59 protein-coding genes (2 of these 59 cut by a window edge) are annotated in these 53,652 nt (G+C 66.5%); 40 read left to right on the forward strand and 19 right to left on the reverse strand.

Annotation, left to right across the window (positions count from 1 at the left end):
• From ACSQ9I_RS20230 to dnaJ, 11 genes are all read left to right on the forward strand, one after another.
• Positions 1 to 1,171: the 3' portion of a TRAP transporter large permease gene (locus ACSQ9I_RS20230; RefSeq protein WP_436314230.1), read on the forward strand. The gene continues 128 nt to the left of window position 1, outside the view; the window shows 1,171 of its 1,299 coding nt (coding positions 129–1,299); its start codon lies beyond the left edge, outside the window; the stop codon is at positions 1,169 to 1,171.
• On the forward strand, positions 1,168 to 2,742 hold the full coding sequence (gene garD / locus ACSQ9I_RS20235) for a galactarate dehydratase (RefSeq protein ID WP_436314231.1): 1,575 nt from the start codon (positions 1,168 to 1,170) through the stop codon (positions 2,740 to 2,742). The genes ACSQ9I_RS20230 and garD overlap by 4 nt, the downstream gene beginning before the upstream one ends.
• A gap of 13 nt (positions 2,743 to 2,755) precedes the next feature.
• Positions 2,756 to 3,520, forward strand: a complete 765-nt coding sequence (locus tag ACSQ9I_RS20240; RefSeq protein ID WP_436314232.1) for an SDR family NAD(P)-dependent oxidoreductase — start codon at positions 2,756 to 2,758, stop codon at positions 3,518 to 3,520.
• 28 nt (positions 3,521 to 3,548) lie between these two features.
• A complete protein-coding gene (locus ACSQ9I_RS20245) occupies positions 3,549 to 4,646 on the forward strand; it encodes a lactonase family protein (RefSeq protein WP_436314233.1) in 1,098 nt (365 codons plus the stop codon).
• A gap of 44 nt (positions 4,647 to 4,690) precedes the next feature.
• The gene (locus ACSQ9I_RS20250) at positions 4,691 to 5,683 is read left to right on the forward strand and encodes a Bug family tripartite tricarboxylate transporter substrate binding protein (RefSeq protein ID WP_436314234.1); all 993 of its coding nucleotides are present in this window, start codon (positions 4,691 to 4,693) and stop codon (positions 5,681 to 5,683) included.
• A gap of 67 nt (positions 5,684 to 5,750) precedes the next feature.
• On the forward strand, positions 5,751 to 6,602 hold the full coding sequence (asd, locus tag ACSQ9I_RS20255) for an archaetidylserine decarboxylase (protein WP_436314235.1): 852 nt from the start codon (positions 5,751 to 5,753) through the stop codon (positions 6,600 to 6,602).
• A 174-nt stretch (positions 6,603 to 6,776) separates the two neighbouring features.
• Complete coding sequence (locus tag ACSQ9I_RS20260; RefSeq protein ID WP_436304725.1) at positions 6,777 to 7,133, forward strand: winged helix-turn-helix transcriptional regulator; 357 nt, start codon at positions 6,777 to 6,779, stop codon at positions 7,131 to 7,133.
• A gap of 40 nt (positions 7,134 to 7,173) precedes the next feature.
• Positions 7,174 to 7,524, forward strand: a complete 351-nt coding sequence (locus tag ACSQ9I_RS20265) for an FKBP-type peptidyl-prolyl cis-trans isomerase (protein WP_093103202.1) — start codon at positions 7,174 to 7,176, stop codon at positions 7,522 to 7,524.
• 130 nt (positions 7,525 to 7,654) lie between these two features.
• Positions 7,655 to 8,224 (forward strand): nucleotide exchange factor GrpE, encoded by a 570-nt coding sequence (gene grpE, locus ACSQ9I_RS20270; RefSeq protein WP_436314236.1) that lies wholly within the window; start codon positions 7,655 to 7,657, stop codon positions 8,222 to 8,224.
• A 104-nt stretch (positions 8,225 to 8,328) separates the two neighbouring features.
• On the forward strand, positions 8,329 to 10,263 hold the full coding sequence (dnaK, locus tag ACSQ9I_RS20275; RefSeq protein ID WP_093103199.1) for a molecular chaperone DnaK: 1,935 nt from the start codon (positions 8,329 to 8,331) through the stop codon (positions 10,261 to 10,263).
• 81 nt (positions 10,264 to 10,344) lie between these two features.
• On the forward strand, positions 10,345 to 11,478 hold the full coding sequence (dnaJ, locus tag ACSQ9I_RS20280) for a molecular chaperone DnaJ (RefSeq protein ID WP_093103197.1): 1,134 nt from the start codon (positions 10,345 to 10,347) through the stop codon (positions 11,476 to 11,478).
• Positions 11,479 to 11,488: 10 nt separating this feature from the next.
• Here the strand turns inward: dnaJ and ACSQ9I_RS20285 are convergent, their stop codons facing one another.
• The 3 genes from ACSQ9I_RS20285 to ACSQ9I_RS20295 form a co-directional block, all read right to left on the reverse strand.
• On the reverse strand, positions 11,489 to 12,178 hold the full coding sequence (locus tag ACSQ9I_RS20285; protein ID WP_436309463.1) for a molybdate ABC transporter substrate-binding protein: 690 nt from the start codon (positions 12,176 to 12,178) through the stop codon (positions 11,489 to 11,491).
• Positions 12,175 to 13,173 (reverse strand): tripartite tricarboxylate transporter substrate binding protein, encoded by a 999-nt coding sequence (locus ACSQ9I_RS20290; RefSeq protein ID WP_436314237.1) that lies wholly within the window; start codon positions 13,171 to 13,173, stop codon positions 12,175 to 12,177. Before ACSQ9I_RS20290 ends, ACSQ9I_RS20285 begins: the two co-directional genes overlap by 4 nt.
• Positions 13,174 to 13,281: 108 nt before the next feature.
• Complete coding sequence (locus tag ACSQ9I_RS20295; protein ID WP_436291042.1) at positions 13,282 to 13,953, reverse strand: FadR/GntR family transcriptional regulator; 672 nt, start codon at positions 13,951 to 13,953, stop codon at positions 13,282 to 13,284.
• Between the two features lie 121 nt (positions 13,954 to 14,074).
• Here ACSQ9I_RS20295 and ACSQ9I_RS20300 point away from each other — a divergent pair, with 121 nt between their 5' ends.
• The 5 genes from ACSQ9I_RS20300 (at position 14,075) to ACSQ9I_RS20320 (ending at position 21,143) form a co-directional block, all read left to right on the forward strand.
• On the forward strand, positions 14,075 to 14,944 hold the full coding sequence (locus tag ACSQ9I_RS20300; protein WP_436314238.1) for a fumarylacetoacetate hydrolase family protein: 870 nt from the start codon (positions 14,075 to 14,077) through the stop codon (positions 14,942 to 14,944).
• Positions 14,945 to 14,982: 38 nt separating this feature from the next.
• Complete coding sequence (locus ACSQ9I_RS20305) at positions 14,983 to 15,969, forward strand: tripartite tricarboxylate transporter substrate binding protein (protein ID WP_436296347.1); 987 nt, start codon at positions 14,983 to 14,985, stop codon at positions 15,967 to 15,969.
• 422 nt (positions 15,970 to 16,391) lie between these two features.
• Positions 16,392 to 18,314: a PrkA family serine protein kinase gene (locus ACSQ9I_RS20310; protein ID WP_093103189.1), complete on the forward strand. Its 1,923-nt coding sequence runs from the start codon at positions 16,392 to 16,394 to the stop codon at positions 18,312 to 18,314.
• 22 nt (positions 18,315 to 18,336) lie between these two features.
• Positions 18,337 to 19,629 carry a YeaH/YhbH family protein gene (locus ACSQ9I_RS20315; RefSeq protein ID WP_093103188.1) on the forward strand — a complete coding sequence of 431 codons (1,293 nt, stop codon included), beginning with the start codon at positions 18,337 to 18,339 and terminating at the stop codon, positions 19,627 to 19,629.
• Positions 19,515 to 21,143 carry a SpoVR family protein gene (locus ACSQ9I_RS20320; RefSeq protein WP_436315788.1) on the forward strand — a complete coding sequence of 543 codons (1,629 nt, stop codon included), beginning with the start codon at positions 19,515 to 19,517 and terminating at the stop codon, positions 21,141 to 21,143. Before ACSQ9I_RS20315 ends, ACSQ9I_RS20320 begins: the two co-directional genes overlap by 115 nt.
• Here ACSQ9I_RS20320 and ACSQ9I_RS20325 read toward each other — a convergent pair.
• Both ACSQ9I_RS20325 and aroQ read right to left on the reverse strand, forming a co-directional pair.
• Positions 21,136 to 21,777, reverse strand: a complete 642-nt coding sequence (locus ACSQ9I_RS20325) for a DNA-3-methyladenine glycosylase I (RefSeq protein ID WP_436314239.1) — start codon at positions 21,775 to 21,777, stop codon at positions 21,136 to 21,138. The two genes, ACSQ9I_RS20320 and ACSQ9I_RS20325, sit on opposite strands and share 8 nt — an antisense overlap.
• 6 nt (positions 21,778 to 21,783) lie before the next feature.
• Entirely contained in the window at positions 21,784 to 22,239 is a 456-nt protein-coding gene (gene aroQ / locus ACSQ9I_RS20330) for a type II 3-dehydroquinate dehydratase (protein WP_436291038.1), read from the reverse strand.
• 52 nt (positions 22,240 to 22,291) lie between these two features.
• On the opposite strand from aroQ, the gene ACSQ9I_RS20335 reads away from it, so the two are divergent.
• From ACSQ9I_RS20335 to ACSQ9I_RS20365, 7 genes are read left to right on the forward strand one after another with little or no spacing between them, the layout of a single operon-like run.
• On the forward strand, positions 22,292 to 23,266 hold the full coding sequence (locus ACSQ9I_RS20335) for an aldo/keto reductase (RefSeq protein ID WP_436314240.1): 975 nt from the start codon (positions 22,292 to 22,294) through the stop codon (positions 23,264 to 23,266).
• 12 nt (positions 23,267 to 23,278) lie between these two features.
• The gene (locus ACSQ9I_RS20340) at positions 23,279 to 24,115 is read left to right on the forward strand and encodes an amidohydrolase family protein (RefSeq protein WP_436315789.1); all 837 of its coding nucleotides are present in this window, start codon (positions 23,279 to 23,281) and stop codon (positions 24,113 to 24,115) included.
• Between the two features lie 46 nt (positions 24,116 to 24,161).
• Positions 24,162 to 25,271, forward strand: coding sequence for an S-(hydroxymethyl)glutathione dehydrogenase/class III alcohol dehydrogenase (locus ACSQ9I_RS20345; protein ID WP_093103180.1), 1,110 nt, complete (start codon positions 24,162 to 24,164; stop codon positions 25,269 to 25,271).
• Entirely contained in the window at positions 25,264 to 26,184 is a 921-nt protein-coding gene (locus ACSQ9I_RS20350) for an alpha/beta fold hydrolase (RefSeq protein ID WP_436314241.1), read from the forward strand. The genes ACSQ9I_RS20345 and ACSQ9I_RS20350 overlap by 8 nt, the downstream gene beginning before the upstream one ends.
• Positions 26,181 to 27,044 carry an S-formylglutathione hydrolase gene (gene fghA, locus ACSQ9I_RS20355; protein ID WP_436314242.1) on the forward strand — a complete coding sequence of 288 codons (864 nt, stop codon included), beginning with the start codon at positions 26,181 to 26,183 and terminating at the stop codon, positions 27,042 to 27,044. The genes ACSQ9I_RS20350 and fghA overlap by 4 nt, the downstream gene beginning before the upstream one ends.
• Entirely contained in the window at positions 27,041 to 27,391 is a 351-nt protein-coding gene (locus ACSQ9I_RS20360) for a TfoX/Sxy family protein (protein WP_436314243.1), read from the forward strand. The genes fghA and ACSQ9I_RS20360 overlap by 4 nt, the downstream gene beginning before the upstream one ends.
• Positions 27,388 to 27,999 carry a 3'-5' exonuclease gene (locus tag ACSQ9I_RS20365; protein ID WP_436314244.1) on the forward strand — a complete coding sequence of 204 codons (612 nt, stop codon included), beginning with the start codon at positions 27,388 to 27,390 and terminating at the stop codon, positions 27,997 to 27,999. The genes ACSQ9I_RS20360 and ACSQ9I_RS20365 overlap by 4 nt, the downstream gene beginning before the upstream one ends.
• Here the strand turns inward: ACSQ9I_RS20365 and ACSQ9I_RS20370 are convergent.
• Both ACSQ9I_RS20370 and ACSQ9I_RS20375 read right to left on the reverse strand, forming a co-directional pair.
• Positions 27,963 to 28,496 (reverse strand): gluconokinase, encoded by a 534-nt coding sequence (locus tag ACSQ9I_RS20370; protein ID WP_436314245.1) that lies wholly within the window; start codon positions 28,494 to 28,496, stop codon positions 27,963 to 27,965. The two genes, ACSQ9I_RS20365 and ACSQ9I_RS20370, sit on opposite strands and share 37 nt — an antisense overlap.
• Positions 28,497 to 28,505: 9 nt before the next feature.
• Positions 28,506 to 29,594 (reverse strand): PA0069 family radical SAM protein, encoded by a 1,089-nt coding sequence (locus tag ACSQ9I_RS20375; protein ID WP_436314246.1) that lies wholly within the window; start codon positions 29,592 to 29,594, stop codon positions 28,506 to 28,508.
• 127 nt (positions 29,595 to 29,721) lie between these two features.
• On the opposite strand from ACSQ9I_RS20375, the gene ACSQ9I_RS20380 reads away from it, so the two are divergent.
• From ACSQ9I_RS20380 to ACSQ9I_RS20395, 4 genes are all read left to right on the forward strand, one after another.
• Positions 29,722 to 30,300, forward strand: a complete 579-nt coding sequence (locus ACSQ9I_RS20380; protein ID WP_436314247.1) for a GbsR/MarR family transcriptional regulator — start codon at positions 29,722 to 29,724, stop codon at positions 30,298 to 30,300.
• A 68-nt stretch (positions 30,301 to 30,368) separates the two neighbouring features.
• Complete coding sequence (locus ACSQ9I_RS20385) at positions 30,369 to 31,280, forward strand: NAD-dependent epimerase/dehydratase family protein (RefSeq protein ID WP_436314248.1); 912 nt, start codon at positions 30,369 to 30,371, stop codon at positions 31,278 to 31,280.
• A gap of 22 nt (positions 31,281 to 31,302) precedes the next feature.
• The gene (locus tag ACSQ9I_RS20390) at positions 31,303 to 32,241 is read left to right on the forward strand and encodes an SAM-dependent methyltransferase (protein ID WP_436314249.1); all 939 of its coding nucleotides are present in this window, start codon (positions 31,303 to 31,305) and stop codon (positions 32,239 to 32,241) included.
• A complete protein-coding gene (locus ACSQ9I_RS20395) occupies positions 32,238 to 33,257 on the forward strand; it encodes an SRPBCC family protein (RefSeq protein ID WP_436314250.1) in 1,020 nt (339 codons plus the stop codon). Before ACSQ9I_RS20390 ends, ACSQ9I_RS20395 begins: the two co-directional genes overlap by 4 nt.
• Positions 33,258 to 33,263: 6 nt before the next feature.
• Here ACSQ9I_RS20395 and ACSQ9I_RS20400 read toward each other — a convergent pair whose 3' ends face one another.
• On the reverse strand, positions 33,264 to 33,926 hold the full coding sequence (locus tag ACSQ9I_RS20400; RefSeq protein ID WP_436314251.1) for a glutathione S-transferase: 663 nt from the start codon (positions 33,924 to 33,926) through the stop codon (positions 33,264 to 33,266).
• A gap of 122 nt (positions 33,927 to 34,048) precedes the next feature.
• Between ACSQ9I_RS20400 and ACSQ9I_RS20405 the strand changes: the two genes are divergently transcribed.
• From ACSQ9I_RS20405 to ACSQ9I_RS20415, 3 genes are read left to right on the forward strand one after another with little or no spacing between them, the layout of a single operon-like run.
• Positions 34,049 to 35,266: a polyhydroxyalkanoate depolymerase gene (locus ACSQ9I_RS20405; protein ID WP_436314252.1), complete on the forward strand. Its 1,218-nt coding sequence runs from the start codon at positions 34,049 to 34,051 to the stop codon at positions 35,264 to 35,266.
• 34 nt (positions 35,267 to 35,300) lie between these two features.
• The gene (locus ACSQ9I_RS20410; protein ID WP_436314253.1) at positions 35,301 to 36,383 is read left to right on the forward strand and encodes an adenosine deaminase family protein; all 1,083 of its coding nucleotides are present in this window, start codon (positions 35,301 to 35,303) and stop codon (positions 36,381 to 36,383) included.
• Between the two features lie 2 nt (positions 36,384 to 36,385).
• Positions 36,386 to 37,369, forward strand: coding sequence for a Bug family tripartite tricarboxylate transporter substrate binding protein (locus tag ACSQ9I_RS20415; RefSeq protein ID WP_436314254.1), 984 nt, complete (start codon positions 36,386 to 36,388; stop codon positions 37,367 to 37,369).
• A 4-nt stretch (positions 37,370 to 37,373) separates the two neighbouring features.
• Here ACSQ9I_RS20415 and ACSQ9I_RS20420 read toward each other — a convergent pair whose 3' ends face one another.
• The gene (locus tag ACSQ9I_RS20420; RefSeq protein WP_093103159.1) at positions 37,374 to 37,823 is read right to left on the reverse strand and encodes a CBS domain-containing protein; all 450 of its coding nucleotides are present in this window, start codon (positions 37,821 to 37,823) and stop codon (positions 37,374 to 37,376) included.
• 138 nt (positions 37,824 to 37,961) lie between these two features.
• On the opposite strand from ACSQ9I_RS20420, the gene ACSQ9I_RS20425 reads away from it, so the two are divergent.
• Together ACSQ9I_RS20425 and ACSQ9I_RS20430 are read left to right on the forward strand one after the other, a co-directional pair.
• Positions 37,962 to 39,272 (forward strand): O-acetylhomoserine aminocarboxypropyltransferase, encoded by a 1,311-nt coding sequence (locus ACSQ9I_RS20425; RefSeq protein ID WP_436314255.1) that lies wholly within the window; start codon positions 37,962 to 37,964, stop codon positions 39,270 to 39,272.
• A complete protein-coding gene (locus tag ACSQ9I_RS20430; RefSeq protein WP_436314256.1) occupies positions 39,272 to 40,084 on the forward strand; it encodes an alpha/beta fold hydrolase in 813 nt (270 codons plus the stop codon). The genes ACSQ9I_RS20425 and ACSQ9I_RS20430 overlap by 1 nt, the downstream gene beginning before the upstream one ends.
• Here ACSQ9I_RS20430 and ACSQ9I_RS20435 read toward each other — a convergent pair.
• From ACSQ9I_RS20435 to ACSQ9I_RS20445, 3 genes are read right to left on the reverse strand one after another with little or no spacing between them, the layout of a single operon-like run.
• Positions 40,068 to 40,730 carry an NAD(P)H-binding protein gene (locus ACSQ9I_RS20435; protein WP_436314257.1) on the reverse strand — a complete coding sequence of 221 codons (663 nt, stop codon included), beginning with the start codon at positions 40,728 to 40,730 and terminating at the stop codon, positions 40,068 to 40,070. The two genes, ACSQ9I_RS20430 and ACSQ9I_RS20435, sit on opposite strands and share 17 nt — an antisense overlap.
• A gap of 4 nt (positions 40,731 to 40,734) precedes the next feature.
• Positions 40,735 to 41,118 (reverse strand): thioredoxin family protein, encoded by a 384-nt coding sequence (locus tag ACSQ9I_RS20440; protein WP_436314258.1) that lies wholly within the window; start codon positions 41,116 to 41,118, stop codon positions 40,735 to 40,737.
• A gap of 37 nt (positions 41,119 to 41,155) precedes the next feature.
• The gene (locus ACSQ9I_RS20445; protein ID WP_093103151.1) at positions 41,156 to 42,373 is read right to left on the reverse strand and encodes a YihY family inner membrane protein; all 1,218 of its coding nucleotides are present in this window, start codon (positions 42,371 to 42,373) and stop codon (positions 41,156 to 41,158) included.
• Positions 42,374 to 42,424: 51 nt separating this feature from the next.
• Between ACSQ9I_RS20445 and ACSQ9I_RS20450 the strand changes: the two genes are divergently transcribed.
• From ACSQ9I_RS20450 to ACSQ9I_RS20475, 6 genes are read left to right on the forward strand one after another with little or no spacing between them, the layout of a single operon-like run.
• A complete protein-coding gene (locus tag ACSQ9I_RS20450; RefSeq protein ID WP_436314259.1) occupies positions 42,425 to 42,829 on the forward strand; it encodes a DUF2069 domain-containing protein in 405 nt (134 codons plus the stop codon).
• Positions 42,826 to 44,250: an FAD-binding oxidoreductase gene (locus tag ACSQ9I_RS20455; protein WP_436314260.1), complete on the forward strand. Its 1,425-nt coding sequence runs from the start codon at positions 42,826 to 42,828 to the stop codon at positions 44,248 to 44,250. The genes ACSQ9I_RS20450 and ACSQ9I_RS20455 overlap by 4 nt, the downstream gene beginning before the upstream one ends.
• 28 nt (positions 44,251 to 44,278) lie before the next feature.
• On the forward strand, positions 44,279 to 44,566 hold the full coding sequence (locus ACSQ9I_RS20460; RefSeq protein ID WP_436304744.1) for a type II toxin-antitoxin system CcdA family antitoxin: 288 nt from the start codon (positions 44,279 to 44,281) through the stop codon (positions 44,564 to 44,566).
• A 1-nt stretch (position 44,567) separates the two neighbouring features.
• Entirely contained in the window at positions 44,568 to 44,882 is a 315-nt protein-coding gene (locus ACSQ9I_RS20465) for a CcdB family protein (protein ID WP_436314261.1), read from the forward strand.
• A gap of 1 nt (position 44,883) precedes the next feature.
• The gene (locus ACSQ9I_RS20470) at positions 44,884 to 45,714 is read left to right on the forward strand and encodes a thymidylate synthase (RefSeq protein ID WP_093103143.1); all 831 of its coding nucleotides are present in this window, start codon (positions 44,884 to 44,886) and stop codon (positions 45,712 to 45,714) included.
• A gap of 3 nt (positions 45,715 to 45,717) precedes the next feature.
• Complete coding sequence (locus ACSQ9I_RS20475; RefSeq protein WP_436314262.1) at positions 45,718 to 46,212, forward strand: dihydrofolate reductase; 495 nt, start codon at positions 45,718 to 45,720, stop codon at positions 46,210 to 46,212.
• 22 nt (positions 46,213 to 46,234) lie between these two features.
• Here the strand turns inward: ACSQ9I_RS20475 and ACSQ9I_RS20480 are convergent, their stop codons facing one another.
• The 4 genes from ACSQ9I_RS20480 to ACSQ9I_RS20495 are packed head-to-tail and all read right to left on the reverse strand — an operon-like array spanning position 46,235 to position 49,356.
• Positions 46,235 to 46,570 carry a non-heme iron oxygenase ferredoxin subunit gene (locus ACSQ9I_RS20480; protein WP_436304746.1) on the reverse strand — a complete coding sequence of 112 codons (336 nt, stop codon included), beginning with the start codon at positions 46,568 to 46,570 and terminating at the stop codon, positions 46,235 to 46,237.
• 22 nt (positions 46,571 to 46,592) lie between these two features.
• Entirely contained in the window at positions 46,593 to 47,066 is a 474-nt protein-coding gene (locus ACSQ9I_RS20485) for an aromatic-ring-hydroxylating dioxygenase subunit beta (protein ID WP_093103138.1), read from the reverse strand.
• A 2-nt stretch (positions 47,067 to 47,068) separates the two neighbouring features.
• On the reverse strand, positions 47,069 to 48,331 hold the full coding sequence (locus ACSQ9I_RS20490) for an aromatic ring-hydroxylating dioxygenase subunit alpha (protein WP_093103137.1): 1,263 nt from the start codon (positions 48,329 to 48,331) through the stop codon (positions 47,069 to 47,071).
• 29 nt (positions 48,332 to 48,360) lie between these two features.
• Entirely contained in the window at positions 48,361 to 49,356 is a 996-nt protein-coding gene (locus tag ACSQ9I_RS20495; RefSeq protein ID WP_093103280.1) for a 2Fe-2S iron-sulfur cluster-binding protein, read from the reverse strand.
• 84 nt (positions 49,357 to 49,440) lie between these two features.
• Here ACSQ9I_RS20495 and ACSQ9I_RS20500 point away from each other — a divergent pair, with 84 nt between their 5' ends.
• Entirely contained in the window at positions 49,441 to 50,349 is a 909-nt protein-coding gene (locus ACSQ9I_RS20500) for a LysR family transcriptional regulator (RefSeq protein ID WP_436314263.1), read from the forward strand.
• Here ACSQ9I_RS20500 and ACSQ9I_RS20505 read toward each other — a convergent pair.
• From ACSQ9I_RS20505 to ACSQ9I_RS20515, 3 genes are all read right to left on the reverse strand, one after another.
• Positions 50,323 to 50,997, reverse strand: a complete 675-nt coding sequence (locus ACSQ9I_RS20505) for a hypothetical protein (protein ID WP_436314264.1) — start codon at positions 50,995 to 50,997, stop codon at positions 50,323 to 50,325. The two genes, ACSQ9I_RS20500 and ACSQ9I_RS20505, sit on opposite strands and share 27 nt — an antisense overlap.
• Before the next feature lie 85 nt (positions 50,998 to 51,082).
• The gene (locus ACSQ9I_RS20510; protein WP_436314265.1) at positions 51,083 to 51,952 is read right to left on the reverse strand and encodes a nucleotidyl transferase AbiEii/AbiGii toxin family protein; all 870 of its coding nucleotides are present in this window, start codon (positions 51,950 to 51,952) and stop codon (positions 51,083 to 51,085) included.
• Positions 51,940 to 53,010: a type IV toxin-antitoxin system AbiEi family antitoxin gene (locus ACSQ9I_RS20515; protein WP_436314266.1), complete on the reverse strand. Its 1,071-nt coding sequence runs from the start codon at positions 53,008 to 53,010 to the stop codon at positions 51,940 to 51,942. The genes ACSQ9I_RS20510 and ACSQ9I_RS20515 overlap by 13 nt, the downstream gene beginning before the upstream one ends.
• A gap of 259 nt (positions 53,011 to 53,269) precedes the next feature.
• Here ACSQ9I_RS20515 and xth point away from each other — a divergent pair, with 259 nt between their 5' ends.
• Positions 53,270 to 53,652, forward strand: partial view of an exodeoxyribonuclease III gene (gene xth / locus ACSQ9I_RS20520; protein WP_436314267.1) — the start only. 397 nt of this gene lie beyond the right edge of the window; only the first 383 of its 780 coding nucleotides appear in the window; its start codon is at positions 53,270 to 53,272; its stop codon lies beyond the right edge, outside the window.

A 53,652-nucleotide genomic window follows, 5' to 3' on the forward strand; every position in this document is an offset into this window, starting at 1 on the left:
CCAGAAGATGGTCGGCGGGATGCAGATCTTCTCGTTCCTGGCCATCCCCTTCTTCGTGTTCGCCGGCGAGCTGATGCTCTACGGCGGCATCGCGCAACGCATCGTGCGCTTTGCCAACAGCCTGATCGGCCATGTGCGCGGCGGGCTCGGCATGAGCAACGTGATCGGCTGCACGCTGTTCGGCGGCGTGGCGGGCTCGCCGGTGGCCGACGTGTCGGCCATGGGCTCGGTGATGATCCCGCTGATGAAGCGCGAGGGCTACGACGCGGACTACGCGGTCAACGTCACCACGCACGCGGCGCTGGTCGGCGCGCTGATGCCGACCTCGCACAACCTCATCATCTTCACACTGGCCACCACCGGCATCGCCTCGGTCAGCGTGCTGAGCCTGATCCTGGCGGGGATGATTCCGGCGCTGATCCTGACGCTGTGCAATCTGGGGGCGGCGTATTACGTGGCGATCAAGCGCGGCTACCCGATCCGCGGCGCTTTCCCCGGCTGGGGCGAGGTGCTGGCGGCCTTCATCGGCGCGCTGCCCGGGCTGCTGATCGTCGCGATCATCCTCGTGGGCATCCTGTCGGGGGTGTTCACCGCCACCGAGTCGGCAGCCACCGCCGTGCTGTGGGCGCTGGGCGTCACGGTGCTGGTGTACCGGTCGCTCAGCTGGCAGGATTTTCTGAAGGCCTGCGCCAAGGCCTGCAAGACCACCGGCGTGGTGCTGCTGCTGATCGGCATCTCCTCGGCCTTCGGCTACTTCATGGCGCTGTACGAGGTGCCGCAGAAAACCGGCGAACTGATGACCTCGGTCTCGAGCAGCCCGTGGGTCATCTTCCTGATGATCAACGTGCTGCTGTTCGTGCTGGGCACCTTCCTCGACATGGCCGCCACGATCCTGATCTGCACGCCGATCTTCCTGCCGATCGCGATGCAGTTCGGCATGAGCCCGGTGCAGTTCGGCATCGTCATGCTGATCAACTGCGCGCTCGGCCTGAACACGCCGCCGGTCGGCACCACGCAGTTCATCGGCTGCGCCATCGGAGGGGTGTCGGTCGGGCAGGTGATGCGATCGATCTGGCCCTTCTACGGGGCGCTGCTGGTGTGCCTGATGCTCGTGACCTACGTGCCGGCCTTCTCCCTGTGGCTGCCCGAGCTCTTCTCCGCACCCAAATGAGCGAACCCCTCTACATCACCATGCACGAGCGCGACAACGTCGCGATCGTGGCCAACGACGGCGGGCTGCCTGCCGGCACCGTGTTCCCCTCGGGCCTGGCGCTGGTCGAGAAGGTGCCGCAGGCGCACAAGGTGGCGCTGGTCGACATTCCCGAAGGCGGCGAGGTGCGGCGCTACGACGTCGTGATCGGCTATGCGCTGAAGCCCATCGCCGCCGGCAGCTGGGTGCACGAGCGGCTCTTGAAGATGCCCGCCGCGCGCGAGCTCGAAGGCCTGCCGATCGCCACCGTCAAGCCGCCGCCGCAGGCGCCGCTCGAGGGCTACACCTTCGAGGGCTACCGCAATCCCGACGGCTCGGTCGGATCCCGAAACATCCTGGCCATCACCCAGACCGTGCAGTGCGTGGCCGGCGTGACCGAGTTCGCCGTGCAGCGCATCAAGGCCGAGCTGCTGCCGAAGTTTCCGAACGTCGACGACGTGGTGGCGCTGGAGCACGGCTATGGCTGCGGCGTTGCGATCGATGCGCCCGACGCGATCATTCCGATCCGCACGCTGCGCAACATCAGCCTCAACCCCAACTTCGGCGGCGAGGTGATGGTGGTGAGCCTGGGCTGCGAGAAGCTGCAGCCCGAGCGCCTGATGCCGCCCGGCACGATTCCCTTGATCGACGAACGCAACGTGGCCGACGTCGGCGCCAGCGCGGAGACCGGGCTGGACGTGGTGTGCCTGCAGGACGAGGCGCACATCGGCTTCATGTCGATGGTCGATTCGATCCTGCGCCAGGCCGAGGAGCATCTCGAGCGCCTCAACGCCCGCCGGCGCGAAACCGTGCCCGCCAGCGAGCTGGTGGTCGGCGTGCAGTGCGGCGGCAGCGATGCCTTCTCGGGCGTCACGGCCAACCCGGCGGTCGGCTTCTGCACCGACCTGCTGGTGCGCGCCGGCGCGACCGTGATGTTCTCGGAGGTGACCGAGGTGCGCGACGGCATCGACCAGCTCACCTCCCGCGCGACCACGCCCGAGGTGGCCGAGGCGATGATCCGCGAGATGGCCTGGTACGACGCCTACCTCGACAAGGGCCGCGTCGACCGCAGCGCCAACACCACGCCCGGCAACAAGAAGGGCGGGCTCTCCAACATCGTCGAGAAGGCGATGGGCTCGATCGTGAAGTCGGGCAGCTCGCCGATCTCGGGCGTCGTCGCGCCGGGCGAGAAGGCGCAGCAGAAGGGCCTGCTCTATGCCGCCACGCCGGCCAGCGACTTCATTTGCGGCACGCTGCAGCTCGCGGCCGGCATCAACCTGCACGTGTTCACCACCGGCCGCGGCACGCCCTACGGGCTGGCCGAGGTGCCGGTGATCAAGGTCGCCACGCGCAGCGATCTCGCGCGCCGCTGGCACGACCTGATGGACGTCAACGCCGGCCGCATCGCCGACGGCGAAGCCACGATCGAAGACGTGGGCTGGGAGCTGTTCCGGCTGATGCTCGACGTGGCCAGCGGCCGCAAGAAGACCTGGGCCGAGCACTGGAAGCTGCACAACGCGCTGGTGCTGTTCAACCCGGCGCCCGTCACCTGAAAAGGAGAATCGCATGAAAGATCTGAAAGGCAAGACCGCCCTCGTCACGGGCGCCAGCACCGGCATCGGTGCCGCCGTCGCACGGGCCTACGCGGCGCGCGGCATGCGCGTGGCCGTCCACTACAACCGCTCGGCCGGCCCCGCGAAGGAGGTGGTGGACGCGATCACCGCCGCCGGCGGCGAAGCCTTCGCGTTGCAGGGCGACGTGCGCGACACCGAAGCGATCCGGCGCGTGGTGCGCGAAACCGTCGCACGACTTGGCGGCATCGACGTCCTTGTCAACAACGCCGGCAGCCTGGTCAAGCGCGTGCCGATCGCCGACTTCGACGACGCGCTCTTCGACGAGGTGCTGCACATCAACGCGCGCTCGGTGCTCGCCTTCTGCCGCGAAGTGGTGCCGCTGATGCGCGCGCAGGGCCGCGGCGGCAGCATCATCAACGTCTCGTCGGTCGCGGCGCGCCACGGCGGCGGGCCCGGCGCCTACCTGTATGCCGGCGCCAAGGGCTTCGTCAGCACGGCGACCCGCGGCCTGGCCAAGGAGCTTGCACTCGACCGCATCCGCGTCAACGCGGTGGCGCCGGGCGTGATCCAGACGCCCTTCCACGACCAGTTCTCGACGCCCCAGATGCTCGAGTCCTTCAAGGCCACGATCCCGATGGCCCGCATCGGCGAGCCCGACGACTGCGTGGGCGCCTTTCTCTACCTCGCCTCGGAGCAGCTTTCGAGCTACGTGACGGGCCAGATTCTCGAAGTCAACGGCGGCCAGTACATGCCTTGAACCGGCTGAACCCCTAAGGAAGAAAAATATGCATCCAGCCATCACTTCTCGCGCGCTGCGCCGCCTCGCGCTGCTGCTCGTGCCCGGACTCGCCGCGATCGGCGGCAACGTTTCGGCCGCCACCTGGGTCTACGTGTCCAATGCGGACAGCCAGGAGATCTCCGTTCTCGAGCTCGACCGCGCCCAGGGCACGCTGAAGCCTGTGGAGTCGGTGAACGTCGGCGGCATGGTGATGCCAATGGCCGTGAGCCCCGACAAGCGCTTCCTGTACGCCGCACTTCGCTCGCAGCCCTTTCGCGTCGCGAGTTTCGCGATCGATGGCACCAGCGGCAAGCTGAAGAAGCTGGGCGAGGCGCCGCTGGCCGACAGCATGGCCAACATCGACACCGACGCCACGGGGCGCTGGCTGTTCGCGGCTTCCTACCCGGGGCACAAGATCACGGTCAACAGCATCGACAAGGCGGGCAACGTCGGCCCGATCCAGCAGTTGCTTCCCACGGCACCCAACGCACACGCCATTCACGCCGATGCCGGCAATCGCTTCGTGCTGGCGACCAGCCTGGGCGGCGACAACGTCTCGAGCTGGCGCTTCGACGCCCAGACCGGAGTCTTGTCGCCCAACGACCCGCCGCTGACGACCGGCGCGGCGAAGTCGGGACCGCGCCACTTCGTCTGGGACAAGGCGCAGCGCAACGTGTACCTGCTGAACGAGCTCGACGCCGGCCTGCATGTGTATGCCTGGGACGCCGCCCGCGGCACGCTGCAACTCCAGCAGAGCGCCACCGTGCTGCCCGCGGGCTTCACCGGCAAGCCCTGGGCCGCCGATCTTCATCTCACGCCCGACGGCCGCTATCTCTACGCATCGGAGCGCACGTCCAGCACGCTGTCGGGCTTCAAGGTCGACGCCTCGACCGGCCGGCTGCAAGCGCTGGGCCAGACACCGACCGAGAAGACGCCGCGCGGCTTCGCCATCGATCCGAGCAGCCGTTTCCTGATCGCCGTCGGCCAGGAGTCCCACAGCGCCTCGGTGCACCCGATCGACGCTGCGAGCGGTGCCCTCGGCACGCCCCAGCGACTGCCGCTGGGCAAGAACCCGAACTGGGTCGAGATCGTCGAGCTGCCGTGAGCTCGCGCTGAGTTTTTGTACCTGAACGCCAAGGAGACACTGTCATGCAACGCCGCACCCTCATCCAAACCGCCATCGCCTCGCTCGCCGCGGGCCTGCCCGCCCTGCCCGCTTTCGCTCAAGGCCAATGGCCGACCGGCAAGGCCATCACCTACCTCGTGCCCTTCCCGGCCGGCGGCACCACCGACGTGCTCGGCCGCCTGATCGGCCAGAAGCTCGGGCCCGCGCTGGGCACCAGCATCGTGATCGACAACAAGGGCGGTGCCGGCGGCAGCGTGGGGTCGGAGATCGCGTCGCGCGCCGCGCCCGACGGCTACACGATGCTGGGCGGCACCATCAGCTCGCACGCGATCAACGTGAGCCTCTACCCCAAGATCGGCTACGACCCGCAGAAGTCCTTTGCGCCGGTCACGCTGATCGGCACCAACCCGGTGGTGCTGGTGGTCAACCAGGCGAGCCCCTACAAGACGCTGAAGGATGTGCTGGAGGCCAGCAAGACCAAGTCGGGCGGGCTCTCGTCCGCTTCGGCCGGCACCGGCACCTCGCAGCATCTGACGCTGGAGCTGCTGTCGTACAGGTCGGGCGTCAAGTTCACGCACGTGCCCTACAAGGGCAGCGGCCCTGCGATCCAGGACGTGATCGGCGGCCAGGTCGACATGATGTTCGACACCACCGTGGTGGCCGGCCCGCACATCCAGAGCGGCAAGCTGCGCGCGATCGCGGTCAGCTCGGCCAAGCGGCTGGCCGCGATGCCGGACGTGCCGACGGTGGCGGAGTCGGGCCTGCCGGGCCTGAAGGACTTCGAGGTGCTGTCCTGGCAGGCCATCTTCGTGCCGGCCGGGACTCCGGCGCCTGTGGTCGATCGCCTGCACACCGAGATCCGCAAAATCCTCGCCCAGCCCGAGATGCAGGACAAGCTCAAGGGCTTCGGCATGGAACCGGCCGACATGACGACCGCGCAGATCGCCGCCTTCCAGAAGGCCGAGGTCGAAAAATGGGCGCAAGTGATCAAGGCGGCGGCGATCAAGGCGGAGTAGCCGCCGTCCCACTGGCGACAGGCGGGGCGCTCGATAGAATCGCCTTCCCCTTTTTGGAAGCGCCTTCTTGTCCGACCGCCTCTTCGTCCTGCCGCAGTACCTCTTTCCCAAACAGGCGCTGACTTCGTTTGCCGGCTGGGTCGCGGGCAAGGAGCGCGGTGCGGTCACGACCTGGATCATCCGCCGCTTCGTCGCCAAGTACGGCGTCGACATGGGCGAGGCGCTGGACAGCGACATCGCGAGCTACCCGAGCTTCAACGAGTTCTTCACCCGGGCCCTGAAGCCCGGCGCGCGTCCGATCGCGCAAGCCGACCTGGTGTCGCCGGTCGACGGCGCGATCAGCCAGTTCGGCCCCATCGAGGGCGACCAGATCTTCCAGGCCAAGGGCCACAGCTACACCATCACCGCGCTGGTCGGCGGCGATGCGGCGCTGGCGGCGCAGTTCGAGCACGGCAGTTTCGCCACGCTCTATCTGAGCCCGAAGGACTACCACCGCATCCACATGCCCTGCGACGGGCGCCTGCTGCGCATGGTCTATGTGCCGGGCGAGCTGTTCTCGGTCAACCCGGCCACGGCGCGCGGCGTGCCCGGCCTCTTCGCGCGCAACGAGCGCGTGGTGTGCGTCTTCGAGTCGGCGCGCGGCCCCTTCGTGCTGGTGCTGGTCGGCGCCACCATCGTCGGCAGCATGGCGACCGTGTGGCATGGCGTGGTCAACCCGCCGCGCGGCGGCGAGGTGCGCGAATGGGACTACGCCGACCGCCAGATCGTGCTCAAGAAGGGCGAAGAGATGGGCCGCTTCCTGCTTGGATCCACGGTCGTGATGCTGTTCCCGCCGCCGCCGCTCGTCTTCAACCCGGCATGGGCGCCGGCAGGCGCGATCCGGCTCGGCGAATTCATGGCCAACCATTCGACCTCCTGAAGGCGCTGCCGCTGCGACCCGCAGCCGGCTTCATTGCATAGCTATAAAACTTGTAGCAAGCTGCCTTCTGGGATATAGTCGCCGGCCCGATCCGAGTGGTCCAGCACCCAACATAAAAAACGCGCGGCGCCACAGCGCCGTGCAGCAGCCGCCGCCCCGAGGAGATGTTGTTCGATGAGTAGCAAGGAAAACGCGGCCGTCAACCAATTGCTTGCGCTGCTGGAAGCCCGCTATGCACTGCGCGTGCTCTGGGCACTGCGTGACGGCCATGCCCAGACCTTCCGCCTGCTGCAGGACAGCGTCGGCAACATCACGCCCAACACCCTCAACACCCGCATCAAGGAGCTGCGCGAAGCCGGCATCGTGAACCACGGCAGCGAGGGCTACAGCCTCACGTTGAGCGGGCAGGACTTGCTCAAGCGCCTGTCCGACCTCCAGGCCTTTGCCGTGAAGTGGCAGGTGAACCAGGTCAAGAAGGCGGCGCCTGCCGTGCCTGCACCCGCACTCGGGCCGAATCCGGCGCCTCGTTAAACTGCGGGCCTTTTTCCTTCATCCCCCAAAGGAGCATCTCATGCCCATCACTCCCTCCGGCCTGCAGTACGAAGACACCACCGTCGGCGACGGCGCCGAAGCCAAGGCCGGCCAGCACGTGCATGTGCACTACACCGGCTGGCTCTACAACGACGGCGTGCAGGGCGCCAAGTTCGATTCCAGCCGCGACCGCAACGACCCCTTCGCCTTCTCGCTGGGCGCCGGCCAGGTCATCAAGGGCTGGGACGAAGGCGTCGCCGGCATGAAGATCGGCGGCCAGCGCACCCTGATCATCCCGCCCGCCCTCGGCTACGGCGCACGCGGCGCCGGCGGCGTGATTCCCCCGAATGCAACCTTGAAGTTCGACGTCGAGCTGCTCGACGCCCACTGAGCGGGCGGCACCGCCGCCCCGAGCGAAATGCGCCTGGATGGGCGCATTTTTTTGCCTTGAAAACCCCGCACCCAGCCCCATCTGGCCCGCTATTGTTTTGTTTTCCGGCGTGGACGCCGGCTTTTTGAGCATGTCAGACCCGCAAAACCCCCAATCGAATCCAGAGAACTTCCTGCAGGGCGAGCCCAGCCCCGAAGAGCTGGAAGCCGCGCAAGCCGCCAACGAGGCCGACGCGCTGGCAGCCGCCACGGCCGAGATCGCCGAGCTTCGGGCCAAGAACGCCGAACTGGCCGACCAGTACCTGCGCGCGCAGGCCGACGTGCAGAACGCGCGCCGCCGCGCCGACGAGGAGGTGAGCAAGGGGCGCAAGTTCGCCATCGAGTCCTTCGCCGAAAGCCTGCTGCCGGTGCTGGACAGCCTCGAAGCCGGCCTGAACCACAAGGACGCCACGCCCGAGCAGGTCCGCGAAGGCGCCGAAGCCACGCTGCGCCAGCTCAAGAGCGCGCTGGAACGCAACAAGGTGATCGAGATCGCGCCGGCCCCGGCCAGCAAGTTCGATCCGCACCAGCATCAGGCGATCTCGGTCGTGCCGGTCGAGGGGCAGGAGCCCAACACCATCGTGGGCGTTCTGCAGAAGGGCTACACCATCGCCGACCGCGTGCTGCGACCTGCGCTGGTGACCGTCAGCGCCCCTAACTGAATCACACGAAACCCACAGGAAATCCCCGCTCCGTCCCTTGAATCGAGCCGGGTTATCCACAAGTTCACAACAACATATTTTTCGCATTCAGGAGTAACAACATCATGGCCAAAATCATCGGCATCGACCTCGGCACCACCAACTCGTGCGTGTCGATCATGGAAGGCAACACGACCCGCGTGATCGAGAACTCGGAAGGCGCGCGCACCACGCCGTCGATCGTTGCGTACCAGGAAGACGGCGAAGTGCTGGTCGGCGCCTCGGCCAAGCGCCAGGCCGTCACCAACCCCAAGAACACGATCTACGCCGTCAAGCGCCTGATCGGCCGCAAGTTCGAGGAAAAGGAAGTGCAGAAGGACATCGACCTGATGCCCTACACGATCACCAAGGCCGACAACGGCGATGCCTGGGTCGAAGTGCGCGGCAAGAAGCTCGCTCCCCAGCAGATCAGCGCGGAAATCCTGCGCAAGATGAAGAAGACCGCCGAAGACTACCTCGGCGAGCCCGTCACCGAGGCCGTGATCACCGTCCCCGCCTACTTCAACGACAGCCAGCGCCAGGCCACCAAGGATGCCGGCCGCATCGCCGGGCTGGACGTGAAGCGCATCATCAACGAGCCGACCGCGGCGGCCCTCGCCTTCGGCCTCGACAAGCAGGACAAGGCCGACCGCAAGATCGCCGTGTACGACCTGGGCGGCGGCACCTTCGACATCTCGATCATCGAGATCGCCGATGTCGACGGCGAGAAGCAGTTCGAAGTGCTGTCGACCAACGGCGACACCTTCCTCGGCGGCGAGGACTTCGACCAGCGCGTGATCGACTACATCATCGGCGAGTTCAAGAAGGACCAGGGCGTCGACCTCAGCAAGGACGTGCTCGCGCTGCAGCGCCTGAAGGAAGCGGCCGAGAAGGCCAAGATCGAACTCTCGAACAGCGCGCAGACTGACATCAACCTGCCCTACATCACGGCCGATGCCTCGGGCCCGAAGCATCTGAACATCAAGCTCACGCGCGCCAAGTTCGAATCGCTGGTCGAAGAGCTGATCGAGCGCACCATCGCGCCCTGCCGCACCGCCATCAAGGATGCCGGCGTCAGCGTGAACGACATCAGCGACGTGATCCTGGTCGGCGGCATGACCCGCATGCCCAAGGTGCAGGAGAAGGTGAAGGAATTCTTCGGCAAGGAGCCGCGCAAGGACGTGAACCCCGACGAGGCCGTGGCCGTCGGCGCCGCGATCCAGGGCCAGGTGCTCTCGGGCGACCGCAAGGACGTGCTCTTGCTCGACGTGACCCCGCTGTCGCTCGGCATCGAGACCATGGGCGGCGTGATGACCAAGATGATCACGAAGAACACCACGATCCCGACCAAGTTCGCGCAGACCTTCTCGACCGCGGAAGACAACCAGCCGGCCGTGACGATCAAGGTGTTCCAGGGCGAACGCGAGATCGCCTCGGGCAACAAGCTGCTCGGCGAATTCAACCTCGAAGGCATTCCGCCGGCCGCGCGCGGCACGCCGCAGATCGAGGTGAGCTTCGACATCGATGCCAACGGCATCCTGCACGTCGGCGCCAAGGACAAGGGCACCGGCAAGGAAAACAAGATCACCATCAAGGCGAACTCCGGCCTCTCCGAGGACGAGATCCAGAAGATGGTGAAGGACGCCGAGCTCAACGCGGCCGAGGACAAGAAGAAGGTCGAGCTCGCCCAGGCCCGCAACCAGGGCGAAGCGATGGCGCACAGCGTGAAGAAGTCGCTCGGCGAACACGGCGCGAGCCTGGATGCCGGCGAGAAGGAAAAGATCGAGACCGCCATCAAGGAGCTGGAAGAAGTCCTGAAGGGCGACGACAAGGCAGCGATCGAGGAAAAGACCAACACGCTGATGACGGCCAGCCAGAAGCTCGGCGAGAAAATGTACGCCGACGCCCAGGCGGCCGCCGGGGCCGCGGGCGGCGCGGCGGGCGCTGGCCCGGAAGCTGCAAGCGCTCCGGCCGACGACAACGTGGTCGACGCCGAGGTCAAGGAAGTCAAGAAGGGTTGATTTTTCGACCCTGATGCAAGGCTGGATCTCCTGACAAGGCGGTCCGGCCTTTTTCCGTTTTCGCCCCCAAGCCCACCGACCATGGCCACCAAACGCGACTACTACGAAACCCTCGGCGTCCCGAAGAACGCCAGCGAGGAAGAAATCAAGAAGGCTTATCGCAAGCTCGCGATGAAGCACCATCCCGACCGCAACCATGGCGACACCGGCAAGGAAGCCGAGGCCAAGTTCAAGGAGGTCAAGGAAGCCTACGAGATGCTGTCGGACGCGCAGAAGCGCGCCGCCTACGACCAGTACGGCCATGCGGGCGTCGACCCCAATATGCGCGGCGGGCCGGGCGCGGAAGGCTTCGGCGGCTTCGCGGAAGCCTTCGGCGACATCTTCGGCGACGTGTTCGGCGGCCGCGGCGGCCGCCAGGGCGGGCGCCAGGTGTTCCGCGGCAGCGACCTGAGCTACGCGATGGAAGTCACGCTCGAGGAAGCGGCCGAAGGCAAGGAAGCGCAGATCCGCATCCCGAGCTGGGACGACTGCGGCACCTGCAAGGGCACGGGCGCCAAGCCCGGCACCAAGCCCATCACCTGCACCACCTGCCACGGCCAGGGCGCGGTGCAGATGCGCCAGGGTTTCTTCAGCGTGCAGCAGACCTGCCCGACCTGCCACGGCACCGGCAAGATCATTCCCGAGCCCTGCACCACCTGCCATGGCCAGGGAAAGATCAAGAACAACAAGACGCTCGAGGTCAAGATCCCGGCCGGTATCGACGACGGCATGCGCATCCGCAGCACCGGCAACGGCGAGCCCGGCACCAACGGCGGGCCGCCCGGCGACCTCTATATTGAGATCCGGCTCAAGAAGCACGAACTGTTCGAGCGCGACGGCGACGACCTGCACTGCGTCGTGCCGGTCAGCATCACCACCGCCGCGCTCGGCGGCGAGATCAACGTGCCCACGCTCAAGGGCGCGGCCGCCATCGACATCCCCGACGGCACGCAGAGCGGCAAGCAGTTCCGCCTGCGCGGCAAGGGTGTCAAGGGCGTGCGCTCCAGCTACCCGGGCGACCTCTACTGCCACATCCGCGTGGAGACGCCGGTCAAGCTCACCGAGCACCAGCGCAAGTTGCTGAAAGAACTCGACGAATCGCTCAAGAAGGGCGGCGACAAGCACAGCCCAACCGACAAGGGCTGGTTCGACAAGGCCAAGGAGTTCTTCAGCTGACGGCTCGAGCCTAAGGTTCGAAGCCGCCCTGCTCCCGCAGCGCGCGCGAGCGGGGCCCCGCGATCCATTCGATGAAGCGCCGGGCCGACTCGGGCTCAACGGCGTTGACGCTCGCCGCCGCGGTGTAGACGGTCGCGAGTTCGAAGGCTTCGGGCAAGGCGCCCACCAGCGCGATCCCGGGCGTGTAGTTGATCTCCGTGATCTGCGTGCAGCCGATGGCGCCCGGCTCCGGCGCCGCAGCCAGTGCGCGCATCGCCGTCGCGCCGTTCGGGAAGGTGCGAAGGCGCGGTGACACGATGTCCGCGATCCCCAGCCTGGCCAGCACCGAGGCGAAATGGATGCCCGCGGTCGAGCGCTCGGCGTCGGGGAAATAGATGGCGGTGGCCGCGAGCAGGCTGGCCTTCAGCGCCTCGGGCGTCGCGATGGCGGGCAGCGGCTCGCCGCTTCGCGCGGCGACGCCGGTGCGCACGCGCCCCAGCGCCGCTTCGCTGCCCGGCACCAGCCGGCCATCGGCCTGCAGTGCCACGACCATCGACGCGGTGACGATCATCACGTCGCAGGGCTCGCCCGCCAGCAGCGCCTCCTTCATCGCACCGACGGCGCCGAAACGGCCTTCCACCTTTTCGCCCGTGGCCTCGAAAAACGCATCCTGCAAGGCTTTGACCAGGCCCTGCGCGGCGCCCGCGCAAAGAAGGTTCATTGGTTGGCCTTGGCGCCGGAGATCTTCACGACGCGGGCCCATTTCTCGATGTCTTCGTTGATGTAGCGGGTGAACTCCGCCGGGTTCATGGCCATCGGCGTCGCACCCTGCGCCTTCCACGCGCGCACGACCTCGGGGTTGGACACGATCTTCACGACCTCGGCATTCAGCCGATCGACGACGGCTGCAGGCGTGCCCCGGGGTGCCATCAGGCCGAGCCAGATGGTCGCCTCGTACCGCGGAACGCCGGCCTCGGCGACGGTCGGTACTTCGGGCGTCACGGCGGAGCGCGTCAACCCCGTGGTGGCGATCGCCTTCACCTTGCCGGCGCGCGCATGCTCCACCATCGTCGGCACGGCGTCGAACATCATGTCGACCTGGCCGCCCAGCACATCGGTGCGCGCGCCGGCGCTGCCGCGGTAGGGAATGTGCAGGATCGACACACCGGCCATCGCCTTGAAGAGTTCGCCGGCCATGTGATACGGCGTCCCGGGCCCCGACGACGCATAGGACAAGGCACCGGGCTTCGACTTCGCCAGCGCGATCAGCTGGGCCAGATCGTTCACCGGCAAGCCGCTGCGGGTGACGAGCACGAGGTCGGAATAGTTGAGCGCCGCAACCGGCAGGAAGTCGCGCATCAGCTGAAAGGGCTTGTTCGGGATCAGCGACTCGTTGACCGTGTGCGCGTTGGACATCAACAGCAGCGTGTAGCCGTCCGCCGGGCTCTTGGCCACGGCATCGGTGCCGATCACCGAGCCCGCACCGGTCCGGTTGTCCACCACGAAACCCTGGCCGAGCGCTTCCTGGAGCCGCGTGGCGATGAAGCGCGCGTAAACGTCGGCGGGCCCGCCGGCAGCGAAGGGAACGACGATGCGCACGGGGCGCGAGGGGTAATCCTGGGCCGCTGTCCACGGCGCGATCACGAGGAGCAGTGCCGCGGCGACGTACTTCCAGACCGTCTTCTTGAACAGCCAGCCTGCGGCAAGTCTTTTCACGGCCTTCTCCAAGGATTGGTATGAATTGGTACAAAACCGTGCCAATTGAAAACCAGAATAGCGGCCGCCGGCGAGCGGGTCAATGCGAGGCCGGGTTTGTCCGGGCCCTCAGTACCCCAGCAGGTTGCGACGCACGTGCGTCAGGTGCTCCAGGCAGAGCTGCACGGCGCGCGCGCCGTCGCGGTCCTTGAGCGCGGCGACCAGCTCGCGATGCTCGCGCTGGTAGTCGAGCCGACGCTCCGGCGTCGCGCTGCGGCGCTTGAGCATCCCCCACTCGCTTTGCGCGCGCACCTCGTTCATGCGCTGGAACACGGCCGAGATGAAGGCGTTGTGGGCGGCGCCGGCGATGGCCTCGTGCAGCCTGCCGTCCCATAGCTCGAATTCCTCGAGGCTCGCGGCCGCCTCGCCCCTGTCGCAGCACTCTTCCATCCGGGCGAAATCGGCGGCCGTGGCATTGCCGACCACCATCGCGATGATCGCGGGCTCGAGCACCAGGCGCGCGCTCATCAGTTCGGCAGGACTGGTCGCGAGCGGCGACTCGCCATGGCTGAGCTCCGCGAGCGCCTGCGCAACCGCTTCGCTGACATAGGTCCCGCTGCCCACCGTCTGGGTGATCAAGCCCCGCCCCTTCAGGTCCGCCAGCACGCGGCGCACCGCCCCGCGGCTGAGCCCGAACTGCCCGCACAGTTCGCGCTCGGTCGGCAGGCGATGGCCGGCTCGCCAGGTGCGCGATTTCAGGTTTTCGAGAATGGCTTCCCGCAGGGTCAGGGCGCTGTACACGGTCGCGAAGCTGGGTGGATGAAATGGAGGAGTGCGCCGATCGTATCAACCGCGGCGCGCGCGACGCTATTGTGCACTTGGTACTCGATTGGTAGCATTTGGTCTCCATAAGGAGATCATTTTGCGCATTGCCACCTATCAATATCAAGGCCGGCGCCAGGTCGGCCTGGTCTCGGAAGACGGAGCGAGTGTCAGTCCGCTCGAACTCAGCGACGCCCAAGTGCAACGCGGCGCACTGTCCCTGATCGAAGACCGAGCCTCCGGCGCGGCCTTGCCTCCTGCGGGTGCGCCGCTTGCCCTGAGCAAAGTAAGGCTCGAAGCCCCCCTGCCTCTGCCGCGCCGCAACATCTTCTGCGTGGGACGCAACTACCACGCGCACGCCCAGGAGCTGTCGGGCTCGGTCTTCAGGAACAACACGGCCAAAGCCGATGCCTGGCCGATCGTGTTCACCAAGGTGCCGGAATGCGTGATCGGGCCAGAGGACGAGGTCCGGCTGCCGGGCGAGTCGGTGTCGGCGCAGATCGATTACGAAGCCGAGCTGGCCGTGGTCATCGGCAAGGGCGGCCGCAACATCGCGCGCGACGAGGCGCTGTCGCACGTGTTCGGTTACACCATCGTCAACGATGTCACCGCGCGCGACGTGCAGATGCGCCACCAGCAATGGGACCTGGGCAAGTCTTTCGACACCTTCTGCCCCATGGGGCCCTGGATCGTGAGCGCCGACACGCTGGACGGCACGCGCACCCGCGTGCGCTGCTGGGTCAACGGCGAGCTCCGCCAGGATGCGCGGACCACCGACTTCATCTTCGACATTCCGTCGCTGATCGAGACTTGTTCGCGCGGCATCTCCCTGTATCCCGGCGACGTGATCGCCACCGGCACGCCGGCCGGCGTCGGCATGGGACTGTCGCCGCCGCAGTACCTGAAGGCAGGCGACACGGTACGCATCGAGATCGACGGGCTCGGCACGCTGGAAAACCGCTTCGCCTGAAAGCGGACGTACCCATTACAACAAATGGAGACAAGCTCATGCATGCATACCCACACGCGCTGCTGCGCGCCGCGTTCCTCGCGGCCGCCTGCTGCGCCACGGCCATGGCGGCGATCGCGCAGCCAGGCTGGCCCGACAAGCCGATCACGATGGTCGTGCCTTTTCCGCCGGGCGGCGTTGCGGACACGGTGGCACGGCCCGTGGCCGAGGCCTTGTCGCGCGAGCTGAAACAATCCGTGATCGTCGAGAACAAGGCTGGCGCAGGCGGCGCGGTAGGGATCGGCTTCGCGGCCCGCGCACCAGCCGACGGCTACACCGTGCTGCTGAGCCTGTCCTCGATCTCCATCCTGCCGGAGGCCGACGCCATCCTCGAGCGCAAGCCTGCCTACCAGACGAGCCAGTTCAAGCCGATCGCGCGCTTCACCGCCGATCCGACGGTCCTGGTCGTGCGCGCGGACGCGCCGTGGAAGACGCTGGCGGAGTTCATCGCCGACGCGCGCGCCAAGCCCGGCGCTTACAACTACGGCAGCTCGGGCAACTACGGCACGATGCACGTGCCGATGGAGATGCTGAAGAATGCGGCCGGCTTCCGCATGACCCACATCCCCTACACCGGCGCGGGGCCCGCCGTGGTCGCGCTGCTCGCGGGGCAGGTCGATGCGGTCGCGAGCGGACCGTCGACCGTGGTCCAGCAGATCAAGGCCGGCAAGCTGCGCGCACTCGCGCACTGGGGCGAGCGCCCGTTGGCTGCGCTGCCCGAGATACCGAGCTTCGAGCAGTCGGGGTTCAGGGTGAAGTTCGCGCAGTGGTCGGGACTTTTCGTTCCCGCCGCCACGCCGGACGACATCGTGCGGCGGCTGCGCGCGGCTTCGGCCAAGGCCGCCGCGGACCCGGCGGTGGCGCAGGTCATCGAGAAGGCGGGCAGTCCCATCGCCTACCTCGACGCTCCGGAGTTCCAGTCGTACTGGAACGCCGATGCCGCCATGATGACCGAGGCCGTCCGGAAGATCGGCAAGGTCGAGTAGCGGCAGGCTGTTTTCCTCGCGGCCGTTCGAGCAACCGGCCTACTACTGATGCTTTCACGTTGCGCGTAGCCTATAACCAAGGGCGGGGCGTTGTATCCCGGCTGCTGTTTCAAGGCATATGAAAAGAACCTGCGTGCACGATCGACGAAGAGCCTGCCCCGGGCCGACTTCGCGCGTCACACATTTTTCGGTCGATCTGACTATTGCTTCCGGTTTCTCGTTGGAACTTTTAAACAACGCGCCAATTCTTATTTGAAAAGCAATTTGCTGGACGCGCTCTTTGTTCTATGCTTTGACCAAGTTCCTGCTTGAGGAGTGAATCCGAAGCGTGCACACCATACCTGGCACCATTCCTGCGAACGATGCAACGTGTGCAGCACGGAAACTCCGGGCAGCGCCCCGCTGACTCGATGGAGGTGTCTATGGATGTCGTCAGTAACTTCGCCGCCCGCTACGAGCGGACCCGCGAAGAGGTCCTGTCCCTGCAGGAATATCTTGAGATCTGCAAGCGCGAGCCCGGGGCTTACGCGACGGCCGCCGAGCGCATGCTCCAGGCGATCGGGGAACCCGAGTTGGTCGACACGCGCAACGACCCGCGCCTGTCGCGCATCTTCGCCAACAAGGTCATCAAGATCTACCCTGCGTTCAGGGAGTTCTATGGCATGGAAGATGCAATCGAGCAGGTGGTCTCGTACTTCCGGCACGCCGCACAGGGCCTGGAAGAGAAGAAACAGATCCTCTACCTGCTCGGTCCCGTCGGCGGGGGCAAGAGCTCGATCGCGGAGCGCCTGAAGCAGCTGATGGAGCAGGTGCCCTTCTACTCGATCAAGGGATCGCCGGTCAACGAGTCGCCGCTCGGTCTCTTCGACGCCGCGGAAGACGGGGAGATCCTCGAGAAGGAATACGGCATCCCGCGCCGCTACCTGCAGCGCATCCTGTCGCCCTGGGCCGTGAAGCGGCTCGAGGAGTACGGCGGCGACATCCGGCAGTTCCAGATCGTCAAGCGCTATCCCTCGGTGCTGCGGCAGATCGCCGTGGCCAAGACCGAGCCGGGCGACGAGAACAACCAGGACATCTCCTCGCTGGTCGGCAAGATCGACATCCGCAAGCTCGAGACCTTCGCGCAGGACGACCCCGACGCCTACGCCTACTCCGGCGGCCTGTGCCTGGCCAACCAGGGCCTGCTGGAATTCGTCGAGATGTTCAAGGCGCCCATCAAGGTGCTGCATCCGCTCCTGACCGCCACGCAGGAAGGCAACTTCAAGGGCACCGAAGGCTTCGGCGCCATCCCCTTCGACGGCATCGTGCTGGCCCACAGCAACGAAAGCGAATGGAAGGCCTTCCGCAACAACAAGAACAACGAGGCTTTCCTCGACCGAATCTACATCGTCAAGGTGCCGTACTGCCTGCGCGTCTCCGAAGAGATCAAGATCTACGAGAAGCTGGTGCGCAACTCCTCGCTCTCGCTGGCGCCCTGCGCGCCCGGAACGATGCGCATGATGGCCCAGTTCTCGGTGCTGACGCGGCTCAAGGAGCCGGAGAACTCCAGCATCTTCAGCAAGATGCAGGTCTACGACGGCGACAACCTCAAGGACACCGATCCCAAGGCCAAGTCGATCCAGGAGTACCGCGACTACGCCGGCGTCGACGAGGGCATGAGCGGCGTATCGACCCGCTTCGCGTTCAAGATCATCTCCAAGGTCTTCAACTTCGACAGCAGCGAGGTTGCCGCCAATCCGGTGCACCTCATGTATGTGCTCGAACAGCAGATCGAGCGCGAGCAGTTCGCGCCCGAGACCGAGCAGAAGTACCTCTCCTACATCAAGGAGCTGATGGCGCCGCGCTATGCGGAGTTCATCGGCAAGGAGATCCAGACCGCCTACCTGGAAAGCTACTCCGAGTACGGCCAGAACATCTTCGATCGCTACGTGACCTACGCCGACTACTGGATCCAGGACCAGGAGTACCGCGACCAGGACACCGGCGAAGTCTTCGACCGCGGCTCGCTCAACGCCGAGCTCGAGAAGATCGAAAAGCCCGCGGGCATCAGCAATCCCAAGGACTTCCGCAACGAGATCGTCAACTTCGTGCTGCGCGCGCGCGCCGGCAACGCGGGCAAAAACCCGCTATGGACCAGCTACGAGAAGCTGCGCACGGTGATCGAGAAGAAGATGTTCTCCAACACCGAAGAGCTCCTGCCCGTCATCAGCTTCAATGCCAAGAGCAGTGCCGACGAGCTGAAGAAGCACGAGGATTTCGTCAACCGCATGGTGCAGAAGGGTTACACCGCCAAGCAGGTCCGCCTGTTGTGCGAGTGGTATCTGCGCGTTCGCAAGAGCTCATGATGAGCTGAAAGGAGTTCCTGCCGTGGCCATGCTGCAGCAGATCATCGACCGCCGTCTGTCGGGGAAGAACAAGTCCATCGGCAACCGCGAGCGTTTCCTGCGGCGTTATCGCGAGCAGATCGGCGAAGCCGTGCGGCGCGCCGTCAGCGGCCGCAGCATTCGCGATCTCGAGCAGGGCGAGGACATCACCTTGCCCAAGCGCGATGTCTCCGAGCCAGTGTTCGGCCATGGCCAGGGCGGCGACCGCGAGTACGTGCATCCCGGCAATCGCGAGTACGTCAAGGGCGACCGCATCGAGCGGCCGCAGCAGGGCGGCGGCGGCGCGGGCAGCGGCTCGCAGGCCGGCGATGGCGAAGGCGGCGAAGACGACTTCGTCTTCCGCCTCACCAAGGAAGAGTTCATGCGGGTCTTCTTCGAGGACCTCGCCCTGCCCCACCTGATCCGCACCCAGCTGGCCGAGGTGCCGGAATGGAAGACCCACCGCGCCGGCTTCACCAGCGACGGCATGCCCACCAACCTGCACGTCGTGCGCTCCATGCGCGGCGCGCTGGCGCGGCGCATCGCGCTCGGCGGCGCCCCGCGGCGCGAGATCCGCGAACTCGAGGCGCACCTGCTGCACCTCAAGCGCAGCCCGCGCGCGGCGGATGCGCTGGTGCAGCGCGAGATCCGCGAAACCGAAGCCCTGCTCGAGGAGCTTCGCGCCAAGGCCAAGCACGTGCCTTACCTGGACCCGATCGACCTGCGCTACCGCAACCGCGTCAGGGTGCCGGTGCCCTCGGCCAAGGCGGTGATGTTCTGCCTGATGGACGTGTCGGGCTCGATGGACGAAGCGCGCAAGGACATGTCGAAGCGCTTCTTCATGCTGCTGTACCTGTTCCTGACCCGGCACTACGAGAAGATCGAACTGGTGTTCATCCGTCACCACACCCAGGCCAGCGAGGTGAGCGAAGAGGAGTTCTTCCATGCCACCGAAACCGGCGGCACCGTGGTTTCCAGCGCCCTGACGCTGATGCACGAGATCGTCCGCGCGCGGTTCCCGAGCAACGAATGGAACATCTACGGCGCCCAGGCCAGCGACGGCGACAACTGGCACCAGGACAGCGGCCGCTGCCGCGAGCTGCTGACCGATCATCTGCTGCCGCTGGTGCGCTACTACGCCTACGTGCAGGTCGCCGACGCCGAGCAGAACATGTGGGAGGAATACAGCCAGCTGGTCGAAACCCACAAGAACTTCGCGATGCGCAAGGTGGCCGATGCGCAGGACATCTACCCGGTGTTCCGCGACCTGTTCAAGAAAGAGGGGGTGCCGGCGTGAACGCAAAGAAACGAGAGCCCCTGCCCAGCCCCTCGGACTGGACCTTCGAACTGATCGAGCGCTACCACGGCGAGATCGCCCGCGTGGCGCGCGGTTACAAGCTGGACACCTACGCCAACCAGCTCGAGATCATCACGGCCGAGCAGATGATGGACGCCTACGCCTCGGTGGGCATGCCGGTCATCTACCGCCACTGGTCCTACGGCAAGCAGTTCATCTCGACCGAAAAGAACTACCGTCGCGGCCACATGGGCCTGGCCTATGAAATCGTCATCAACTCCGACCCCTGCATCGCCTACCTGATGGAAGAGAACACCATGGCGATGCAGGCCCTGGTGATCGCCCATGCCGCCTACGGCCACAACAGCTTCTTCAAGGGCAACTACCTCTTCAAGATGTGGACGGACGCCTCGTCCATCATCGACTACCTGGTCTATGCCAGGAACTACATCAGCGAATGCGAGGAGCGCCATGGCGTGGCGGCCGTCGAAGACCTGCTCGACTCCTGCCACGCGCTGATGAACCATGGCGTGGACCGCTATCGCCGCCCGCAGAAACTGTCGCTGAACCAGGAACAGGTGCGCCGCGAGGAACGCGAGCACCATCTCCAGCAGCAGGTCAACGACCTCTGGCGCACCCTGCCCCGGAAGAGCGGGCGCAGCGCCGAGGACGAAGAGGCCGCCAAGCGCTTTCCGTCCGAGCCACAGGAGAACCTGCTCTATTTCATCGAGAAAAATGCACCATTGTTGGACCCCTGGCAACGCGAAGTGGTGCGTATCGTGCGCAAAATCGGGCAGTACTTCTATCCGCAGCGCCAGACGCAGGTCATGAACGAGGGCTGGGCCACCTTCTGGCACTACACCCTGCTCAATACGCTGTACGACGAAGGCCTTTTGGCCGACGGTTTCATGATGGAGTGGCTGCAGTCGCACACCAATGTGGTGTTCCAGCCGCCGGTCGGCCACCGCGCCTACAGCGGCATCAATCCCTATGCGCTGGGTTTTGCGATGTACACCGACCTGCGGCGCATTTGCGAAAACCCGACCGAGGAAGACAAGCGCTGGTTCCCCGACATGGCCGGCTCGCCGTGGCTGACATCGCTGGATTACGCCATGCGCAATTTCAAGGACGAGAGCTTCGTCGGCCAATTCCTTTCGCCCAAATTGATGCGCGACTTCCGCTTTTTCGCGATCCGCGACAAGGAGGGCGAGCCCGAGCTCGAGGTGTCGGCCATCCACGACGACAGCGGCTACCGCCTGCTGCGCGAATCGCTGTCGCGCCAGTACGACCTCAACCACCGCGAGCCCAACATCCAGGTTTGGAGCGTCAACCTGCGCGGCGACCGCGCGCTCACGCTGCGCCACACGCAGCACAACGACCGCCCGCTGCACGACGATGCGCAGGAGGTGCTCAAGCATGTCGCCCGCCTCTGGGGCTTCGACGTGCATCTCGAGAGCGTCGACAGCCAGGGCCGGGTGAACCACCGGAAAGTGGCCGGCCCGCAAGCTACCTAGGGCGGGGCGTCCGAAGCTTCGCGCGCGCCGCCAGCGCCAGTTCGCGCGCGTGGCAATCCTCGACGTGGTCGTTGACCAGCCCCATGGCCTGCATGAAGGCGTAGACCGTCGTCGGGCCGACGAAGCTCCAGCCCCTCTTCTTCAGGTCCTTCGACATCGCCACCGATTCGGGCGACGTGCTCATGGCCGGCAAGGCTTTCTGCGTGATGCGGCGCGGCCGCGATGCCGGGTCGGGCTCGAAGCCCCATGCGTAGGCCGCCAGCGAACCGAATTCCTCGCGCAGCTCCAGCACGCGTTGCGCGTTGTTGATGGCCGACTCGATCTTGCCGCGGTGCCGCACGATGCCTGCATCGCCGAGCAGCCGTTCCACATCCTTGGGGCCGAAGCGCGCGACGCGCTCGGCATCGAACTCGGCGAAGCCGCGCCGGAAGGCTTCGCGCTTGTTGAGGATGGTGAGCCAGCTCAGCCCGGCCTGGAAACCCTCGAGGCACAGCTTCTCGAACAACCGCCGGTCGTCCGTGACCGGGAAGCCCCATTCCTTGTCGTGGTAATGCTGGTAGGCCGGCGTGGATTCGCACCAGCGGCAGCGCAGCGTGCCGTCGGCGCCGGCGAAAAGCCCCGGAGACACTGGCATCGGCGACTACGCCGCTTCGCTCACGCGCACCAGCGCTTCGATCGCGAGCGGATAGCCCTTGACGCCGAAGCCGACGATGATGCCGCGCGCCGCCGGCGAGATGTAGGAATGGTGGCGAAATTCCTCGCGCGCATGCACGTTCGAGATGTGCAGCTCGACCAGCGGCACGCTCGCGCCCTTGATCGCATCGTGCAGCGCGATCGAGGTGTGGGTGTAGGCGCCGGGATTCATCACCACGCCGAACATGCGGCCGGCGGCAACCTCTCGGCCGGCCTCGTGGATCCAGTCGATCAGCTGGCCTTCGTGGTTCGATTGGCGGCACTCGATCTCGACGCCGAGCTTCGCGCCCGCCTCCTGGCACATGCGCTCGACGTCGGCCAGGGTTTCGTAGCCGTACTGCGCGGGCTCGCGCGTTCCGAGCAGGTTGAGATTGGGACCGTTGAGGACGAGGATCTTTTTCATGGCCCGTTTGTAGCAGGTGTTCGCCAGGGCAGCTACCGCCGAGAATGCAGGCGTGAACGACACCCTTTTCGAACGACTCGCCGGCCCGCTGCGCCTGGGTCTGGGCGGCGCGCCGCTGGGCAATCTCTTTGCGCCGCTCGACGACGAAAGCGCCGAGCGCACCATCGAGGAAGCCTGGCGACAGGGCCTGCGCTACTTCGACACCGCCCCGCTCTACGGCCACGGCCTCAGCGAACAGCGCCTGGGCCGCGTGCTCGGGAAGCAGCCGCGCGACAGCTTCGCACTGTCGACCAAGGTCGGCCGCCTGCTGCGTCCCGACCCGGCCGCGCCCGAGGAGCGCGACGGCTATGTGCAAGGCCTCCCGTTCGCGCCGCACTTCGACTACAGCTTCGACGGCGCGATGCGATCGATCGAAGAGAGCCTGGAGCGCCTGGGCCTGGCGCGCATCGACATCGCCTTCATCCACGACATCGACCGCCACACCCATGGCGAGCAGCAGCCCGAGCGCTTTCGCGAAGCGATGGCAGGCGCCTACCGAGCGCTCGACCGCCTGCGCGCCGAAGGCGTGCTCGGCGCAATCGGCATCGGCGTCAACGAGTGGGAGGTGTGCCGCGATGCGATGGCCGCGGGCGACTTCGATTGCATGATGCTGGCCGGCCGCTACACCCTGCTCGATGCTTCGGCCGCGCGCGAATTGGTTCCGCTGTGCGTCGCGCGCAAGGTCCGCCTGATCCTGGCCGGTGTCTTCAACTCCGGCATCCTCGCGAGCGGCAGCACGTCCAATGCGCACTTCGACTACCGGCCTGCGCCACCCGCCGTGCGCGAGCACGTCGAGCGCCTCGCCGGCATCTGCGCAGGCTTCGGCGTTGCGCTGCCGGCCGCGGCGCTGCAGTTCGCGCTGGCCTGCCCTTGCGCGGCCGCCGTGGTGGTCGGTGCGCGCAGCCCCGCGGAGATCACGCAGAGCGTGGCGCACAGCCGGGTGCCCATTCCCGCGGCACTGTGGGACGCGCTGGCCAGGGAACACTGAGCCATGGCGGCGATCCGCATCGACGCCCATCAGCATTACTGGTCGCTCGCGCATCGTGACTACGGCTGGCTGCAGGACACGCCGGCGCTGCACGCGCTCTATCGCGACTTCACGCCCGAAGACCTCGCACCGCTCCTGGACCGCGCGGGCATCGACGGCACGGTGCTGATCCAGGCCGCGCCGAGCGAGGCAGAAACTTGGCGGCTGCTGGCTCTGGCCGCACAACCCGCCAGCCGGGTGCGTGCGGTCGTCGGCTGGACCGATCTGGACGCGGCCGACGCGCCGCAGCGCATCCGCCGCCTCGCGCAGGAGCCGCTCTTCAAGGGATTGCGCCCCATGCTGCAGGACATCGCCGATCCGAACTGGATCCTCGGCGCGCAGTTGCAGCCTGCCATCGAGACCATGACCGAGCTGGATCTCAGCCTGGACTTCCTGATCAAGCCGCAGCAGCTCGACGCCGCACTGGCTTTCGCGCTGCAACACCCGAATTTGCGCATGGTCATCGACCACGCCGCCAAGCCCGACATCGCTGGTGGGGCCTTCGAGCCCTGGGCCACGCAGATCGCGCGTTTCGGCAAGCAGACGCAGGTGTGCTGCAAGCTCTCGGGCCTCGCCACGGAGGCGGGGCCGGGCTGGGACGCGGACGCGTTGCGTCCCTATGTCGATCACCTGCTGGCCTGCTTCGGTCCCTCGCGCCTGATGTGGGGAAGCGACTGGCCCGTGCTCGAGCTGGCAGGCGACTACCTGCAATGGGAGGCCGTGTCCAGGGAATTGCTCAAAGCCCTCCCGCCATCCGAACAAGAGCAGGTATGGGGCACGAACGCGGCGGGCTTCTATGGCATAAAGTGACGCGCGGGGACCGTCCCTCCGCGCCTCTCCACTTCCTGCTCTCCCCATGAAAACCAAAGCCGCCGTCGCCTGGAAATCCGCCGCTCCTCTGTCCATCGAAACCGTCGACCTCGAAGGTCCGAAGTTCGGCGAGGTGCTGGTCGAGATCAAGGCCACCGGCATCTGCCACACCGACTACTACACGCTCTCGGGCGCCGATCCCGAAGGCATCTTCCCGGCCATCCTCGGCCACGAAGGCGCGGGCATCGTGGTCGACGTCGGCCCCGGCGTCACGACGCTCAAGAAAGGCGATCACGTCATTCCGCTCTATACGCCCGAATGCCGCCAGTGCAAGTTCTGCCTCTCGCGCAAGACCAACCTGTGCCAGCTGATCCGCGGCACCCAGGGCAAGGGCCTGATGCCCGACGCCACCAGCCGCTTCAGCCTGGACGGCAAGCCCATCTTCCACTACATGGGCACCAGCACCTTCAGCAACTACACGGTCGCGCCCGAGATCTCGCTGGCCAAGATCCGTGAGGATGCGCCCTTCGACAAGGTCTGCTACATCGGCTGCGGCGTCACCACCGGCATCGGCGCCGTGATCTTCACCGCCAAGGTGGAAGCCGGCGCCAACGTGGTGGTGTTCGGCCTCGGCGGCATCGGGCTCAACGTGATCCAGGGCGCGAAGATGGTGGGCGCCGACAAGATCATCGGCGTCGACCTGAACCCTGCCCGCGAGGCGATGGCGCGCAAGTTCGGCATGACGCACTTCATCAACCCCAAGGACACCGAGAACGTGGTCGATGCTGTTCAGCAGCTCACCGACGGCGGCGCCGACTACAGCTTCGAGTGCATCGGCAACACGAAGGTGATGCGCCAGGCGCTCGAATGCACGCACAAGGGCTGGGGCCGCAGCATCATCATCGGCGTGGCCGAGGCCGGCGCCGAGATCAGCACGCGGCCCTTCCAGCTGGTCACCGGCCGCAAGTGGGAAGGCTCGGCCTTCGGCGGCGCGCGCGGGCGCACCGACGTGCCGAAGATCGTCGACTGGTACATGGAGAACAAGATCAACATCGACGACCTGATCACCCACACCATGCCGCTGGAGGACATCAACAAGGGCTTCGACCTGATGAAGCGCGGCGAGTCGATCCGAGGGGTGGTCCTCTATGAATGAAAACGCTCTGGGCAGCCTGCGCCGCGTGCAGGCCGGCGTGCTCAAGGTCGCCTTCCACGAAAGCGGTCCGGCCGATGGCCCGCCGGTGCTGCTGCTGCACGGCTTTCCCTACGACGTGCAGTCCTACGTCGAGGTGGCGCCGCAGCTCGCGGCCGAAGGCTGCCGCGTCGTCGTGCCCTACCTGCGCGGCTTCGGCCCGACCCAGTTCGCCGACGCGGGCACGCCGCGATCGGGCGAGCAGGGCGCGATCGGCGCCGACGTGCGGGACCTGCTCGATGCGCTGGCCATCCCGCGCGCGGTGCTCGCGGGCTACGACTGGGGCGGAACCGCGGCCTGCGTGGCCGCGGCGCTGTGGCCCGAGCGCTGCACGGGCCTGATCTCGGTCAACAGCTACAAGATCCAGAACATCGCGGCGGCGCGGCAGCCCATCTCGCCGGAAAACGAGGCGCGGTACTGGTACCAGTATTACTTCCACGCCGAGCGCGGCCGCGCCGGCCTGGCGCAGAACCGGCGCGCGCTGTGCAAGCTGCTGTGGCGCATGTGGTCGCCGATCTGGCAGTTCGACGACGCGACCTACGAGCGCAGCGCGGCGGCCTTCGACAACCCCGATTTCGTCGACATCGTGATCCACTCCTACCGCCACCGCCATGGCCTGGCGGCCGGCGACCCGGCGTACGCGGCCCTGGAGGCCCGCCTCGCAGAGCAGCCGGACATCAGCGTGCCGAGCATCACCTTCGACGGCACCGACGACGGCGTGATGCCGGTCGGCGGCACGGCCGACCACGGCCACCATTTCATCGGCCGGCACGAGCACCGCGTCGTGCAGGGCGCCGGCCACAACCTGCCGCAGGAAAAACCGCAGGCCTTCGTCGATGCCGTGCGCGATCTCGTGCATGGCAACATCGGCCGATGACCGACAGCCTGAAGACCCTCTCCGAACACCGCTGCTTCGGCGGCATGCAAAGCTTTCACGAGCACGCCTCGCGCGAAATCGGGCTGCCGATGCGCTTCTCGGTGTTCCTGCCTCCGCAAGCGGAACAGGGCCCGGTGCCGGCCCTGATGTACCTCGCGGGCCTGACCTGCAACGAGGAGACCTTCATGGTCAAGGCCGGCGCGCAGCGCATGGCGACCGAGCTGGGCCTGGCGTTGATCGCGCCCGACACCAGCCCGCGCGGCGCCGCCGTCGAGAGCCTGCCCGGCGCGAGTGCGAGCTGGGACTTCGGCATCGGCGCCGGCTTCTACCTCGACGCCACCGAGGCGCCATGGGCGCAGCACTGGCGCATGGAAAGCTACCTGGTCCATGAACTGCTGCCGCTGATCGCGCAAGCCCTGCCGATCGACGGGCAGCGCATCGGCCTCTTCGGCCACTCGATGGGCGGCCATGGCGCGTTCACCCTGGCGCTGCGGCATCCGGGTCGCTTCAAGTCGCTCTCGGCCTTCGCGCCGATCTGCGCGCCGACGCAGTGCCCGTGGGGCGAGAAGGCTTTCGGCGGCTACCTCGGCGCCGAGCGCAGCGCCTGGCTCGCGCACGATGCCTGCGCGCTGATGCAGTCGCAGACCGCACCGCCCTACCCGGCCGGCATCCTGGTCGACCAGGGCCTGGCCGACAAATTCCTGGCAGAACAGCTGCATCCGCACCTGTTCGAGGCCGCCTGTCGCGCAGCGGGCCAGCCGCTCCAACTGCGCCGACACGCCGGCTACGACCATGGCTACTACTTCATCCAGAGCTTCATGGCGGACCACCTGCGCCACCATGCCGGGGCATTGACTTGAGCGAGTTCGTCCGGAGCCTGCACGAGGTCTTCGAGCGCTTCGGCCGCATCGAAGCCAGGCGCATGTTCGGCGGCCACGGCATCTACCACGAGGGGCGCATGTTCGCGCTGGTGGCGCGCGACACGCTCTACCTCAAGGCCGACCCGCAAAGCGTCGCGCATTTCGACCGGCTGCGATTGCCGGCTTTCGAATACACGAGGAGCGGGAAAACCATGCAGACGTCCTACCGGGAAGCGCCGGCCGAGGTGTTCGACGACCGCGACGAGGCCGCGCTGTGGGCCCGGCGCGCCTGGGAAGCCGCCTTGCGATCCGGCACCGCGCCAAAGAAGCGATCGAAAGCACCATGACCGGAATGCCGCCCCCGCTGCCCGAACGCGAGCAGATCGCGCTGCTCGAAGTCTTCGACGGCCTGGGCCTGCAGCAGATCCACGTGGTCGACACGCCGCAAAAGGCCGAACAGGCCGTGGCGGCGCTGCGAGCCAGCGGCGTGGTCGGCTTCGATACCGAATCCAAGCCGACCTTCGCGAAGTTCGAGGTCTCGGGCGGCCCGCACGTGCTGCAGTTCGCGACGCGCGATGCGGCCTGGCTCTTCCAGCTGCACCGCAGCGAGTTCCACGAGGTCCTGGCCGGGCTGCTCGCCTCGACCGAACTGACCAAGGTCGGCTTCGGCCTCTCTTCCGACCTGAGCCTGATCCGGCAGCGCTTCGGCATCGAGCCGCAGGCCGTCTTCGATCTGGACACCGAGTTCCGCCGCCGCGGCTACCGCAAGTCGGTCGGCGTGAAGACGGCCGTGGCGCTGGTGTTCGACCGCCGCTTCGTGAAGTCGCGCAAGGCCACCACCTCGAACTGGGCCCACAAGCAGCTGACCGATGCGCAGCTGCGCTACGCGGCCAACGATGCCTACGCGGCGATGCGCGTTTACGAGGCGCTGGGGCTCACGCCGCCGGCGCGCTGATCCTGCTGCAGCCAGGCCCGGACCTGCTCCACGAGCCGGTCCATCGGCGCCGACGCATCGACGGCCAGTACCCCCGGCTCCCCGACCGGCGATTCGAGGGTCGCGAACTGATTGGCGACCAGGCTGGCCGGGAACATGTGCTCGGCCGCGCGCGCCGCGACACGGCGTTCGGCCTCCTCGCGTGACAGATCCATGAACACGAAGCGCAGCCCCGGCGTCGCGGCGCGCAGCCGCTCGCGGTAGTCGCGCTTGAGCGCCGAGCAGGTCAGCACCGCACCCTGCCGGTGGCCGGCGAGTTCCCGACCCAGCGTGGCCAGCCAGCCGGTGCGGTCGGCATCGGTGAGCGCAATGCCGGCGCGCATCTTCTCGACATTGGCCGGCGGATGAAAGTCATCGCCCTCGATCAGCGGCAATGTGAACTCGGCGGCCAGCGCCGCACCCAGGCTCGACTTGCCGCAGCCCGAGACCCCCATGACAACGATCCAGAAACGATCCATGCATCGACTTTAAAACAGACTGCCCTGTCCCACTTCGCCGGGCGGCCGAAACGCGCTGAGATCGAGCGCAATGCGCTCGCGGTTGAAGCCGATGCGCCGGGTCGCCTTCTCGAAGCGCTGGCGGATCAGGTCGGCCCACAGGCCGCTGCCCACCATGCGCGTGGCGAAGTCGGCGTCGTAATCCTTGCCGCCGCGCATCTCGTGGATGCGCGCCATGATGCGGCCCGCACGCTGCGGGTAGTGCAGCTCCAGCCACTGCTTGAACAGCGGCGCCACCTCCCAGGGCAGCCGGATCACCGTGTAGAAGGCGCTGCGCGCACCGGCCTCCCACGCGGCTTCGAGCACCTGCTCCATGTCCTCGGTGACGAAGGGAATCTGCGGTGCCACGCTCACACCCACCGGCACGCCGGCCTCGGCCAGCGTGCGCACGGTGCGCAGCCGCCGGTGCGGCGCCGCGGCGCGCGGCTCCAGCTTGCGCGCGAGTTCGCCGTCGAGCGAGGTGATGGTCACGTACACCGCCGCCAGATGCTCGGCCGCCATCGGCGCGATCAAGTCGAGGTCGCGCTCGACCGCGCTCGACTTGGTGACCAGCCCGAAGGGATGGCGCGTTTCCTTCAAGAGCTCGATCACCGAACGCGTGAGCCGCAGCTCGCGCTCGATCGGCTGGTAGCAATCGGTGGCGGTGCCGATCGCGATGTGGCTGGGCCGGTAGCTCTTGCGGCCGAGCTCGGCGCGCAGCACCTCGACGATGTTGCGCTTGGCGATCAGCTTGGTCTCGAAGTCCAGGCCAGGCGACAGGTTCAGGTAGCTGTGCGTGGGCCGTGCGAAGCAGTAGATGCAGCCGTGCTCGCAGCCGCGATACGGATTGATCGATCGATCGAAGTAGATGTCTGGCGAATCGTTCTCGCACAACACCGACTTCACGTCTTCGAAACGCACCTCTGTTTGAAGCGGCGGCAGCGGCTCGGCCGCGCCTTCTTCGAGCGTGCCCCAGCCGTCGTCGTAGGCATCGCGCACGTCGCGCTCGAAGCGGTGCGGCAGGCGGGTGGCCGCGCCTCGGCCCTTGAGGGCATGGACGGGAATGAAAACATCGGCCATGGTGAAATGCCCCTTGGAAACTGTATGAACATCCAGTATTTCACCAATTAGCCAGTGCCGCATTAGACTTTCATTTCTTTATTGACAGAAATTTCGAAAACCATAAACTCGATTGCAAGGCCACACCATGCAACTGACCGAAATCCAACGCAAATTCGTGCTTCACTGGGGCGAGATGGGCTCCCTGTGGGGTGTCAATCGCACCGTGTCGCAGATCCACGCCCTGCTCTTCGCCCATGGCAGGCCGCTGCATGCCGAGGAGCTTTCCGAAACGCTCAACGTGGCCCGCTCCAACGTGAGCAACAGCTTGAAGGAACTGCAGGCCTGGAACCTGGTGCGCGTGACCCACGTGCTGGGCGACCGTCGCGACTACTTCGAGACCAGCGTCGACGTGTGGGAGCTGTTCCGCACCGTGGTGCGCGAGCGCAAGGAGCGCGAGTTCGACCCCACCGTGCGGGTGCTGCGCGAGATCATCGCCAGCCCCGACTTCGGCAAGGAGCCGGCCGACGCGCAGGACCGCATCCGCTCCACCATGGAACTCATGGCCAAGCTGGGCACCTGGGCCGACGAGATGCTGCGGCTGTCGCCCGGCACCCTCGACAAGGTGCTGACGCTGGGCGCGAGCGTGCAGAAGTTCGTGCGCGGCGATGCGAACCGCGGCAAGGACGATCCTGACGCGCACCATGCCAGCCTGCCCATGCTCTAACATTTTTTTGAGTTTTTATTTCTGTTTTGACTGAAGCATCGAGAAGAACTCAGACCCGGAGTAGCGCCATGACCACTTCATCGAACATCCTCGTCTGCGGTGCCAACGGTTTCATCGGCAGCCGCATCGCCGCCGCGGTGCTGAAGGCGGGACACCAGGTGACCTGCGGCAGCGCAACGCGCCTGCGCACCGACCTGCCCCACCTGCCGATCGACTACTCGCGCGACACCGATGCCGCGACCTGGCTGCCGCGCTTGCGGGGCTTCGACACGGTGATCAACGCCGTCGGCGTGCTGCGCGACAGCGCGCGCCGGCCGATGAAGGCGGTGCACACCGACACGCCGGCCGCGCTCTTCCAAGCCTGCGCGCAGGCCGGCGTGCGCCGCATCGTCCAGATCTCGGCGCTGGGCATCGGCCGCAACGACAAAGACAACCCGACCCAGTACGCGCGCACCAAGCGCGCCGCCGAAGCTGTACTGCAAGCCCTGCCCGCCGGCGGCCCCTCGTGGATCGCGCTGCGGCCCTCGGTCGTGCTCGGCCAGGGCGGCGATGCGACCAAGCTGTTCCACACGCTGGCCGCACTGCCTGTGCTGGCGATGCCCGCCCCCGCGCTCGCTGCCAAGTTGCAGCCGGTCTATGTCGAGGATCTCGCACGTGCCGTGGCGGTGCTGGCCGACCCGGCCTCGCCCTCCCTCGGCGTGGTGGAGTTCGGCGGGGCACGCGCGATGACGCTGGCCGAGCTGATCGCCACCTTGCGCAGCGCGCGGCGCGGCGGTGCGCCGAAGCCGGCCCGCGTGCTGCGCCTGCCCGCATGGGTGGGCGTGCTGAGTTCGCGCGCCGGCGACTTCGTACCCGGCGTGCCGTGGTGCACCGACACCCGCGTGATGCTCGAGCTCGACAACGTCGCGAGCAATGCGCCGCTGCGCGGCTGGCTGGGCACCGAGCCGCGCGACCTGCGCGATTTCGCCGACACCTTGTGAATCAACTTCAGGAAAGCACTTCATGAGCGACACCCTCCCGCAACGCATCGCGCTGCCGGCACCTGCCGCGCCCTCGCATGCCCCCGTGACGCCGAGCGACACGCAGGACTACTTCACCGAGGTCGCCGATGACTACCGCGCGTGGAGCCCGGGCTACAACATGCATTTCGGCTTCTGGCGCGCAGGCCTGAATCCGTTGCGGCGCGAGGGCATGCTGGTCGAGATGAACCGCGCCGTGGGCCGCGCGCTGCAGCTCGACGCCGCACGGCCGGCCTGCGTGGTCGACCTCGGTTGCGGTGCCGGCGCCACCGCGCGCACGCTGGCCATGGAGCACCCCAAGCTCTATGCGGTGACCGTGACCAACGTGGCGGTGCAGAACACGATCGCGGCCCGGCTCGATGCCGGCGCCGGCGTGGCCGACCGCGTAGCGCACGTCGAGGCCGACTACACCCGCACCGGGCTGCCCACCGCGCAGGCCGACGGCGCCTGGGCGGTCGAGAGCGCCTGCTATGCGAGCGGCGCCACCAAGGCCGACTTCGTCGCCGAAGCCGCGCGCCTGCTCAAGCCCGGCGCGCGGCTGGTGGTGATCGACGGTTTCCTGCTGCGCCGCCAGCCCGGCCGCATCGCCGGCTGGCTGCACCGGCTCTGGGCCGACAGCTGGGCCGTGCCCACGCTGGCCACGCGCGACGACTTCGCCGCAACGCTCCAGAGCCACGGCTTCGCGCAAGTCGAAGTGAAGTCGCTGCGCTGGCGCGTGGCACCGAGCGCGCTGCACATTCCTGTGCTCGCCACGCGCTTCACGCTGGCCGAGCTCTGGAAGGCGCGCGGCCGCCTCTCGCCCTGGCGCCGCAAGCACATCGTCGCCAGCTATTGCGCCCTCGCGCTGGGCCTGTTCTGGCGCGACTTCGACTACTGCATGGTGACCGCCGGGCGCGACGCGAGCGAGGCGGGCCGCGCATGAGCGAGGAGCCAGATCCGGCGCACCAGCGAAGCACTCACCACGTCGCCGCACCGCCGGCGGTCGAGCTGCCCTTCCATTGGCTCCTGCCGCTGTTCGGGGGCGCGGCCGCGGCCCTGGTCATGCGCCTGGCCTTCAGCGGCTCGCCGGGCCAACGCTACTCGGCCATGCTCGGCAGCTTCATCTACCTGGCACCGGTGCTCTGCGGCGCGGTCACGGTCTATCTCGCCGAGCGCAGCCGCCGGCGCAGCTTCTGGTACTACCTCTGGGCGCCGTGGTGCGCCACGGCGCTGTTCGTGGGCGGCACGTTGATGATCTACATCGAGGGCCTGATCTGCGCCATCGTCATCGTGCCGCTGTTCGCGCTCATGGGCAGCCTGGGCGGCCTGATGATGGGCGTGGTCTGCCGCGTCACCGACTGGCCGCGGCCGACGCTCTACGGCATCGCGGCCTTGCCACTGCTGCTCGGCGCGATCGAGCCCTCGCTGCCCGATCCCCAGCAGCTCTCGAGCACCTCGCGCACGATCTTCATCGCAGCGCCGGCCGAGCGGGTCTGGCAATCGCTCAACGATGCACGCGACATCCGGCCGGACGAAGTCGGCGATGCCTGGGCCTACCGGATCGGCGTGCCGATGCCCATGGAAGGACGAACCGAGGAAAGCCCCGAAGGCCGGGTACGCAAGGTGCGCTGGCAGAAGGACGTGCACTTCGACGAGCTCATCACCGAATGGGAACCGTCGCGGCGCGTGAAGTGGCGCTACCGCTTCACGCCCGACTCCTTTCCCGCCGGCGCGCTCGACGACCACGTGGTGATCGGCGGCCACTATTTCGACCTGCGCGATTCGGCCTATACGCTCTCGCCGCGCGATGGCGGCACCGAGCTGCGCATCGACGTGTCCTGGCGCGTCAGCACGCGCTTCAACTGGTATGCGGGCCGGGTCGCGCACTTCCTGCTGGGTGATTTCTCCGAGCACATCCTGCGCTTCTACAAGGCGCGCAGCGAAGCGCCTTCCGCGTGATCCTGTTCAGAACTCCGCGTCGAGCTCGTCGATCTCCTCGGGCTCCAGCTTGGCCGCCTCGATCCACTCCTGCATGGCCGGCAGTTCGACGATCCGCTTGCAGTAGGCGGCGCAGGCGCGGTCGAGCGCGACGTCGTAGGTCATGAAGCGGGTGACCACCGGTGCGTACATCGCGTCCGCCATGCTGGGCTCCTTGCCGAACAGGAAGGGGCCGTCGTAGGCCTTGAGGCACTCGCGCCAAATCAGGGCGATGCGATCGATGTCGGTCTGCGCGCGCGACCAGATCTTGAAGTTGGGAAACCTGGCCTTGATGTTCATCGGCAAGGCGCCGCGCATCGAGCCGAAGCCCGAATGCATCTCGCCGCAGATCGCGCGGCAGTGGGCGCGGGCCTTGATGTCGGCCGGCAGCAACCCGGCCTTGGGCTTGATCTCGTTCAGGTATTCGCCGATCGCGAGCGTGTCCCAGACCTCCACGCTGCCGTGCTGCAGCGAGGGCACCAGCATCGAGGCCGACAGCAGCAGCATCTCGGCCTTCATGGCCGGGTCGTCGGGCGGGATCACCTTCTCGACGAAGTCCAGCCCCGCCAGCCGGCACATCAGCCAGCCGCGCAGCGCCCATGCGCCGTAGTTCTTGCTGCTGATCGTGAGAACGGGTTTGCTGCTCGCCATGGGGACGCTCCTCGGCTGCCGGGATAGGCCCTGCAGCGTGTGCAAGGCCTGTGCCAGAACAGTGCATGTCGCACCCACCCCGGCGCGCGCCTTGGCCCGCAAATTGCCTGCGAGAGGTATATATGTTGTACAGGGCCTACCAAACCAGCGCCGACCTGCTTTCGCCATCGCGGCTCGCGGCGCAGTACCTCGGCAGTTCCCTGTGGCAGCAGAATTCGGAGCGCAGCGCGGCGCGGCGCATCGCCGCCGCCATGGAGGTCTACTCGCGCATGCGGCTCACCCACACGCGGCCGGCCTATGGCATCCAGAGCGTGACGGTCGACGGCGAAGAAGTGGCCGTGCATGAAGAGGTTGCGCTGGTCGCGCCCTTCGGCACCTTGCTTCACTTCCGCAAGAACACCACGGCAGTGCATCCGCCGGTGCTGCTGGCCGCACCACTTTCGGGCCATTTCGCGACCCTGCTGCGCGAAACCGTGCGCACCCTGCTGCGGGACCACGACGTCTATTTGACCGATTGGCACAACGCCCGCGACGTGCCGCTCTGGCATGGCGGCTTCGGCCTGGACGACTACACGCTGCAGCTCATCAAGTTTCTCGAGGCCGTCGGACCCGGCGTGCACATGGTTGCGGTCTGCCAGCCCTGCGTGGCGGCGCTGGCGGCCACCGCGCTGATGGCCGAGGACGACAACCCGTCCACGCCGCGCAGCCTCACCTTGATGGCCGGGCCGGTCGATTGCCGCATCAACCCGACGGCCGTCAACAAGCTTGCGAACGAGCGCCCGATCGGCTGGTTCGAACGCAACCTGATCAGCCGCGTGCCCTGGCCGCATGCAGGCATGATGCGGCGCGTCTACCCCGGCTTCCTGCAGCTCACCGCCTTCATGAGCATGAATCCGGAGCGCCACAAGCAGCAGTTCCAGAAGCTTTTCGAGTACCTGGTCGAAGGAGAAATCGACAAGGCCGCCACCATCCGCGATTTCTACGACGAGTACCTGGCGGTGAACGACCTGCCGGCCGAGTTCTACCTGGAGACGGTGGAGCGCGTGTTCCAGACCTACGACCTGCCGCGCGGCGTGCTCACCGTGGGAGAGCGCAAGGTCAACCCCGCTGCCATCCGCCGCACCGCACTGCTGACCGTCGAAGGCGAGCGCGACGACATCTGCGCGGTCGGCCAGACGGTGGCGGCGCAAGACCTCTGCACCGGCGTGCGCCCCTACCTCAAGACCCACCACCTGCAGGCGGGCGTGGGGCACTACGGCGTCTTCAGCGGCAGCAAGTGGAACGCGCAGATCTATCCGCGGGTGCGCGAGGCGATCCACACGGCTGCCGAGGTGCACTGACTCCACTGGCTGGTGCTGGTCTAGACTGGCCCGGATGACGCCCGCGCCCGCCTCCCCGCTCGATGCCTTCCTGCATGCGATCCCGAAGCTCGAGCTGCATTGCCACCTGTTCGGCACGGTGCGGCACGGCAGCTTCGCGGCGCTCAATCGCCGCGCCGGGCGGCCGCTGGCCGATGAAGAGATCGAAGGCTTCTACACGCGCGGCGAGAAGCCGGTCGGCGTGCTTCGCGTGCTGCGCGCGCTCGATGCGCGGCTGGTGCGCGTGCCCGACGACCTGCACCGGCTCACCTTCGAATACCTCGAGGACGCGGCGGCCCACAACGTGCGCTACGCCGAGTTCTTCTGGAACCCGACCGGCACGGTGCGCGACTCCGGCATCGCCTACCGCAGCGCGCAAGAGGCCATCGTGCGCGCCATCCATGACGCAAAAGACGAGTTCGGCATCACCGGCCGGCTGATCGCGGCCATCGACCGCGAGGCCAGCCCCGAGGCTGCTGTCGAGATGGTCGGCTGGGTCACGGCCAACCTCTGCGAGGAGGTGATCGGTATCGGCATCGACTACCGCGAGGTCGACCGGCCACCCGAGCTCTTCCAGCAGGCCTACCGCGACGCGCGGCGCGCCGGCCTCAAGACGACCGCGCACGCGGGCGAGTTCGGCATGCCGTGGACCAACGTGCGCACCGCGCTCGACGTGTTGCAGGTCGACCGCATCGACCACGGCTACACGGTGGTCGACCAGCCCGAGTTCGCACGCGAGTGCGCCGAGCGCGGCGTGCTCTTCACCGTGGTGCCGACCAACTCCTACTACCTGCGCACGCTGGCGCCCGAGCGCTGGGCGCTGGACCATCCGATCCGCCGCATGCCCGGCCTGGGCCTGCGCATCCATCCCAACACCGACGACCCCACGCTGCACAAGGTCACGCCCACGCAAGCCTGGGGAATGATGGTGCGCGACTTCGGCTTCGGCCTCGACGATCTGCGCGGCTTCATGCACAACGGGCTCGACGGCGCGTGGATCGACGACACGACGCGCCGCGAATGGCGCGTGCAATGGAGCGCCGAATTCGATGCGCTGCGCGCACAGCTCCCGCAAGACCAGATCACTTCCGAAGACTGACCATGCCTAGACCCAAGCCCCTGCTCCTCGCCTCGATGCTCCTGGCCGCGCTGCCCGGCGCGGCATTCGCCCAAGCGGCCGCATGGCCCGCCGCCAAGCCAATCACGCTGATCGTTCCCTACTCTGCCGGCGGCAGCGTGGACTTCAATGCGCGCCTGGTCGCCACCAAGCTAGGCGAACGGCTCAAGCAGTCGGTCGTGATCGAGAACGTAACCGGCGCCGGCGGCGCCATCGGCGTGGCCAAGGCCGCCAACGCGGCGCCCGACGGCTACACGCTGGTGGCGGGGCCGGACAGCGCGATCGCGATCGGCAAGCTCATCAACCCCGCCGCCTTCAAGTTCGACCCGCTGAAGGACCTGGCGCCGGTCGGCATGCTCAACACCGCGCCGATGGTGCTGGTCGCGCGGCCGGGCCTGCCGGCGCAGAGCTACACCGACTTCGTCAAGCTCGCCAAGGCCGCGCCGGGCAAGTACAACTACGCGACCTCGGGCGTAGGCACGGTGCTGCAGCTCGCGATGGAGCTGCTCAAGGAAAGAAGCGGCATCTACGTGACCCATGTGCCCTATCGCGGCGGCGCGCAGATCGCCACCGACGTGATCGGCAACCAGATCGACCTGGCCATGCTGGTCAGCACCAGCGCGATCCCGCATGTGAACGGCGGCCGCCTGAAGGCGCTGGGCGTGACCGGCAGCAAGCGTCTCGACGCGCTGCCCAACGTGCCGGCCTTCGACGAGATGCCGGGGCTCAAGGGCTATTCGATGCTGAGCTGGACCGGCATCTTCGCGCCGGCCAACACGCCGCCGGCGATCGTCGCCCGCCTCAACCAGGAGCTCAATGCGGTGTTGAAGGACCCCGAGGTGCGCACCAAGCTGACGGAGCAAGGCGCGCTACCGGGCAGCGGTTCGGCTGAAGAACTCGGCAAGTTCGTACACGCCGAGTACGCGCGCAATCAAAAGATCGTGCAGGCGGCGAACATCAAGGAGTGAGGGTCTACGAGGACTCGTCTTCCGCCGGCCAGTCGCGGATGTAGGCCTTGAGCATCTTGTTCTCGAAGTTCTGGCTGTCGACCACGGCCTTGGCGACGTCGTAGAAGCTGATCACGCCCATCAGCATGCGCTTGTCCATCACCGGCATATAGCGCGCATGGCGCTCGAGCATGATGCGGCGGATTTCGTCGAGGTCGGTTTCGGCGGTGCAGGTGACGGGATGGTCGTCCATCGCCTTGCGCACCAGCGTGCCGCCGACCTGGCCGCCGTTGCCGACGATGGCGACGATGACTTCGCGGAAGGTGAGCATGCCCACCAGGTCGCCATGCTCCATGACCACCAGCGAGCCGATGTCCTTGTCGGCCATGGTGTTGACCGCATCGGACAGGGGTTCGTCGGGCGTGACGGTGTAGAGCGTGTTGCCCTTCACGCGCAGGATGTCGCTGACTTTCATCGTGGTGCTCCTCACTTGCTCGGCGGCGTGCCGATTTGAATATAGCCCACAATGACCGCCCGTCCACAGGCCCATGTCGGCGTCGCAGGCATTGCGCGCGCCACGGGGCATTGCAGAAACGACCATCGAAAGGCTCCCATGCCCGGCTATTCCGACCCCGGCTTCGATACGCTGGCACTGCACGCCGGCGCCGCACCCGACCCCGCCACCGGCGCACGCGCGGTGCCGATCCACCTCACCACCTCCTTCGTCTTCGAGTCGAGCGACCATGCGGCCGCGCTCTTCAACCTCGAACGCGCGGGCCATGTCTACTCGCGCATCAGCAACCCGACCAACGCGGTGCTCGAGCAGCGCGTGGCCGCGCTCGAAGGCGGCATCGGTGCGATCGCGACCGCCAGCGGCCAGGCCGCGCTGCACCTCTCGATCGCGACGCTGATGGGCGCAGGCTCACACATCGTGGCGAGCACCGCGCTCTACGGCGGCTCGCAAAACCTTTTGCACTACACGCTGCGGCGCTTCGGCATCCAGACCACCTTCGTGAAGCCGGGCGACTTCGACGGCTGGCGCGCCGCGATCCGGCCGGAGACCAAGCTCCTGTTCGGCGAGACCGTGGGCAATCCGGGCCTCGACGTGCTCGACATCCCGGCGGTGAGCGAGATCGCGCACGCGGCCGGCGTGCCGCTGCTGGTCGATTCCACGCTGACCTCGCCCTACCTGATCAAGCCCTTCGACTGGGGCGCCGACCTGATCTACCACTCGGCCACCAAGTTCCTCTCGGGCCACGGCACCGTGATCGGCGGCGTGGTGGTCGACGGCGGCAGTTTCGACTGGGAACGCTCGGGCAAGTTCGCCGAGCTGACGCAGGCCTACGACGGCTTCCACAACATGGTCTTCAGCGAGGAAAGCACGGTCGGCGCCTTCCTCTTGCGCGCTCGGCGCGAGGGGCTGCGCGACTTCGGCGCCTCGATGAGCCCGCACACGGCCTGGCTGATCCTGCAGGGCATCGAGACCCTGCCGCTGCGCATGGAACGCCACATCGACAACACGCAGAAGGTGGTCGAGTTCCTGGCGGCGCATCCCTTCGTGGCGCACGTGGGGCATCCGCTGCTCGAAACGCATCCGAGCCATGCGCTGGCGGCCAAGCTGCTGCGCCACGGCGCCAAGGGCGCCGGCGCGGTCTTCAGCTTCGACCTCAAGGGCAACCGCGAGCAGGGCAAGAAGTTCATCGAAGCGCTGAAGCTCTTCAGCCATCTCGCGAACGTGGGCGACTGCCGCAGCCTGGTGATCCATCCGGCGAGTACCACGCATTTCCGCATGACCGACGAGGCGCTGGCCGGCGCAGGCATTTCGCAGGGCACGATCCGTCTGTCGATCGGACTCGAGGACCCGGCCGACCTGATCGACGATCTCAAGCGTGCCTTGAAGGCCGCAGAAATGGCAGGCGCGTGATGGATCTGCTCGTCAACGGTCACCGCAGCTACTGCTACACCGGCGGCAAGACTTTCGATGCCGCGAAGCCCAGCGTGGTGTTCATCCATGGCGTGCTCAATGACCACAGCGTGTGGATCCTGCAAAGCCGCTGGTTCGCCAACCACGGCTGGAACGTGCTGGCGATCGACTTGCCCGGGCATTGCAGGAGCGAGGGCCCGCCGCCCGCGAGCGTCGAGGAGGCGGCGCAATTCGTCGTCGCGCTGCTCGATGCGGCCGGCATCGACAAGGCAGCTCTGGTCGGCCACAGCTTCGGTTCGCTGATCGCGCTCGAAGCGGCTGCGCGCGCGCCGGAGCGGGTCACGCACCTGGCGCTGGTCGGCACGGCCTACCCGATGACCGTGTCACCCGCGCTGCTCGACGGCGCACTGAACGATCCGCAGCGCGCGATCGACATGGTCAACACCTTTTCGCATTCGCTGCTGGCGCCGCCGCCCTCCTCGCTGGGCCCGGGCACCTGGCTCTACGGCGGTTCGCGCGCGCTGATGCGGCGGGTGCTGGCCAGCAACCGCGACGCCAACGTGTTCCACATCGGCTTCAAGGCCTGCAACGATTATGCGAACGGCGAAGCGGCGATCGCGGCCGTGCAGTGCCCGATCCTGTTCCTGCTCGGCGACGCGGACCAGATGACGCCGGCGCGCGCGACCCGTGCGCTGAGCGCGAAAGCGCCCCGGGCCCAGGTGCTCACCGTCAGGGCCGGCCACCAGCTGATGTCGGAAGCGCCGGACGAGGTGCTGTTCGCGCTGCGGGACTTTCTCAGCGCAGCGCGTTGATGTCCGCGGTTTCGACCAGCGGCGTGGGCGCGCCGCGCCGGGCGACGACCAGCATCGCGCGGCCCACCTGTTCGCTGGTGGTCACGTGGCGCGGCGCCAGACGCTTGATCAGGCCGAAGATCGGGCTGGCCAGCACGTAGATCCAGCGGTAGAGCGCCACCTTGGAACGCACGCCGTGCAAGGGCTGGATGAAGCCGGGGCGGAACATGTAGGCGGCCTTGAAAGGCAGGCGCATCAGCGCGTTCTCGGTCGCGCCCTTGACGCGCGCCCACATGCTGGAGCCGCGCTCGCTGCTGTCGGTGCCGGCGCCGGACACATAGACGAAGGTCATCTGCGGATTGAGCCGCACCAGCACCTTGGCGGCGGCCAGCGTGAGCTCGTAGGTGACGTGCCGATAGGCCTCTTCGCTCATGCCCGCCGACGAGACGCCGAGGCAGAAGAAACAGGCATCGAAGCCCGCGAGCTGTTCCCGGACGGCGCTCAAGTCGAAGAGGTCCGCCACGATCAGTTCGCGCAGCTTCGGATGGGTCTGCCCGGTCGTGCTGCGCCCGACGCTCAGCACCCGCGACACGCCGGCGTCGAGCAGGCATTCGCGCAACACGCCCTGGCCCACCATGCCGGTCGCGCCGAAGAGCAGGACGTTCATGGCGCTAGCCGACGCAGAAGGTATCGGGCTCGCGCGCCAGTGCGCGGAGCAGGGTTGAAACCTCGGCGGACGACGCCTGCCCCGGCTGCAACGCGCCGAGCATGCGCGCCAGCGTTTCGGCATGCGGCAGCAGCGGGCCGAGGAAGCGGGTGCCGGACTCGCCCGCCACCAGGATGGTCGGGAAGGTCTCGACGTCGAAGTCGTCGGCCAGGTCGGCGTGGTCTTCGATGTCGACCCAGGCAAAGCGGAACTGCGGATGCGCGCGCGCCACCTGCTCGAACAGCGGCCGGTACTCGCGGCAGGCGCCGCACCATTCGGCGCACAGGCAGACCACCCACAGGGCATCGTCGGCCAGGGCCAGCCTCGCGGGAACTGTGGAATCGTTCAAGGTCGAATGAATGAGGGTGGAACGGAAAGCGATGCCATTATCGATAGGGAAGCACATCCTGCAGCAGCAACGTCCGCAAGGGACCTTTCTGCCACAGGTTATCGAGGGCCGGCGCCTGCGGCATCAGCAATTCCTTGAGCAAGGGTTCGAGCCGCGTACTGCGGGGGTCGGCCAGCAGCACGTAGCGCGGATCCTCGTTGGCCGGCTCCTCGGCCAGCGGCCCGATCCAGTCGAGCGCGACCAGCGTTTCCAGCACCGGCGCGAGCTGCAGGGCGTCGACCTTCATGCGCGCCACCAGCTCGGCCGCGCCCAGCCCCTTGGCCGGCGACGTCTGCGCGCGCGCCAGCTGCTGCAGCGTTTCCACCGCAAGCTGGAGCGGCCAGCCGGCCGTGCCGCCGCGTCGCGCGACGCCGGTCAGCAGGCTGGGCAAGTAGGCCGCGATCACCGCGCCCAGCAGCACGATGACCCAGGCCACATAGATCCACACCAGCAGGATCGGCACGGTGGCGAAGGCGCCGTAGAGCACCGAGTAGGTCGGCACCAGGCTCAGGTAGTAGCCCAGGACGCGCTTGGCGATCTCGATCGCGGCAGCCACGAAGATGCCGCCGGCCCAGGCGTGCACCCATTTCACGTGGGTGTTGGGCACGTAGTGGTAGAGCGAGGCCATGCCGCCCGCGAGCAGCACGAATTCGAAGGTGTCGAACACCAGCTTGAGCATGCCGCGGCCCACCACATCGCGCGAGACCGAGAAGACATAGGCCGTGGTGCTCAGGCTCAGGGCCAGCACCAGCGGCCCGAGCGTGATCGCGGCCCAGTAGATCAGCACCCGCTGCGCGAAGGGCCGAGGCGTGCGCACGCGCCAGATGTTGTTGAGCGTCTTGTCCATCGTCAGGATCAGCGCGATGGCGGTCACCAGCAGCAGCACCAGGCCGGCGACACCGAGGCCACTGGCCTTGCTCGCGAACTGGTTGAGGTAGCCCAGCACCTGGCGTGCGATGTTGTCCGGGATCAGGCTCTCGATCAGCCAGCGCTGCACCCGGCCCTGCATGGCCGAGAACATCGGGAACACCGTGAACAGCGCCAGCGCGACGGTGAAGAAAGGCACCATCGCGATGGTGGTGGTGAAGGTCAGGCTGCTGGCCGTGAGGCCCAGCCGGTCCTCGCGAAAACGTTCGCCCAGCACCGCGGCGGTATTGCCCCAGGGAAAGTGCGAAAGATCCCTCCAGAGTTGCCGGCGATTCATGGCCGGTATCATGCCATCGGGTCTTCTGCCGCTCCGGCGCCGCCCGATCGATCTCCCCTTGCCGTGACCGCTCCCAACGCCTCCCCTCCTTCCGTTTCCGCCACGCGCTGGCTCGCCGTCGGCAGCCTGGTCGGCCTGATCGTGCTCGGCCTGGCCTGGGAAATGTGGCTGGCGCCGCTTCGCCCGGGCGGCTCCTGGCTGGCGCTCAAGGTGCTGCCGCTCGTGGTGCCGCTCGCGGGCCTGGTCAAGAACCGGATGTACACCTACCGCTGGGTCAGCCTCATGGTCTGGCTCTATTTCACCGAAGGCGTGGTGCGCGCCTGGAGCGACGCCGACGGCACGAGCCAGGTGCTTGCGCTGATCGAGGTGGCGCTGTGCCTGGCGCTCTTCGCCGCCTGCGCCTGGCATGTTCGTCTTCGCCTGCGCCACGCGGCGCGGGCCCGCAATCTGGAAGGAGCCGCGCCATGAGCGCATCGTTGATCGACAAGCTGCGCACCATCGTCGGTGCCGCCCATGTGCTGACCGAGGGCGACCTCAGCGCCTACGAGCAGGACTGGCGCAAGCGCTCGCGCGGCAAGTCTTTGGCCGTGGTGCGGCCAGCCAGCACGCAGCAGGTGGCCGAGGTGGTCAAGGCCTGCGCGGCCGCCGGCACGACGATCGTGCCGCAGGGCGGCAACACCGGGCTTGCGGTCGGCTCGATCCCGGACGAGAGCGGCACCCAGGTGCTGTTGAGCCTGCAGCGCATGAACGCGATCCGCGGCATCGACGCCGCCAACCTCACGATGACGGTGGATGCCGGCTGCGTGCTGCAGACCCTGCAGGAAGCCGCCGAAAGGGCCGGCTTCCTGTTCCCGCTGAGCCTGGCGGCCGAAGGCAGCTGCACCATCGGCGGCAACCTGGCGACCAATGCGGGTGGCACGCAGGTGCTGCGTTACGGCAATGCGCGCGAGCTGTGCCTGGGGCTCGAGGTCGTCACGCCGCAGGGCGGCATCTGGGAAGGCACCAGTGGCCTGCGCAAGGACAACACCGGCTATGACCTGCGCGACCTGATGATCGGCAGCGAAGGCACGTTGGGCATCATCACCGCCGCCACCCTGAAGCTCTACCCGCTGCCGGCCGCGCGGCTCACCGCCTGGGCGGCCGTGCCTTCACTCGAACATGCGGTGACGCTGCTGGGCCTGGCGCACAAACGCCTGGGCCCGGGGCTCACGGGCTTCGAGGTCATGGGCAAGTTTGCGCTGAGCCTGGTCGACAAGCACATGCCGCAGTTGCGCGTGCCCTTCATCGACGATGAGGCGGCGCCCTACTGCGTGCTGCTCGAGAACTCCGACAACGAATCCGAAGACCATGCCCGTGGCCGCTTCGAGGCACTGCTCGAAACCGCCTTCGAGGCCGGCTGCGTCAGCGACGCGGTGGTGGCCGAGAACCTCACGCAGGCACACCAGCTCTGGCACATCCGCGAAAGCATTCCGCTGGCGCAAGCCGAGGAAGGGCTCAACATCAAGCACGACATCTCGATTCCGGTGTCGCGCATCCCGGCCTTCGTGGCCGAGACCGACGCGCTGCTGGAACGCGAGGTGCCGGGCGTACGGCTGGTGAACTTCGGCCACCTCGGCGACGGCAACCTGCACTACAACGTGCAGGCGCCCGCCGGCGGCGACAACGGCGCCTTCCTGCGCGAGCACGAAGAGCGCATCAACACGCTGGTCTACGACGCGGTCGAGAAGTTCGACGGCTCCTTCTCGGCCGAGCACGGCGTCGGCTCGCTCAAGGTCGACAAGCTCGAAAAGCACAAGTCGCCGGTGGCGCTCGAGATGATGCGCGCCATCAAGCGCGGGCTGGACCCGCAGAACATCCTGAATCCGGGTCGGGTGATTCGCGCAGAGTAAGCGTGCGCGTAAAATATGCGCATACTCCATGAGCAAGGAAAACCCCATGCTTCGCTTCGACAACGCGCCCAAGAAAGCCACCAACCTGTCGCTCAATAGCAAGGTTCTCGAGATGGCGCGCGAGTTGGGTATGAACGTCTCGCAGACGGTGGACGGTTTGCTTGCCGAAGAAGTCAAACGCCGCTATTGGGAAAAGTGGGCTGCGGAGAACAAGGAAGCCATGGAGGCCTACAACGCGCGGATTGCGAAGGAGGGTCTGCCATTGGCCAAGTACCGCAGTTTTGCACGCAGCCTCGGCGATGGCAAAAAAGGCTGAGATGGCTCGCTTCGACGTCTACGCCAATCCCGATCCCGCAGACCGCACGACAATTCCATTCATGCTCGACGTTCAGAACGGCTTTCTGGATGTCCTCGAAACACGCGTGGTGGTGCCTCTCTATATACGCGGCAGGTTCACCACCCGCGTCCGGAACCTGAATCCGGAGCTCGAGGTGGCAGGCAAGGCGGTGATCATGGACACGGCTTCGATCGGCGCCGTGCCGATCAGCGATCTGCGCCGCCCCGTCGCCAACCTCGCCGATAGACAACTCGAAATCCAAGACGCCCTGGATACCCTGTTTGCAGGCTACTGACATGACCACCCGCCCCATCCGCTCCCAATACGAAGACTTCATGCGCCACGTCGACATGACCGGCGTGCACAAGAGCGACCGCACGGGCACCGGCACCAAGAGCGTGTTCGGCCACCAGATGCGCTTCGACCTGAACGAAGGCTTTCCGCTGGTCACCACGAAGAAGGTGCATCTCAAGTCCATCATCCAGGAGCTGCTGTGGTTCCTGACCGGCTCCAGCAACAACAACTGGTTGAAGGAGCGCGGCGTCACCATCTGGGACGAATGGGCGCGCGAGGACGGCGACCTGGGTCCGGTCTACGGCGTTCAGTGGCGCAGCTGGCCGACCCCGGACGGCGGCCACATCGACCAGATCCAGCAGGTGATCGACACGCTCAAGACCAACCCGGATTCGCGCCGCATCATCGTGAGCGCATGGAACGTGGCCGAGCTCTCGAAGATGGCGCTGATGCCCTGCCATGCCTTCTTCCAGTTCTATGTGGCTCCTTCGACAGGCTCAGGACGGGGCCGCCTCTCGTGCCAGCTCTATCAGCGCAGCGCCGACATCTTTCTCGGCGTGCCCTTCAACATCGCGAGCTACGCGCTGCTCACGCACATGATCGCGCAGCAATGCGATCTGGACGTGGGCGATTTCGTCTGGACCGGCGGCGACTGCCATATCTACAGCAACCACGCCGAGCAGGTGGCGCTGCAACTGAGCCGCACGCCCTACCCCTACCCGACGCTGGTCATCAAGCGCAAGCCGGCCTCGATCTTCGACTACGAATACGAGGACTTCGAGGTCGTCGACTATCAGCATCACCCGGCCATCAAGGCGCCCGTGGCCGTCTGAACCATGACGCGCATCAACCTGATCCTCGCACGCGCCGCCAACGGCGTGATCGGCCGCGACGGCGTGATGCCCTGGCATCTGCCCGAGGACATGGCGCACTTCAAGCAACAGACCGCCGGCGCGCCGGTGATCATGGGCCGCAAGACCTGGGACTCGCTGCCGCCGCGCTTCCGCCCGCTGCCGGGCCGCCGCAACATCGTGATCACGCGCCAGGCGGATTGGCAGAGCGACGGCGCAGAGCGTGCCGGCAGCCTGCGCGAGGCCTTGATCCGCTGCGAAGACGAGCAGTTGCCCGAGGTCTGGGTGATCGGCGGCGCACAGATCTATGCCGAGGCCGAGCCGCTGGCGCGGCGCGCCCTCGTGACCGAGATCGGGCGCGACTACGAAGGCGACGCCTGGGCGCCGCGTTTCGACGTGTCCTGGCGCGAGACCGCACGCGAGTCGCACATCGCGGCCAACGGCCTGCCCTACGCCTTCGTCACGCTCGAACGGCCCTGAAGGCCGGCAACCGCTCCGCACATCACGGCGCCCATTCGATCTCGGCGAGCGCGACGTACACGCGCCCGGCCTCGATCTTCACCGGATAGCTGCGCAGGTCCTCGGTGAGCGGCGCGCACATCGCCTTGCCGGTGCGCACGTCGAATTTGCCCTGGTGCAAGGGGCACTCAATCTCGTGGCCTTCGAGAAAGCCGTCGCACAGGCGGGCCTGGCCGTGCGTGCAGGTGTTGCTCGTCGCGAAGACCTCGCCGTCCACGCTGTAGAGCGCGAGGTCGCGGCCCTCGACCTCGATGCCCAACACGTCGTCGGCCGGCAGTTCGTCGACGGCGGCGGCGTCGATCCAGGAAGTAGTGCTCATGTTCATCCTCGTGGGCCTCGTCTCAGATCGGATAGATGATGGAGTTCGGGATCATTTCGCTGTCGTAGACGACGAGGCGTGAAGCGAACTTCAGGCCTTCGGGCCGCCGCACGACCGTGTCGATGTAGCGGCCCACATTGAAGACGGTGGAGAGTTCGCTGAGCTTGGTGCGGAACACGGCGTAGTTGGCTTCGCTGCGGATCGTGCCGTCCTCGTCGACGCCATGCACCAGCGGCAGGCCTACTACATGGCGCTGGTAGTAGGGGTCGTGAAACAGCGTCTCGCGAATGCCGTAGACGCGGTCTTCCAGCATGCCTTTGCTCTCGAAGGACAAGGTGGCGAGCGGCAGGCCGCGCTCGTGGTTCTCGCGCGGCTGCAGGCGATAGCTGCACTCGTCGATGAAGAAGGCGGGCCACAAATCCCAGTTGCCCGAGTCAACGGCACGTGCGTAGTCGGCGTAGAGTTGGCTCAGCTCGAAGTAGTCATGCGGCGCCATGGTCATGCCTCCATCACCTTGCGCCAGTACTTGTACATGCCGCGGATCAACGTCTCGGTCACCATGTGATCGGTGTCTTCCACCTCGCGCCCGCCGAGCTCGGCCAGCGTGCGGTGATAAGGCTTCTGCTCGAAGCCCTGCTGCGAGAACTCGATGACCTCGCCGTCGTCGGCCGAGACAAAACCGGCCGGCCCGAACAGGTTGGCCTGGCGCAGGCGCCGCTGCTGCATCTCCTCGCTGTCGTCCTCGAAGCCGAAGTGCGTCCAGACGAAATCGAAGGCATCGTGGCCCACCGGCTGGATGTGGCGCGTCGACACGCTGTTCACTTGCTGCTGCAGGATCACGCTCGGGAACAGCGTGGTCATCACCGCGGTAGGGCCGCCCCACCAGGGCTCGGGCACGATGTCGAGGAAGCGCGGGTCCTTGAGTTGCATGCTCTCCTTGAAGCTGGACACCTGCGTGACCTGCGCGGCCTTGCCCGCGCTGCCGCGCGTCGAGATCATCGCGGCGTGGCGGCCGTGCGCATCCATCTTGAGTTCGGACTTGTTGTCCGCGCGCCAGAGGCCGAAGGTGACGAACCAGGTGTGCAGCAAGCCCGGGTGGTACGGGTCCTTGATGTTCTCCTGCATCAGCTTCCAGTTGCCCGGAATGCGCTGGCGGTTGTAGCCGAGGATCTTGAGCTTGCGGCCGTCGAACAGGCGGTCGAAGTAATGCAGGATGGCCGGCCCCATGAAGTCTTCCAGCGACTCCACTTCGTGGTCGAAGGAGGCGAACACCACGCCGCCGCGCGTGGCCACCTTGAGCTTGTTGAGGCTGTTCTCTTCAGGCTTGAAGTCGGCCGGCATGCCGCCGTTGACCTTGCCGTCCTGCTTGACGCCGCGCCGGAAGGGCACGCCCTGCAGGTCGCCCTTGAGTGTGTAGTTCCACTGGTGGTAGGGACAGACGAATTCCTTGCGATTGCCCTGCCGCTCGCGGCAGAAGCGCATGCCGCGATGGGCGCAGACGTTCTCCACCACGTTGATGCCGCCTTCGGCATCGCGCACCATGATCACCGAGCGCTCGCCGATCGCGGTGCGCTTGAAGTCGCCGGCGTTGGGGATCTCGGCTTCCAGGCCGACGTAGCACCAGTGCTTGTTGTAGAAGAAGCGCTCCAGCTCCTTCTTGTGCTGGTCCTCGCCGATGTAGGCCATGAAGGGAATGCGGCTGGTCTTCTCCGATTCCCAGTGGATCTTCTCGGGGAATACGATGGATTGGGGGGTGGTCATGGGAGTCTCCTTTTCTTGCTTTCTCTGTCTCAGGTGCCCTGCATGTAGAAGGCATCGGCATGGATCTTCTCTGCGGCCAGGCCGCGGTCCTTGAGCAGCAGCGTGACCGCCTCCACCATCGGGGGCGAGCCGCAGAGGTAGGCGCGCCAGCCCTCGAAGCCGCCGGGCCAGTCGGACCGGATGGCGTCGGTGATCAGCCCCTGGCGCGAGCCCGGGCGCATCGCGCCCGACACGCCGACCACGTGCACCTTGAGTCCCGCATGCAGCGCCTGGAGCTCGCGCAATTCTTCGAGGCCGTAGACGTCAGCGTCCGATCGCACGCCGAAATAGAGGTGGATCGGGTTGGGCATGCCGGCCTCGATGGCGCCGCGCACGATGGCGAGCACGGGCGCCAGCCCCGTGCCGCCGGCCGCGCACAGGATCGGGCCGGTGTGCCGCGTGCGAAGGTAGGCGGCGCCCATCGGGCCGCTGACACGGACCGCGTCGCCGGGCTTCAGTTGCTCGAACACATAGTCGGTCACGCGGCCGCCGGGCACGCGCCGCACGTGGAACTCCAGCTCCGCGTCGCCGCTGAGCCGGGCCATCGAATAAGGCCGCACATGCTCGGGCGCGAACTGCAGCTGGGCGTACTGGCCCGGCGAGAACGACAAGGGCTTGGCCGGCTTCAGGCGCAGCCGGCGGATGTCGTGCGTGAGCGTCTCGATCTCCGCAATAGTGGCCTTGACGATGCGCGCCGGGTGCACGACCACTTCGTCAGGCTCGGGAATCTCGATGGTGCAGTTCTCGGTCAGTGTGCTCTGGCAGGCCAGCACATGGCTTTCGCGCAGGCCCTCGGGCCGCATCGCGTCCTGCCCCTGCCCTGCGTCCAGCACCCGCCCTTCGACCACCTTGCAGCGGCAGGTGCCGCAGCGCCCGGCCATGCAACTGTAGGAGACCGGCACCTGGTGCTCGCGCAGCACCTCCAGCAGGTTCGCGCCCGGGCGGACCTCGATGGTGCGTGCGAAGGGGCGGATATGCAGTTCCATGGCGCCGATCATCGGCATCCTTCTCACATTGGCCAATAGAATCTCGTGAATTCATCGAATCACCGTTGTGAATAAAGGTGCGGCATGGAGCTTCGGGACATCGACCTCAACCTGCTGCTGGTCTTCGACCGGATACTGGCCGAGAAGCGCGTCTCGGCCGTGGCGGAATCGCTCGGCCTCTCGCAGCCTGCCATCAGCAATGCACTGGCGCGTCTGCGCCGGGCTTTCGGCGACGAGCTGTTCCTGCGCACCGCGCGCGGCATGGAACCCACGCCCTTCGCGCTGCAGCTCGCGGAGCCCGTGGCCTACGCGATGGGCACGCTGCACGGCGCGCTCAATCAACAGACCGTCTTCGATCCGGCCACCAGCACGCGCAGCTTCACGCTCGCGATGACGGACATCGGCGAGATCTATTTCGCGCCGGTGCTCATGGAGGTGCTGTCGCGCGCTGCGCCGGGCGTGACCATCAGCACCGTGCGCAACACCGCCGTCAACCTGCGCGATGCCATGGAGGCCGGCCAGGTGGACATCGCGATCGGCCTCTTGCCGCAGTTGAAGGCCAGCATCTTCCAGCGCCGGCTGTTCAAGCAGCGCTACGTGTGCCTCTTCAGCGCCACGCATGCGCTCGCGACCAAGCCGAAGCTGACGCTGAAGGATTTCTGCGCCGCCGAGCACCTGCTGGTCAAGGCCGCGGGCACCGGCCACGGCCAGGTCGACGAGCTGATGGCCGCGCAGGGCGTCGCGCGGCGCATCCGGCTCACGGTGCCGCATTTCGTGGCCATCGGCCACATCCTGCGCTCCACGCCGATGATCGCCACCGTGCCCGAGCGCCTGGCGCAAAGCATCGCCGAGCCCTTCGGGCTGGTCTGGCGCACGCACCCGGTGGCGCTGCCGCAGATCGCGATCAACGCGTTCTGGCATGCGCGCTTCCACCGCGATCCGGGCAACCAGTGGCTGCGGGGTGTGTTATTCGACCGCTTTGCCGACACCTGATCCTGCACGAAGCCGAAACTTCACGCCGCACGGCGCGGTGACACAAACCCCGGCGGCCGGATGAAGTTCCGATCGGGACCCAGCCCGTTCGCAACGCCGAGTCGCGTGGCTGATCGTCGGCGGCAACGACGGGGCGGTGATCGACTTGAATCGGCAAGCGCTCGCGTTGCTGCGCAGCCAGAAGCGGCTTGCGATCGTGCCTGGCGCGACCCACCTGTTCGAAGAGCCGACGCGCTCGGCGCTGTTTCCGCGCTGGCGCGCGATTGGTTCCTCAGCCATCTCAACCGCCCGCTCTAGGAAAGTACGACATGAGACCACCTCCCAAGCGAGTTCCAGTTCTGTGGTGCCTCTGACGCGCACGCGATACACCGGGTCATCAGGATTCGGCAGGTCATCAACCCCATTCGCCGAAGGAGCCACGGCCTCCTTGCCATTCCATGCCCACGGCCATGTGAAAGTGTTCTGCGATCCAATTCCCGTGGCGTCGGGCAATGTCATGACGGCCTCGATCAGAAATTCCTGCGCGCTGCCCCGCGCCCAGTAATCTGCCTCGGAGATGACAGCGGTGTTCGATGGCGAAAGCAGCAAAGCGATCGCTTCCAGGACCGTCGTTTTTCCGACGTCTCCTCCGCCCAGAATCACATTCATGCCTTCCGCCGGCAGCCACGTCGGGACTGGATACCCCTGAAGCGCTGGATCGTCAGCTTGCGGATCCGTGCTGTTGAAGCCACTGTTACCCCCTCAGTCCCAAAGCGCGTAGCCAGGCATCCACCTGCCCGAAGGCATCCTGCTGCCACTGATCTGCGGTGCGCTCTCCCAAGACCTTCGCAGCTTCGACAAACTTGCGCACGCAGGTTGGTCCGAAACCATCGACCGTATCGAACTTGTTGGCGATGTAGGTGTAGCCGGCCAGTCCGCTTTCGTGTTCCAGCAAGGGCCGGCAGTCCTCCGCCAGCGCCTCCGGCCCGCCTGCATAGTTGCGAATGCAGTAGTAGATGTCGTAGGCATCCTTCTGCTTGTAACGGCCTTCTATCGCGTGGCCCTTCATCGCCAGGAGGGCCGGGATGGAGCAGACAGCGACCTCGACACGGTTCGTCCCACCGTCAGGCATCGATCCAGCGATGGCGACCATCTGATAGAAGCGAAGCGCGAGATCTGCGCCATCGGCACGCTGCACCGCGAAATCACTGATCAACGGAGGCACGTTCTTGACGATCTCCGCGTCCCTGGGCATCAGAAAGTCGATGACGATGTCGATGGGCGGCCCACCATCTTCTGTTTGAATCTGACGAACCAGCTGGAACCGCTTGAGCTCCTTGCGCTGGGCGTACCCGTGGCCCAGCAACGCTTCGACCAGATGGACATACTCGCCATCTCCCAGAGCCGCTGCATCCAAACCGAGGTCCACATCCAGGGTACCAACGTGAGGCATGTCCTCATTGCCCAGCAGCAGCCATGGCACGGCGCCCCCCACGATGGCAAATCGTCCCTTGAAGCTGCCAAGGATCTGTCCGATCTCAACCAGGACCGACTTGACGGCCGCCGTCGTGCGATCGTCGTATTCGCTCGCGTGCTGTGCCTCACCGGGCGTCATTTCCGCCATTGCAGCCTTTCTTGCCGAAGATGTTCGGCAGCCTCTCGTCCCCGCTCACCCGCCGCAGCAAGGTCCAGATAGGTTTGGACAGCACTCGTGCAAACCACACCTGGCGCAGGTTGCACCGTGTCGCGAAACAGCCCGAGATCGTCCAGTACCGTCACCACCACGTTTTCACCTTTACTCGCCGTCGTCAGCTTCAGGCTCGACTGCAAGCGCTCCACGCCTGCCTTGTCAGCGTAGAAATAGTGGGTGCCCGTTCGCCCGAACGGCGCCAGCCACTGGGCAGCCGAGAATGAAGAAAGCGCAATCTGCCCTGCCCCCTCGGCAGAGGTTGCCCTTAGAGCGACTTCAAACGACGCTCCGTGCAAGGGGGTGTAGAAGGCTTCCCGCTGACCTGCGGGCGGCTCATAGGCCTCGCGCCAAGCGTCCAAAAGTGCGTCAGGAGTAGCCAGGTACATCCCGTCATCGGCCAGCTGGGCCCATTCCCGATCCAGCAGGCTGCTGCGCACATTGCTGACGTGCCCCAGGCTCACGCCAGCCACCTCGGCCAGCTCAGCCACCCGCCAAGCCCGCGAGGGCTCGCGGAGCATCACCTTGAGCACCTGGACGGACTTCGGTTTGAACAGCGACCTAAGTTCTCGGCGCTCCACCACCGGCTTCTTCGCGAACTGTCGCGAGACAAAGAAGGTGCCGAAAGCCAGTCGCGCATTGCCTTCGAGATCGAGGTACGCCACGTCGAACTCCCGGCACAGGTCCTGGGCCTGAGCAGACAGGTACGGCGCAATCAAGATCGGCGTCACCGGGTCGGACTGCCGCTCCACGTAGTCACGCAGGGATAGCAGTGCCGAACGGACATACCGGGGCTGCCCGTTCGACTTCACCTCTGCGACCAGCTTATGCTGGTGACCGAAGGCCTTCACATGGGCGATGAGGTCGACTCCTGAATCTGGCTCCCGTGCGACAACATGGACGTCCAAGCTCTCGATTGCGGGCACCTCCTCCAACAGAAGTCGGAGAGCGTCCGCAGCCTGGAGCTCGGTTTTCACTGGATCGGGCGTTTTCATCACTTGCTGAAAATAGCAGTTCCAGTGAAATCGTCAAGGCGTTTTCATCCGAATGTGCGATTTCAGCAACCGCTGAAATAGAATGATCTAGTGAAATTCGATGCTTCCGGCCCGACTAAGCTGGCAGAGTGGATTCCGCTGATGCGGCTGGATGACCATCAAACAGGCCCATCAACTGAAATTTTTTGGGGGTATCTTAGGGGGTACCGCTCCAAACAAGGATTGAAAAATCCTTTTAAATCAATAGGTTATAAGCCATATGCGTATTGCCACCTGGAACGTCAATTCCCTCACAGCTCGCCTGCAGCACGTGCTCGACTGGCTGATCGCCAACCCGGTCGACGTGCTGTGCCTGCAGGAACTGAAGATGAGCGACGACAAGTTCCCGCTCGAAGTGCTGCAGTCGGCCGGCTATCACGCGGCGGTGTTCGGCCAGAAAACCTACAACGGCGTCGCGATTCTGAGCCTCGCTCCGGTGCGCGATATCGCGAAGAACATCGGCGGCTTTGCCGACGATCATTCGCGCGTGATCAGTGCCACCATCGACACGCCGGCCGGCGAGCTGCGCGTCGTCAACGGCTACTTCGTCAACGGCCAGGCGCCGGGCACCGAGAAGTTCGCCTACAAGATGAGCTGGCTGCG

The organism is Variovorax sp. LjRoot84, assembly GCF_964254305.1.
Taxonomy (GTDB): domain Bacteria; phylum Pseudomonadota; class Gammaproteobacteria; order Burkholderiales; family Burkholderiaceae_C; genus Variovorax.

Coding starts and splice junctions, on each gene's coding strand:
- ACSQ9I_RS20400 (WP_436314251.1), bottom strand. CDS start 33,926: ATGGCGAGCAGCAAACCCGTTCTCACGATCAGCAGCAAGAACTACGGC.
- ACSQ9I_RS20445 (WP_093103151.1), bottom strand. CDS start 42,373: ATGATACCGGCCATGAATCGCCGGCAACTCTGGAGGGATCTTTCGCAC.
- ACSQ9I_RS20455 (WP_436314260.1), top strand. CDS start 42,826: ATGAGCGCATCGTTGATCGACAAGCTGCGCACCATCGTCGGTGCCGCC.
- ACSQ9I_RS20365 (WP_436314244.1), top strand. CDS start 27,388: ATGACCGGAATGCCGCCCCCGCTGCCCGAACGCGAGCAGATCGCGCTG.
- ACSQ9I_RS20495 (WP_093103280.1), bottom strand. CDS start 49,356: ATGGAACTGCATATCCGCCCCTTCGCACGCACCATCGAGGTCCGCCCG.
- ACSQ9I_RS20425 (WP_436314255.1), top strand. CDS start 37,962: ATGCCCGGCTATTCCGACCCCGGCTTCGATACGCTGGCACTGCACGCC.
- ACSQ9I_RS20490 (WP_093103137.1), bottom strand. CDS start 48,331: ATGACCACCCCCCAATCCATCGTATTCCCCGAGAAGATCCACTGGGAA.
- ACSQ9I_RS20435 (WP_436314257.1), bottom strand. CDS start 40,730: ATGAACGTCCTGCTCTTCGGCGCGACCGGCATGGTGGGCCAGGGCGTG.
- ACSQ9I_RS20240 (WP_436314232.1), top strand. CDS start 2,756: ATGAAAGATCTGAAAGGCAAGACCGCCCTCGTCACGGGCGCCAGCACC.
- ACSQ9I_RS20500 (WP_436314263.1), top strand. CDS start 49,441: ATGGAGCTTCGGGACATCGACCTCAACCTGCTGCTGGTCTTCGACCGG.
- ACSQ9I_RS20405 (WP_436314252.1), top strand. CDS start 34,049: ATGTTGTACAGGGCCTACCAAACCAGCGCCGACCTGCTTTCGCCATCG.
- ACSQ9I_RS20325 (WP_436314239.1), bottom strand. CDS start 21,777: ATGCCAGTGTCTCCGGGGCTTTTCGCCGGCGCCGACGGCACGCTGCGC.
- ACSQ9I_RS20395 (WP_436314250.1), top strand. CDS start 32,238: ATGAGCGAGGAGCCAGATCCGGCGCACCAGCGAAGCACTCACCACGTC.
- ACSQ9I_RS20460 (WP_436304744.1), top strand. CDS start 44,279: ATGAGCAAGGAAAACCCCATGCTTCGCTTCGACAACGCGCCCAAGAAA.
- ACSQ9I_RS20385 (WP_436314248.1), top strand. CDS start 30,369: ATGACCACTTCATCGAACATCCTCGTCTGCGGTGCCAACGGTTTCATC.
- ACSQ9I_RS20470 (WP_093103143.1), top strand. CDS start 44,884: ATGACCACCCGCCCCATCCGCTCCCAATACGAAGACTTCATGCGCCAC.
- ACSQ9I_RS20430 (WP_436314256.1), top strand. CDS start 39,272: ATGGATCTGCTCGTCAACGGTCACCGCAGCTACTGCTACACCGGCGGC.
- ACSQ9I_RS20310 (WP_093103189.1), top strand. CDS start 16,392: ATGGATGTCGTCAGTAACTTCGCCGCCCGCTACGAGCGGACCCGCGAA.
- ACSQ9I_RS20510 (WP_436314265.1), bottom strand. CDS start 51,952: ATGGCGGAAATGACGCCCGGTGAGGCACAGCACGCGAGCGAATACGAC.
- ACSQ9I_RS20475 (WP_436314262.1), top strand. CDS start 45,718: ATGACGCGCATCAACCTGATCCTCGCACGCGCCGCCAACGGCGTGATC.
- ACSQ9I_RS20415 (WP_436314254.1), top strand. CDS start 36,386: ATGCCTAGACCCAAGCCCCTGCTCCTCGCCTCGATGCTCCTGGCCGCG.
- ACSQ9I_RS20375 (WP_436314246.1), bottom strand. CDS start 29,594: ATGGCCGATGTTTTCATTCCCGTCCATGCCCTCAAGGGCCGAGGCGCG.
- dnaK (WP_093103199.1), top strand. CDS start 8,329: ATGGCCAAAATCATCGGCATCGACCTCGGCACCACCAACTCGTGCGTG.
- aroQ (WP_436291038.1), bottom strand. CDS start 22,239: ATGAAAAAGATCCTCGTCCTCAACGGTCCCAATCTCAACCTGCTCGGA.
- fghA (WP_436314242.1), top strand. CDS start 26,181: ATGACCGACAGCCTGAAGACCCTCTCCGAACACCGCTGCTTCGGCGGC.
- ACSQ9I_RS20380 (WP_436314247.1), top strand. CDS start 29,722: ATGCAACTGACCGAAATCCAACGCAAATTCGTGCTTCACTGGGGCGAG.
- ACSQ9I_RS20485 (WP_093103138.1), bottom strand. CDS start 47,066: ATGGCGCCGCATGACTACTTCGAGCTGAGCCAACTCTACGCCGACTAC.
- garD (WP_436314231.1), top strand. CDS start 1,168: ATGAGCGAACCCCTCTACATCACCATGCACGAGCGCGACAACGTCGCG.
- ACSQ9I_RS20265 (WP_093103202.1), top strand. CDS start 7,174: ATGCCCATCACTCCCTCCGGCCTGCAGTACGAAGACACCACCGTCGGC.
- ACSQ9I_RS20305 (WP_436296347.1), top strand. CDS start 14,983: ATGCATGCATACCCACACGCGCTGCTGCGCGCCGCGTTCCTCGCGGCC.
- ACSQ9I_RS20410 (WP_436314253.1), top strand. CDS start 35,301: ATGACGCCCGCGCCCGCCTCCCCGCTCGATGCCTTCCTGCATGCGATC.
- ACSQ9I_RS20345 (WP_093103180.1), top strand. CDS start 24,162: ATGAAAACCAAAGCCGCCGTCGCCTGGAAATCCGCCGCTCCTCTGTCC.
- ACSQ9I_RS20260 (WP_436304725.1), top strand. CDS start 6,777: ATGAGTAGCAAGGAAAACGCGGCCGTCAACCAATTGCTTGCGCTGCTG.
- ACSQ9I_RS20285 (WP_436309463.1), bottom strand. CDS start 12,178: ATGAACCTTCTTTGCGCGGGCGCCGCGCAGGGCCTGGTCAAAGCCTTG.
- ACSQ9I_RS20370 (WP_436314245.1), bottom strand. CDS start 28,496: ATGGATCGTTTCTGGATCGTTGTCATGGGGGTCTCGGGCTGCGGCAAG.
- ACSQ9I_RS20505 (WP_436314264.1), bottom strand. CDS start 50,997: ATGAATGTGATTCTGGGCGGAGGAGACGTCGGAAAAACGACGGTCCTG.
- dnaJ (WP_093103197.1), top strand. CDS start 10,345: ATGGCCACCAAACGCGACTACTACGAAACCCTCGGCGTCCCGAAGAAC.
- ACSQ9I_RS20420 (WP_093103159.1), bottom strand. CDS start 37,823: ATGAAAGTCAGCGACATCCTGCGCGTGAAGGGCAACACGCTCTACACC.
- ACSQ9I_RS20515 (WP_436314266.1), bottom strand. CDS start 53,010: ATGAAAACGCCCGATCCAGTGAAAACCGAGCTCCAGGCTGCGGACGCT.
- ACSQ9I_RS20250 (WP_436314234.1), top strand. CDS start 4,691: ATGCAACGCCGCACCCTCATCCAAACCGCCATCGCCTCGCTCGCCGCG.
- ACSQ9I_RS20245 (WP_436314233.1), top strand. CDS start 3,549: ATGCATCCAGCCATCACTTCTCGCGCGCTGCGCCGCCTCGCGCTGCTG.
- grpE (WP_436314236.1), top strand. CDS start 7,655: ATGTCAGACCCGCAAAACCCCCAATCGAATCCAGAGAACTTCCTGCAG.
- ACSQ9I_RS20465 (WP_436314261.1), top strand. CDS start 44,568: ATGGCTCGCTTCGACGTCTACGCCAATCCCGATCCCGCAGACCGCACG.
- ACSQ9I_RS20350 (WP_436314241.1), top strand. CDS start 25,264: ATGAATGAAAACGCTCTGGGCAGCCTGCGCCGCGTGCAGGCCGGCGTG.
- ACSQ9I_RS20390 (WP_436314249.1), top strand. CDS start 31,303: ATGAGCGACACCCTCCCGCAACGCATCGCGCTGCCGGCACCTGCCGCG.
- ACSQ9I_RS20480 (WP_436304746.1), bottom strand. CDS start 46,570: ATGAGCACTACTTCCTGGATCGACGCCGCCGCCGTCGACGAACTGCCG.